Genomic DNA, 47,723 nt, shown 5'->3' with positions numbered 1-47,723 from the left:
AGAGGCCCGCCGGGCCGCCGTACGGAGGTGTACGGCGGCCCGGCGGGCCTCTGCGCGGAAGCGGGCCGGCGTCAGCGCCGGTCGGCCAGCTTCCAGGCGGCGGGCAGCACGCCCATCGCCAGGGCCGCCTTCAGGGCGTCGCCGATGAGGAACGGGGTGAGGCCCGCCGCGATCGCGGCGCCGGCCGACATGCCGGTGGACAGGGCCAGGTAGGGGACGCCGACGGCGTAGATGATCGCCTCGCCGAGCAGCATCGCGCCGGCCGTCCGCCAGGCGGAGCGGTCGGCGCCGCGGCGGGCGAGGGCGCCCATGACCGAGGCGGCGAGGATCATGCCGAAGACATAGCCCAGGGACGGCAGGGACACGCCCGAACCGCCGCCCGCGAACCACGGCACGCCCGCCATGCCCACCAGCGCGTACAGCGCGAGCGAGAGGACGCCGCGGCCGGCGCCGAGGGCGGTGCCGACGAGCAGCGCGGCGAAGGTCTGGCCGGTCACCGGCACCGGCGAGCCGGGGACGGGCACGGCGATCTGGGCCGCGAGGCCGGTGAGCGCGGCGCCGCCGGCCACCAGCGCGGCGTCCCTGACCCGGGAGGCAGGGAGCAGGTCGGCGAGTACCCGGCCGGGACGGGCGAGGACGGTGGCGGTGCTCATGGGGCCTCCGCTGGGCGGTGAGGGACGGTTCGGGACACCGCGACGCTATACCGGCGCACTGACACGGATCACCGTCGGCGCCCGACAAAGGCGGGGTCGCGGAGTTGGTTGGCTTCGGACAACGGGGGCGCACCACACCGGCACGGAGGTGACACCGGTCACTGACGTGCGGTGACGTACCTCCCCGGACCGCCGTCGAGTGACCGGAACACCACGCTCCGGAATTCTCCATTCCGGATACTGGTCAGTCACTTCGGGGGACCGCGCGTACGCCCAGACTGTTGTCGTTTTGCCCCCCTCGCATTTACCCCCTCGCAGCAAGGGACGAGCCGCGCCCATGCCCAGCACCACCACCGATCTGCCGTCGGGGACCGCCGACGGCGTCTCGCTCTCCCACGGTCTCAAGCAGCGCCATCTGTCGATGATCGCCCTCGGCGGGGTGATCGGCGCGGGGCTGTTCGTCGGCTCCGGGGCCGGCATCGCCGCCGCCGGGCCGTCGATCGTCGTCGCCTACGCCGTCTCCGGCCTGCTCGTGATGCTGGTGATGCGGATGCTCGGCGAGATGTCCGCCGCGTATCCCTCGTCGGGCACCTTCTCCGCGCACGCCGAGCGGGCGATCGGCCCCTGGGCCGGGTTCACGGCGGGCTGGGCGTTCTGGGTGCTGCTGTGCACGGCCGTCGGCCTGGAGGGCATCGGCGCCGCGCAGATCGTCCACGGCTGGCTGCCGGGCACGCCCGAGTGGGCCTGGGTGGCGCTGTTCATGGTGGTGTTCTGCGGGACGAACCTGGCCGCCGTGAAGAACTTCGGCGAGTTCGAGTTCTGGTTCGCAGCGCTCAAGGTCGGCGCGATCTCGCTGTTCCTGGTGCTGGGCGTGCTGGCGGTCGCCGGCGTCCTGCCGGGCACCGACTCCCCCGGCGCCTCCCACCTGGGCGACTTCCTGCCCAACGGCGGCAACGGTCTGATCATCGGCCTGCTCGCCTCGGTCTTCGCCTACGGCGGTCTGGAGACGGTGACCATCGCGGCGGCCGAGTCGGAGAACCCGGTCAAGGGCGTGGCGAGCGCCGTGCGGACGGCGATGTGGCGGATCGCGCTGTTCTACATCGGCTCGATGGCGGTCATCGTCACCCTGGTCCCCTGGGACTCCCCGGAGGTGGTGGAGAAGGGCCCGTACGTCGCCGCCCTCGACGAACTCGGCATCCCCGGCGCCGGCCAGCTCATGAACGTCGTCGTGCTGGTCGCGCTGCTGAGCGCGATGAACGCCAACATCTACGGCGCCTCCCGCATCGGCTACTCGCTGGTCGAGCGCGGCCAGGGGCCGAAGGCGCTGGGCCGGGTGTCGGGCGGGGTGCCGCGGGTCGCGGTGCTGGTCTCCTCGCTCTTCGGCTTCGGCTGCGTACTGCTGAGCTACTGGCGGCCGGACGACGTCTTCGCCTGGCTGCTGAACATGATCGGCGCGGTCATCCTGGTCGTCTGGATCTTCATCGCCGTCTCCCAGCTGCGGCTGCGGCGCCGTCTGGAGCGGGAGGCGCCCGAGAAGCTGGTGGTGCGCATGTGGGCGTACCCGTGGCTGACCTGGGTGGCGCTGGCGGGCATGGCCGCGGTGTTCGTCCTGATGGCCCGCGAGCCGGACACGCGGGTGCAGTTGTACTCGACGGGCGCCATGACGCTGGTCCTGGCGGCCACCGGCTACGCCCGGCAGCGGCGGCGGACGCGCGGCTAGCCACCGCCCGGAGCTTCGCGAGGGCCCCCGTACGGACAGCGTTCCGTACGGGGGCCCTTCCGTGTTCCGGCGGCACACCAGGGAAATCCTCCCCTCCGATCCCCCTGGCCGAACTCTTGCTGCTAGCGTGCACTTGCAAGCCTTTTGCAATAAGAGGTCGAAGGGGATCGGTCCGTCATGCCCGTGTACACGCTTCCTGAACTGCCGTACGACTACTCCGCGCTGGCCCCCGTGATCAGCCCCGAGATCATCGAGCTGCACCACGACAAGCACCACGCGGCCTATGTGAAGGGCGCCAACGACACCCTGGAGCAGCTCGCCGAGGCGCGGGACAAGGAGCAGTGGGGATCGATCAACGGCCTGGAGAAGAACCTCGGCTTCCACCTCTCCGGCCACATCCTGCACTCGATCTACTGGCACAACATGACCGGCGACGGCGGCGGCGAACCCCTGGCCGCCGACGGCGTCGGCGACCTCGCGGACGCCATCGCCGAGTCCTTCGGCTCCTTCGCCGGCTTCAAGGCGCAGCTCACGAAGGCCGCCGCCACGACGCAGGGCTCCGGCTGGGGCGTGCTCGCCCATGAGCCGCTGAGCGGCCGGCTGATCGTCGAGCAGGTCTACGACCACCAGGGCAACGTCGGCCAGGGGTCGGTCCCGATCCTGGTCTTCGACGCCTGGGAGCACGCCTTCTACCTCCAGTACAAGAACCAGAAGGTCGACTTCATCGACGCCATGTGGGCGGTCGTGAACTGGCAGGACGTGGCCCGGCGTTACGAGGCGGCCAGGTCCCGCACCGACGTGCTGCTGCTGGCGCCCTGAGGCCCGGCCAGGGTGAAGCGTCCTGCCTCGTGATCGTCTTCTCACCCTTCGCGACGGCAGGCGGAAAAAGGGGAACCCCCGTGAGGACGTGACTCACGGGGGTTCTTCCGGTGTCGGCCGCGCGGGCCGGCAGTGATCACAGGTTGCTGAAGTCCGGGCCCTTGGTGCGGGTGCGCTTGATCTCGTAGAAGCCGGGGACCGAGGCGACCGCCAGGGTGCCGTCCCAGAGGCGGGCGGCCTCCTCGCCCTTGGGGGCGGGGGTGACGACCGGGCCGAAGAAGGCGAGCTGCTCGCCGTCGGCGCCGGGGACGGCGATGACCGGGGTGCCGACCTCCTGGCCGACCTTCTCGATGCCCTCCTTGTGGGAGGCGCGCAGCTCGGGCTCGTAGGGGGTGGCGTCCCAGTGCTCCATGAGGGAGAGGGGCAGGCCGGCGTCCTTGAGGGCGGCGGCGACCGTCTCCTTCTCCGGGCCCCCGCCCTCGTTGTGGATACGGGTGCCGAGGGCGGTGTAGAGGTCGCCGAGGACCTCGGCGCCGTGCTCCTGCTGGGCCGCGATGACCACCCGGACCGGGCCCCACGCCTTGGTCGCGAGCCACTCCCGGTACTCGTCGGGCAGCTCGTCGAGCTTGTCCTCGTTGAGGACGGCGAGGCTCATCAGGTGCCAGCGGACCTTGATGTCGCGCACCTTCTCCACTTCCAGCACCCAGCGGGAGGTCATCCAGGCCCAGGGGCAGGACGGGTCGAACCAGAAGTCGACGGGGGTCTTCTCCGGCATGTCTCTCCTCGTGGGACGCGCGTGCGGCAAGTGGTCTCATCCTGCAACACCGCCGCCCGTCCCGCCCATTCCCCGGCTGTCCGCCGTCAGGGGCACGTGGGAGGATCGGTGCTGTCCACATCCTGAACACGCGCCGAGGGAGTGCCGCCCGTGCCCGGTGAGAATCTGTCCCGTGACGAGGCCCGGGAGCGGGCCGCCCTGCTGTCCGTCGACGGGTACGAGGTGTCCCTCGACGTCCGCTCCGCGGTCGGAGACGCGGACGGCGCGGGGCCGCGCACCTTCCGGTCCGTCACCACGGTCCGCTTCCGCTGCAACGAGCCGGGTGCCTCCAGCTTCGCCGACCTCGTCGCGCCGAGCGTGACCGCCGTGTCCCTCAACGGCCGCGACCTCGACCCGAGCGAGGTCTTCGACGGCTCCCGGATCGCCCTGGAGGACCTGGCCGCCGACAACGAGCTGGTCGTCGACGCCCAGTGCGCGTACTCCCGTACCGGCGAGGGCCTGCACCGCTTCGTCGACCCGGAGGACGGCGAGGTCTACCTCTACACCCAGTACGAGCCGGCCGACTCCCGCCGGGTCTTCGCCAACTTCGAGCAGCCCGACCTGAAGGCGCCCTTCCGGTTCGAGGTGCGGGCGCCCGAGGAGTGGACGGTGTGGTCGGGCGGCGCCGGGGAGCGCGTGGACGGGGTGTGGCGGTTCGCGGAGACGAAGCCCGTCTCGACGTACATCACCTGCGTGGTCGCGGGGCCGTACCACTACGTGACGGACTCCTACGAGCGGACCCTCGCGGACGGGACGCGGCTGGAGATCCCGCTGGGCGCGCTGTGCCGCAAGGGGCTCGCGCCCTACTTCGACGCCGACGACGTGTTCCTGGTGACCAAGCAGGGGCTGGACTTCTTCCACGACCACTTCGACTACCCGTACCCGTTCGGCAAGTACGACCAGGCGTTCGTGCCGGAGTACAACCTCGGGGCGATGGAGAACCCGGGGCTGGTGACCTTCCGGGAGGAGTACATCTTCCGCGGGAAGGTGACGCGTTCGTCGTACGAGGGCCGCGCCAACACGATCCTGCACGAGATGGCGCACATGTGGTTCGGCGACCTGGTCACCATGGAATGGTGGGACGACCTGTGGCTGAAGGAGTCCTTCGCGGACTTCATGGGCACCTTCGCCAACGTCGGCGCGACCCGGTTCAAGGACGCCTGGATCACCTTCGCCAACCGCCGCAAGGCCTGGGCGTACCGCGCCGACCAGCTCCCCTCCACGCACCCGATCACGGCCGACATCCGTGACCTGGAGGACGCCAAGCTCAACTTCGACGGCATCACGTACGCCAAGGGCGCCTCCGTGCTCAAGCAGCTCGTGGCGTACGTCGGCCAGGACGCGTTCCTGGAGGGCGCGCGGCGCTACTTCAAGCGGCACGCGTACGGCAACACGCGCCTGGGCGACCTGCTGTCGGTGCTGGAGGAGACCAGCGGGCGGGACATGGCGGCGTGGGCGCGGTCCTGGCTCCAGACGGCCGGGGTCAACGCGCTGACCCCGCAGGTGCTGCTCACCACCGACGGGCGGATCGACGAGCTGGCGGTGGTGCAGGAGGCCGCCGAGTCGCACCCCGAACTGCGTCCGCACCGGGTGGCGGTCGGTCTGTACCGGCGGGGCGAGGGCGGGGCGCTGGAGCGGTACGCGCGGGCCGAGGCGGACGTGGACGGGCCGCGGACGGTCGTCGCGGAGCTGGCCGGGCAGCAGGCGCCGGAGCTGGTGCTGGTCAACGACGACGACCTGACGTACTGCAAGATCCGGTTCGACACGGCCTCGCTGGCCACGCTGCGTGCCGCGCTCGGTGACATGACCGACCCGCTGGCCCGCGCGCTGTGCTGGTCGGCACTGTGGAACATGACGCGGGACGCGCTGCTGCCCGCGCGGGACTTCGTCGACCTGGTGCTGCGGTTCGCGGGGCGCGAGTCGGACATCGGCGTACTCCAGATGTTGCACGCCTGGGCCGACTCGGCGCTGACCCACTACGCCGCCCCCGCCTGGCGGGAGACCGGCGGACGGCTGCTGGCCGAGGGCGCGCTGCGGGAGCTGCGGGCGGCGGCCCCGGGCGGCGAGCCCCAGTTGGCGTGGGCGCGCTTCTTCGCGGCGGTGGCCGCCGAGGAAGCGGACCTCGCGCTGCTGCGCGGGCTGCTGGAGGGCACCGAGAAGATCGACGGCCTGGACGTGGACCAGGAGCTGCGCTGGGCGTTCCTGGAGCCGCTGGCGGCGCACGGCGCGGCGGACGAGACGGTGCTCGCCGCCGAGCTGGCCCGGGACGACACCGCGTCCGGCAAGCGCCACCAGGTGCGGTGCCTGGCCGCCCGGCCGTCGGCGGCGGTGAAGGCGCAGGCGTGGGCGCAGGTGGTGGAGTCGGACGCGCTGTCCAACGCCCTCGTCGAGGCGACGATCGCGGGCTTCGCCCAGCCCTCCCAGCGGGAGCTGACCGCGCCGTACGCGGAGAAGTACTTCGCGGTGATCGAGCGGGTGTGGAGCGAGCGGTCGATCCAGATCGGCATGGACGTGGTCCGGGGACTGTTCCCGGGGCTCCAGGACTCGCCGCAGACGCTGGCGGCCACGGACGCGTGGCTGGCGGCCCACGAGGACGCCGCGCCCGCGCTGCGGCGGCTGGTGCTGGAGGCGCGGGACGACCTGGGCAGGGCGCTGCGCGGGCAGGCGTGCGACGGGGCCTCCGCCGGCTGAGGCACACCGCTGTGCCGCCGTTACACAACCGGCGCGATCCGCCCCGTAACCCCTGGTCCGCACCTCGGCGGGCCAGGGGTTTCCGGCATCCGAACTGGCGTCCCTTAAGGCGGTCTTGTCCGGATTCGGTGGCGGTCTTGTCACAGGGGTTAAAAGAGGGCCGGGATGCGGGAAATTTCGGGTCATGACGCACAACACCCCGCTCTCGCCCCGCCCCACGCACCACCTGGCCGCCGACTCGGGGCGTGTCCTGACCGCCGCCCAGCTCCGCGCGCACGGCGTCACGGCCGCCGAGACCGACGAGCGGTGCCGGCCCGGCGGGCCCTGGCAGCGGCTGCTGCCCGGCGTCGTCCTGCTCCACCCCGGCCCGCCGACCGGCGAGGAACGGCTGCGGGCCGTGCTGCTGTACGCGGCGCCGCAGCGGGCCGCGGGCGGCGTGCCCGCGCAGCCCGGTCCGGGCGGGGAGGCCGGTGCCGGGCGGTCCGAGGCGATGATCACGGGACTGGCGGCGCTGACCCTGCACGGTGTCGCCGGCGCTCCCCCGCTGCCGTCCCTGGACACCATCGACGTCCTGGTGCCCCGGCAGCGGCGGCTGCGGTCGGCCGGCTGGGCGCGGATCGTGCGCGCGACCGCGCCGCCGGAGCCGGAGACCGTCACCGGGGTTCCCGTGGCGCCGGTCGCCCGCGCCCTGGCCGACGCGGTGGCGGTGCTGACCGACGCGGGGGCCGTGCACCGCCTGCTGACCGAGGCGGTGCGCGGCGGCCACTGCGAACCGGCGGCGGTGGTACGGGAGTTGCGGCGGGCCCGGCTGCTGAGCCGGCCGCACGTGGTGGACGCGGTGGAGTCGCTGGTGGCCGAGGGACGGGCGATCACGGAGGAGCGGCTGTACCGGATGGTGCGCGAGTACGGGCTGCCGGACCCGGTCTGGAACGTCGAGCTGCGCCTGCCCGGCGGCCCCCGCCTGGGCGGGCTGGACGCCTACTGGCCGGACCACGCGGTCGCGGTGGAACTGGACACGCGGGGCCACCGGCAGGGCGACGACGCGCAGGCGTCCCGGGCCGCCCGCAAGCGCGAGCGCCTGGAGCGGCTGGGCGTCACCGTCGTCCACCTCACCCCGCGGGAGCTGCGGGACTTCCCGGAGCAGCAGGCGGTGGTGGTGCGTACGGCGCTGATGGCGGCGGGCGACCGGGAGCCCGCCGCGTATCTCGTGGTGCTGCCCCGGTAGCCGCCCGCCGCTCCGGTGGGGTCAGTCCTCCTCGGGGGCGGGCCGGTCGAGGTACTGGTTGCCGTTCATGACGGCGTAGACGGTGGCTCCCTGGTCCGCCGTGTTGTGCATGGCCGGGCCTGCGGGCTGTGCCGTCGGCTCGGGCGTGCGGACGTCGACACGGTTGCCGTCGCCGGCCACGACGGGGCCGTGGGCGTCGCCGCCGATGTGGACGGAGTTGTGGGCGGGGGGCTTCTTGCGGGACATCGGTGGGCCTTTCTAGGAGAACCGGGTGAGGGAGAAGGTGCCGCAGGTGTAGCACTGCGTCCCTTCTTGGTACGTGGACTTCACCTCGACCGAGTACTGCGCGGTGTCCGGGTCCGTACCGAGGGTGACGGTGACCAGGGTTTCCCCGAGGGAAGCGCAGTCCCGCTCGACGTCGTACAGGGGCTGGGTGGCGCTGTAGGTGCCACCGCCGCCGGTGAACTCGGTCGTCAGGACGTCACCGCAGTAGTCCCTCCCCGTGGTCGTGTAGCTGTCCGGGCCCGACTCCTCGAACTCGATCATGCTTCCGTCGGCGAGCTGCCAGATGCCCGCGAGTCCGGTCGGCTCCGGCTCGGGCTCCGGGGTCGGGGTCTCCTCCTCGTAGAGGTCCGTCTCCTGGTCGTAGACGCTCGTGTCCGGCGTGTAGGTGGGCGTGTAGGTGGCGGTGGACGAGTAGCTCGGGGTCGTCGCGGCGCTGTGCGAGCTGTTCTGCGCGTCCTGGTACTGGTCGACGGCGACGCCGCCGATGACGACGGCGGCGACGGCCGCGGCCACCTTGAGGACCGCGGCGGCTCCCGTGCTCATCGGTGCGGCTCCGGCGCCCGCGGCGCCCGCGCCCGAGTGCGTGGCCGCGGTGTGCGCGGCGTGCGCGGTGGACAGGTCGGGGGGCGGGGTCGTCGCGCTGGACAGGGAGTAGGGGTCGGTGCCGGTCGGCGGGCCCGACGGGCTCGACGCGTGCGCGAACGAGGGATCGGCGCCGGGCGGGTCGGCCGGGTGCGCGGACGTCGCGTGGGCGTCCGGCACGTTCACCGACTGGGCGGACGCCGGGTCGAAAGCCGACGTGTCCATCGGCTGGGCGGACGTCGGGTCGGTGCCCGGCGCGTCCATCGGCTGGGCGGATACCGAGTCGGCGCCCGACGCGTCCATCGGCTGCGCGGACACCGGATCGGCGCCCGACGCGTCCGCCGGCTGCGCGGACACCGGATCGGCGCCCGACGCGTCCGCCGGCTGCGCGGACGTCGGCTCCAGGGAGGGCGGGTCGGTCGTGACGGGCTCGGTGCCGCCGCCGTCGGGCGACGGGGCGGGCGGTGTCGGGTCGGTCGGCGGGGGCTGTTGGGGCAGGTACTGCTGGGCCGCCTGCGCCGCCTCCGCGCCCTGCGTGTCGCCCAGGTCGTGCCACAGCTTGGCCGCTCCGGCCAGGAGCACCCCCGCGGCGACCCGGTTGCCGGTCAGGACCGCGTGGATGCCCTGCTCGTGCGTGAAGTACGCCTCCGCCCACCGGTCCTCGGCCCGCCGTGCCGCGGGCAGGCCCCGGTCGAGGAGGCGGCCCCAGACGCCGAGGCGCAGGGAGCGGGCGAGGGCCGGGGAGGCGGCCCGGGCGACCCGGACGGCGAGGTCGGGGCGGCCGGCCCGTACCGCGAGGTCCGCGACCCGCTCCAGGGCGCCGTTGTGCGCGGCGACCTGGGCGGCGCTCGTCGCCGCCTGCCCGGCCCACCGCGCGAAGTGGTGGCACAGCTGCTCCACGGAGAACGGCGCGGGTCCGCCGTGCTCCCGCAGCGCCGGTACGACGTCCGTCACCACCCGGTAGCCCCGCTCCGTCTCCTCGGCCAGGCCGAGCCTGGAGAGCGACGCGCACAGCGCCCCGGGGTCCGGGGCGCCGTCGAGCAGGCCGAAGTGGACGGGGTCGAGTTCGGCGCCCACGATGGCCAGCAGGTGCAGGGCCCGCCGGGCCGGCGCGTCGAGCCCGGCGAGCAGCCGGGGCAGCAGTTCGGCCACCGCGCCGGGCCGGGGCAGCGCGCCCTGGCCCGACGGGTCGAGCCGGGCCAGGGCCGCCGCCCGCAGCAGCGGCAGCGGACGGCCGGCCGCGGCCTCCCACAGGGACGCGGCGATGTCCTGTTCGTCGGCCTCGACCACGTGCCGGCCCAGTTCCCGGCCCAGCAGTTCCATCGCCGCGTCCAGGTCGATGCCGGTCAGCCGCCGCGCCGTGCCGTCGGTCCCGCTGAGCGAACCCTCCCGCGAGGCCAGGACGAACGTGGCGTCGGGCGCCGTGTCCATGAAGGCGCGCAGCCGCGGGGCCGGGTAGTCGGCGTTGTCGACGTACACCGTCGGTCTGAGGCCGGTCATCAGGTGGCGCAGGTCGCTGCTGGAGGGGGCGTAACCGCTGGTCTCGTAGCAGGCCTCGAACATGTCCTGGGCGAGGTCCTCCGGTTCGCGCCGGGCGGCGTCGAGGAAGATCACCCCGTCCTCGCCCGGCGGGAGGGCGCGGGCGGCGTAGCGCAGCAGCGCGCTCTTGCCGACGCCGGGCTCTCCCCACAGCTGCACCGTCTCACCGGCCGCGACGGCGGCGGCGATCGCGGCGAGTTCGGCCTCCCGGCCGAGCGGCGCGCGCTGCCGGCGCGGGAGCAGCGCCACCGTGCCGCGGCGCCCCGGCCGCGGCCGTCGGCGCTCCATGAGCACGGTCACCGTGGACCCGTGGTCCGCGTCGATGACCAGGTTGTTGGAGCCCACCACCACCGGCGCGTTGGCGTCCCCGCCGATGTCCGCCCGGTTGTCGCCGCGCGCGTCGTCCTCGTCCGTGTTGTCGGCATTGTCGGCGTTGTCGGCGTTGTCGGCATTGTCGGCGTTGTCGGCCATTCCCTCACCCCGTTGTCGTGCCGTCGATCCGTGGAACGAGCCGTCACGCTAGTCCCGTGCGCCGACCTGGCCACCGTAGAAATACGGTTTCCCGGCGGGACCCCCCACGGTCGGCACCCGTCCCTCACAACTGGGGGCGCCGCACTCCGGTCACCGCGGAGAAACGGAACTCAGTGGTCCGCGTAGGCGATGGCGTGCAGGCGCCGCAGGTCGTCGACGCGGATGGAGCGGTAGCCGGGGGTGACCACCGCCGTCTCCCGGAACCGGCGCAGCGTCTTGTGCACACTGGGTTCGGAGGCGCCCGCGAGCGTCGCCAGTTCCTGCTGGGTGATCGGCCAGCGGATCTCGGCGCCCGCGCCGCTGCGTTCGCCGTAGGCCAGCGCCAGGTGGTGCAGGACGCGGGCCACGCGGGTGGCCGCGTCGCAGCCGGTGAAGGTGACCCGGTGGGTGGTGGCGGCGCGCAGCTTGGCGACGACGGCCTGCTGGAGGGCGTGGGCGATCCGGTGCTCGGTGCGGGTGCAGGCGTCGAGGCCGGCCCGGGTGACGCTGCGCGCGAGCACCGGTCCGCAGGCGGTCACCGTGGCCGAGCGGGGGCGTCCGTCGACCGCGGCGAACTCGCCGACGACGTCCCCGCCCACCCGTACGGCCAGCAGGGCGTCGCGCCCGTCGTCGGCGTGCGCGGTGACCTTGACCAGGCCGTCGAGCAGGATCAGTACGTGGTCCGTGCGGTCCCCCTCGCGCAGCAGCACCCGGCCGGCCGGGTACGACACCCGCGTCCCCAGTTCCAGCAGCCGCCGCCGGTCGGCCGGGCCGAGGCCGCCGAGCAGGGTCGACGGCGGCCAGTCGCCGTCCGCGCGGTCCGGGTGCCCTGCCTTCATGGTCTCCGCCTCCTTGACGGGTCCGGTGGTGCCGCCCGGACCAGTGTGCGCACCGGAAAGTCTCCGGAACCCCACAACTCCTCGTATTCCTACGAGTTGTTCGCACGGCCCCCGCGCCACACTGGGACGCGGGGGAGCCGACGCGGGGCCCGTCACACGTGCGGGCTCCGCGCCGCGCCCCGCGCCACCGATCGCCGAGAAGGGCCGCTTGCCGCATGGAAGAGCAGTGGGAGTACCGGGCCGTGCTGGCCGTGGACATCGAGAAGTCGTCCGGGCGGGGCAACGTGCCGCTGCTGGAGAACCGGGAGACGCTGCGGTCGGTGCTGCGTGCGGCCTGCGCGCGTGGCGGTGTCGACTGGGAGGCGTGTGCGCGCGCCGACCTGGGCGACGGGCTGCGGCTGGTCGCGCCCGCCGGGACGCGCAAGGCGAGCCTGGTCCATCCGCTCGTCCACGCGCTGGCGGACCTGCTGACCGCCCACAACAGCGCCGCCCGCGACGCGGCGACCCGCTTCCGGGTCCGCGTCGCCCTGCACGCCGGCGAGGTCTGTCTGCTGCCGGGCGGCGAGGTCGCCGGGAGCCCGCTGGAGACGCTGGCCCGGCTGCTGGACGCCCCCGCGGCGCGCGAGGCGCTGGCGGCGGCGCCGTGGCCGGTCCCCCTCTCGCTGCTGATGTCGCAGCACTTCTACGACGAGACGGTGCGGCACGGCTACGAGGGCATCGACCCGGGCCAGTTCCACCGGGTGGGCGTCGAGGTGAAGGAACTCGCCACCCACGCCTGGCTGCACACCCCCGGCTGGACCCCGGCGCTCCCGAAGCCGGGCGGGCGCGGACGGGACCGTCGGCCCGGGGGACCTGCGGGCGGCTCGACGATGGTCAACAACGCCTCGCGGGGCGGTGTCGTCAACGCCAGCCAGAACGGCGACCAGCACATCACCGTCACCCGAGGCCGCTGAGACCGGCGCAGCCGTGGAGGAGCACCGATGAACGACGAACTCACCCTCCTCGCCCAGTCGGGCGCCGCCGCGCTGGTCGCCGCCATGGCCACGGACGTGTGGCAGGAGACCCGGAACACGGTCGTCGGACTGTTCCGCCGGTCCGGCGACGGCCGGGGCGCCGCGGTGGAGCACCGGCTCGACGACGACGCCGCGCTGCTCCGGGACGCGGGGGCCCCGGACGACGTACGCCGTGTCCTGTCCGGCTACTGGTCCCTGGAGCTGGCCGCGCTGCTGCGCCGCGACCCGTCCTGCGGGCCGCTGCTGGCCCCTCTCGCCGCGGCGGCCGGTCCCGGCGCGTCCGTGCTGCGGCAGACGAACACGGCGCGGGACGGCGCGGCGGTGTTCGCCGTGCAGCAGGGCACGCAGCACGCGCACTGGGCTCCGAGGACGGGTGACAGGCCCCCGGAAACGGATGACACTTCGGGGTGAAGTGTCACCCGTTTCCGGGGGGCCTGTCGGCGCGGTGGCGGCGGAGGCGGGAGCGGTACGCGCCCGGGGGCATGCCCCGGGCGCGTCGGAAGGCGCGGCTGAAGGCGTGCGGGGAGGCGTAGCCGACGGCGCCGGAGATCGACTCGACCGGCTCGTCGGTGTCGCGGAGCCGGACGGAGGCCAGGTCGACGCGCCACTGCGTCACGTAGGCGCCCGGCGTCTGTCCGAGGGCGGCCCGGAACCGCCGGGTCAGCGTCGCCCGGGAGACGCTCGTCGCGGCGGCCAGGGTCTCCGTCGTCCAGGGGTGTTCCGGCCGGGCGTGGACCTGTGCCAGGGCGTCGCGCACGACCGGGTCGCGCATCGCGCCCAGCCATGAGCCGGACCGCTCCTGCGGGTGGCGGGCCAGCCAGGCGCGTACGAACTGGACGAGCAGCAGGTCGACGATGCTGTTGACGGCGGCGGTGGTGCCGATCTGGGGCTGCGCGAGTTCCGCCGTGAGCAGTTCGACGGTCCTTCCGAACTGCGCGTTCTGGTCGGCTGTGACGTGCATCGGCCGGGCGAGGGAGGTCAGCACGGGGGTGCTCACCTCCGGGTCCTGCTCGTAGTGCAGGACGATCACTTCCGTCTCCGCCGGTCCCGAGCCCAGCCGCAGGGCCCGGCCGTCGCCGAACGCCCGGGCCGCCGCCTCACGGTCGCAGGAACCCATCGTCACGCCGGCGGCGCCCGCCAGACCGTGGGCGGTGCCCGGCGCCACCAGGACGGCGTCCCCGGCCCGCACCTGGAGCGGTTTCTCGCCGATGGCGTGGAGCCACATCGTGCCGCGGGCAACCACGTGCAGTGCGGCTCCCGGGTAGGAGTCCAGCCACATGCCCCAGGTCCCCCCGGCCTTCAGCACGACCCCGAGCGCCCCCCGTGCCCCCGAGACCCGCAAGACCTCCGCCAGCACGTCCATGCGCCCATTCTCCTCCGCCGCCGCAGCGGAGTTTCAGGTCACGTCGAGGACGTCACGTCGAGGACGACCTTGCCGTGCACCTTCCGCGCGAACAGCGCCCGTACGGCGTCGTCCACGTCCCGCCAGTCGCCGCGCCGTCCGACCGGTGCCGAGAGCCTGCCGGCGGCCATGAGGCCCAGCAGGTCCGTCAGTTCTCCGCCGGTCGGCGTCATGTCGCCGTAGGTGGCGATACGGCGGGGTTCGCCGAAGCCGAACAGGGTCCCCGCCGGGAACGTGGTGTCCTGTCCCGAGGAGTAGCCGACCAGGTGGACGGTGCCGCCCTCGGCGAGGGCACCCCACGCCTGGGCCAGCAGCGGCCCGCCGACCGTGTCCAGGACGAGGGCGAAGCGGCGTTCGGTCCCGGCCAGGTCGGTCAGGACCTCGTCGGCGCCCAGTTCGCGCAGTCCGGCGGCCCGCTCCGGCGAGCCGACCAGCGCCGTCACCCGGGCGCCCGCCAGCGCCGCCAACTGGACGGCGAAGTGCCCCACGCCCCCGCTGGCGCCGGTGACCAGGACGTCGCGGGCCAGCAGGGAACGCGTGCGCAGCACCCGCAGCGCGGTGACCCCGGCGATCCCCAGCGCGGCCGCGTCGGCCAGCTCCACGCCCTCGGGGACGGTGCCGAGCGAGGCGGGGCCGACCGCCACCCGCTCCGCCCACGCGTGCGGAGCCATCCCCACCGCGACGCGCGTCCCTTCGGCCGGACCCGAGCCGTCGGAGGCGGCGCGGATCACGACGCCGGACGCGTCGTGTCCGTGCACAGCGCCGGCCGGCCACTGGTCCACGTAGTTCAGCTCTCCGAAGTTGAGAGCGATGTGCCGTACCTCCACCAACGCCTCACCGGCGGACGGCACGGGTTCGTCGACATCGGCGAACCGGACGGGTCCGGCCTCGCCGTGAGCGACCACAAGGGCGCGCATAGGGGGTGCTTCCTTCTCTCGGTACAACGCCGGAACACCCGGCTCGGGACCACCCTCACGCAGGGCCGGGACGGCGACCAGTCCCGTACGGATCGATCAGTTGACGATCTGTGTCAGGCACCAGCCGCGCGCGCACCGTCTTCCCGACGTCCGCGCGCGGGAACCACTCCAGCCGCGTGGCCAGCCGCGCCACGACCAGAAGCCCCCGCCCGTCCTCGCCCTCCGCCTCCTCCCTCACCTCCGGGAGCGTCCGCACCGGGTCCGACACGTCGACGACCAGCACACCGCCCTCCAGTTCCCTCAGACGCACCCACAGTTCGTGTCCGGGCAGCCGCCCGTGCCGTACGGCGTTGCCGACCAGCTCCGAGGTGACCAGCACGGCGTCGTCGATCTCCCCGGCCCATGACCACATCGTCAGCCGACGGCGGACGTGGAGACGGGCCAGGCGGACCGTGCGGGGGGTCATGGGGTAGCCCATGGACCAGTCGTGGGTGAGGAGAGTGGGGAGATGGGGGGTGGGCATCGGTGGTCCCTTCCGTCAGCGGGTTGCCCGACCAGCGTGTTCGTCCCGCTCGCGGGGCCACAATCGAACGTCCACTGAAAATTCAGCGGCGGAGGAATTGGACTATGCCGAAATGTGCGTATGCGGCTGCGCGCGCCGCACACCCGGTGTCACACTCTGCACACGACCACAAGCACAAAGTGCTGAAGCACAAGGGCGGTGCACATGGCTGCGAAGCGCGGACGTACGGCACAACGGCTCGAACTCGGGCTGCAACTGCGCCAACTGCGCGAGAACTGCGACACCGGGCAGGGCGTCGGAATGACCCGGAGGCAAGCGGTCGTGGGCCTGCGGATCTCCGAGGCGTCCTTGCAACGCATCGAGACCGGCTCCCTCAACTTCCGCTACGTCGGGGACCTGCGGAAGCTGCTCGCCAAGTACGGCGTCACCGACGAGGAGGTCATCGAGTCGCTGATCAGCCTCAACCGGGATTCCAACCACCAGGACTGGCTGACCCAGTACCGGGGGCTCATGCCCGCGGGACTGCCCGGCTTCGTCGGACTTGAGCCAGAGGCCCGCTCGATGAAGGCCTACCATCCGACGGTCGTCTACGGCCTCCTCCAGACCCAGGCCTATGCCCTCGCCACGCACGAGTTGCACAAGCCGGTCGAGGAGTACACGTCCGAGTTCGTCCGAAGCGGTGTGGAGCTACGGATGAAGCGCCAGGAAGTGCTCACCCGGGAGGACCCCGTCAAGCTGCACGTCATCCTCGGCGAAGCGGCCCTGCGCTACCCGGTCGGGAGCGCCGAGGTGATGCGTGAGCAGTACGACCGCATCGAGGAACTGTCCACGTGGGACCACATCACCGTCCAGGTGCTGCCTTTCCGCCGGAGCTACCGCTCGACCAATGACTTCGCGATCCTCGACTTCGGTGACAGGTTCCCCCCGCGCGTCCAGGCCGACAGCGCCTGGGGGTCCGTATCGACCTCTGACAAGCCACGTGAAGTCGCCCGCTTCCAGCGCCGGTTCGATGCCATGACAGCATCAGCGTTGCCGCCCGAGGACACCCCCGAGTTCCTCAACCGACTAGACCGAGAGCTGTAACCCATGACCCTGTCCGAGCACGCCTGGTTCAAGTCCTCCTACAGCGACCCCGGCCAGAACTGCGTGGAAGCCGCCCTCCTCCCCTCCGCCATAGCCGTCCGCGACTCCAAACACTCCGCCGGACCCGTCCTCCACCTCTCCCCCACCGCCTGGCACCCCTTCCTCACCCACCTCACCGAGCGCGGCCCTACCTCTTCCTGAGCAACAGCTCCGTGTTCCGGTCGTCCGCGTCGCCCGCGAGGTCGGTGCGGGCGCCGGGGGCGTTGAGGGACAGTTCGCGGTAGAGGGCCGCCAGGCCGGTCTGGGACAGGTCGGTGAAGTCGGTGCCGGACGGGGCGGCGGACTCGACGAGGGTGGTGAACAGGGACAGCGTGCCGTCCTTGTTGTCCGTCAGCTCGATGACCCGGGCGAGCTGGGGGAAGTCGACGTGGGAGGCGGTGGAGATCTCCCAGAAAGCGCCGCCGTCGGCACCCTCGTGCGGGGTGATGGCGTTGCGGTGGATGTGCCCGTTGACCCAGGCCAGCACGTTGCGGTGGCGGCCCAGCAGGGCGACGACGTCGGCGCCGGTGTGGCGCTGGTCGTCCGGGTGGGCCGGGTCGGGGCGGGTGTTGTCCATCGTCTCGCTGGTGTGGTGGCTGAAGACGATGGCGTAGGAGTCGGCGTTGTCCTTCAGGGTCCGCTCAAGCCAGCGCAGTTGCCCCGCGCCGATGGAGCCCTCGTAGTGGCCGCCGGGGTCGGTCGTGTCGAGGCTGATGCCGATGACGTCGTCGGAGATGCGGAAGCTGTAGTACTGGGTGCCGGCGTCGACGTTGGCGGTGGTGTAGCCGTGGCCGTGCGGGCCGGGGCCGAGGTGGGCCGCGTCGAGGTGGGCCTTGAGGTAGTCGGCCGGGGTGAAGGGGGCGCGCTGCTCGTCCGGCGTGACGGAGCGCATGGAGCGGGCGTGCGCCTCGAGGAACTCGCGGTACAGGGCGCCCTCGGGGTCGTCGGCCTTCTTCAGCGCGGTCTGGAGCTCGGCGGCCTCGGCGGCGGGCAGTTCCATCAGTTTGCGGCCGCCGACGGCCAGTTCGGTGAGGTAGGAGTCGCCGTGGGAGGCGTAGCAGCCCAGCGGCATGGCGTCGTGGTTGCCGACCGTCGAGTACCAGGGCAGGTTGAGGCCGGGGCTGCGGACCTCGCGGGTCGCGGCGGTCAGGAAGCCGTCGAGGTGCGGGAAACCGCGCTTCTTGTCGGCGTCGCGGACGGCCGCGTCGGGCTGCCAGTACTGGGTGATGCCGCTGTTCTGGACGCCCTCGTAGTGCCGGAGGTCACCGGAGTTGGGGGTGACGCGCCCGCCGCTCATGACGGTGAGGAACCACTCCAGTTCGGTGCGGGCGTTGTTGTCGGTGTTGTCGCCGGTGGTCATCGCGAAGTGCAGCGGGGAACCGGTGACGGGGGCGCCGCGCAGCGCGTTGACCCGCTCGACCAGCGCGATCGCGCCCTGCACGGTCAGCGCCTCCTGGGGCCGCCAGGCGTGCACGTCGGTGGAGCGCAGGTATTCGAGGCGCAGCGGGTGCTGGGTGTCGATCAGGTGCAGGTCGGTGAGCTGCACGAACGCGGCGAGGGCGGTGCGGCGCCCCTCCCGGCCGGACCGGGCGGCGGCCAGCCCGTCGCGGACGACGCGGTCCCAGCCGGGGCCGTCGGCCAGGCGCCGGTAACCGGAGCCCGAGCCGGAGCGCGGGGTGGCGAGGGCGGCGAGGGTGGTGCCGCGGGTGTAGGGGGTGAGGGGGGCGGCCGGGGCCCGGCGGGAGGAGGCGAGGGCCGCCGCCTCGTCGGTGCCCGTGGTGGCCGTCGCCGCGGCGTCGTCGGGCCGCAGGCCGTAGCCGACGCCCCCGGCGACGGCCACCGCGGCGGTGGCGGCGAGGACGGAGCGGCGGTGGACGCCCGGCGCGGAGCCGGTGGTTGAGCGTGTGCGCGACATGCGCTTCTCTCCCCGAGTGCGAACGCGTCGGCGGTGACCGCGGACGGTCGCAACCGCGAACGTCCGCTCTACCGGATGCTTGGCACCGGGGATGGCCTGTGCGTGAACGCGGCGGCAACGGGCAACGCCGATCACGGTACGTGGATCATGCGATGCCCTGCGCGTTCGCGACTGCTCCGCGAACGGCCGGGAAACGGTCGCCGGGCGTTCACCTGACGGGGTACCGGGGCGGAGCACGGGGCGACCGGGGGCGGCCCTACGCCCCGGGCAGCCGCCCCGTCGCCGGCCGCTCCCGCCACAGTTGCAGCCCGGTGTCGACCAGCGGCACCCGGGTCAGGCCGGGCACCGCGTCGAGGTCCTGCCAGGCGGCCAGGTCGGTGGAGCCGCCGACCTCGGGCCGCAGCGTGCCGCCGGTGACGCGGGCCTCGTAGACGAGCCGTACGCCGTGGTGGTCGACGGGGCGGCCGAACCGGCCGGGGCGGACCCGGCGGACCGAGTCCACCCCGAGCAGGGCGGTGACCTCGACGCGGTAGCCGGTCTCCTCGGCGACCTCCCGCCGGACGGTGTCGTACGGGTCCTCGCCGTGCTCCATGCCGCCGCCCGGCAGCACCCACTCGGGCACCCCGCCGGGCCCCGGCGACCGGGCCAGCAGCACCTGCCCGTCCCGCACACACAAGGCGTAGGCCGCCACCCGCAGCTTCCGTCGCACGCCGGGACGCTAACCCGCCGGACGGGCCACCGGCAGAGCCCCTCGCTCGATTGTCATGTACCGCCCCTTATGTCCCCGGTGACGCATGGCGGAAGTACGCCATGACTCCTGCCCGCCCCGGTGAACACTCCCCAAACAGCGACCCCTTACGTAAAGCTGAGCGGTCATCCGAGATCACATTCCGGACGACGGCGATCAGAGCAGAGCGGCTCCGATCGTTTCCGTGCCTGTGCCCGTAGACCACAGCCCACAAGGGATGCCGATTACCTGCAAGGGATGCCGATGACCCACACCCCTCAGCGCGACCCGATACCGGGTGGCAGACGCGCGGCCCGTATCGCCGTGGCCGCCGGTCTCGTCGCCGCACTCGCCGCGGCCGGGCCCATACCCGTGGCCCTCGCCGCCGACGGCCCGGCCACCACCGCGCCGACCGCCGATCCCTCCGTCAAGTCCGCGCACGAGAAGCTCGGTCCGGACGACGCCGACCGGCTCGCCGAGGCCAAGGCCGACGGCGAGAAGAACGTCACGATGATGGTCGCGACCGCCCCCGGCGACACCGCCGAGGTCGCGAAGAAGCTGGACGCGGTCCAGGGCGGCACCGTGGGCCGCACCTACGACAAGCTGGGCTACGTCCGCGCCACCGTCCCCACCGCCAAGGCGGACGCCGCGATCGCCGCCGCCGCGAAGCTCTCCTCCGTGCACGGCATCGATCTACGCGAGGAGATCGCGCTGGACGACCCGACGCCCAGCGCGGACACCGCGAAGGGCGCCGCGACCGGGGCGACGGCCACCGCCGCCAAGGCCCCCGGCAGGAACACCCCGGCGAAGAACCCGTACAACCCGTCCTTCGAGACGGGCGCCGTCGACTTCGTGAAGCAGAACCCGAAGGCGGACGGCCGCGGCATCACCATCGGCATCCTGGACTCCGGGGTGGACCTGGCCCACCCGGCGCTCCAGAAGACCACCACCGGCCAGCGGAAGATCGTCGACTGGGTCACCGCGACCGACCCGGTCGTCGACGGCGACGAGACCTGGCGGCCGATGACCGCCGCCGTCTCCGGCCCGGCGTTCACCTACGGCGGCGAGACCTGGACCGCCCCCGCCGGCTCCTACAAGGTGAGCACCTTCCTGGAGTCGTACACCACCGGCGGCGACGCGGCCGGCGACGCCAACCGGGACGGCGACACCACCGACTCCTGGGGCGTGCTGTACGACGCGGCGGCCGGCACGGTCCGCGTCGACCTCAACGGCAACCACGACTTCGCCGACGACACCCCGATGAAGCCGTACAAGGACGGTTTCCAGGTCGGGTACTTCGGCACCGACGACCCGAAGACGGACGTCGCCGAGCGGCAGCCGTTCGTCGTCGAGATCCGCAAGGACGTCGTCTACAACAACGCGGGCGCCAAGGCCGACTTCGTCAACATCGGCGTCATCGAGTCCGAGCACGGCACCCACGTCGCGGGCATCACCGCGGCCAACGGCCTGTTCGGCGGGCAGATGGACGGCGCCGCCCCCGGCGCGCAGATCGTCTCCTCCCGCGCCTGCACCTGGACCGGCGGCTGCACCAACGTCGCCCTCACCGAGGGCATGATCGACCTCGTCGTCAACCGGGGCGTCGACATCGTCAACATGTCGATCGGCGGCCTGCCGTCCCTCAACGACGGCAACAACGCCCGCGCCGAGCTGTACACCCGGCTCATCGACGAGTACGGCGTCCAGCTGGTGATCTCCGCCGGCAACTCCGGCCCCGGCGCCAACACCATCGGCGACCCCGGCCTGGCCGACAAGGTGATCTCGGTCGGCGCGTCCATCTCCAAGGAGACCTGGGCGGTCAACTACGGCTCGGCGGTGGAGAAGAAGTACGCCATGATGCCGTTCTCCTCGCGCGGCCCGCGTGAGGACGGCGGCTTCACGCCGACGCTGACCGCGCCGGGCGCGGCGATCAACACCATCCAGACCTGGATGCCTGGCGCCCCGGTCACCGAGGCCGGCTACGCGCTCCCCGCCGGCTACGGCATGCTCCAGGGCACGTCGATGGCCTCCCCGCAGGCCGCGGGCGCCTCCGCGCTGCTGCTGTCGGCGGCGAAGCAGAAGCACCTCGACCTCACCCCGGCGACCCTGCGCACCGCGCTGACCTCGACCGCCGACCACATCAAGGGTGTGCAGGCGTACGAGGAGGGCGCGGGCCTGATCAACGTCGTGGACGCCTGGAAGTCGATCCGGCGCGGCGCCTCGGCGCACGAGTACACGGTCAAGGCTCCGGTCGACACCGCGATCGACTACGCCCTTCAGACCCCGGGCTTCGGCACCGGCCTCTACGACCGCGAGGGCGGTCTGAAGGCGGGCCAGAAGAAGACGTACGAGATCACGCTCACCCGCACCACCGGCGCCGACAAGGCGCTCCGGCACGAGCTGCGCTTCGAGAACAACGCGGACCGCACCTTCGAGGCCGTCGGCTCCGACACGGTGAAGCTGCCGCTGAACCAGCCGGTCACCGTCGAGGTGCGGGCCGCGCCGCGGTCCGCCGGGCTCAAGAGCGCGATCCTGGAGGTCGACGACCCGAAGACGGAAGGCGTCGACCAGCAGGTCATGACGACGGTCGTGGTCGCGGCCCCGCTCGCGGCGGAGCAGAAGTACAGCTACTCCGTGTCCGGTTCGGTGCAGCGCAACAGCACCACGTCCTACTTCGTCACGGTCCCCGAGGGCGCCAGGACCCTGGAGGTCGCCATCGGCGGGCTGAAGGGCCGGAGCCAGACCCGGTTCATCGCAATCCACCCGTACGGCGTCCCGCTCGACAACACCTCCACGCCGTACTGCTACAACAACTACCTCGACGGCAACGGCTGCAAGCCCGACGTGCGCTCGTACGCCGACCCGCAGCCCGGCGTGTGGGAGATCGAGGTCGAGTCGCGGCGCACCTCGCCGCTTCTCGACAACCCGTACACGCTGGACGTCTCCCTGCTCGGCGCGGACTTCGACCCCGAGGTCGTGACCGTGCCCGAGGCCAAGGCCGGCACCCCGGTCACCGCCTCCTGGACGGTGACCAACCGGTATGCCGCGATCGACGGCGGCACGCTGACGGGCGGCCCGCTGGGCTCCTCCCGCACCGACCGTCCCGCCATCGCCGAGGGCGACACGCGGACCACCACGGTCGAGGTCCCCGAGGGCGCGACCTCGCTGGACGTGGCCATCGGCGGTGTCTCGGACGCCTCCGCCGACCTGGACCTGGCGGTCTACGACGCCGACGGCACCCTGGTCGGGCAGAGCGCCGACGGCGACTCCGAGGAGTCCGTCTCCGTCCCCGCCCCGGCCGCCGGCACGTACACCGTCAAGGTCGTCGGCTACGCGGTCCCGGCCGGCTCCACGGAGTACGACTACCGGGACGTGTACTTCGCCGCCACCCTCGGCACGGTCACCGTCGACGGGGCGCCGGTGTCGCTGGGCACGGGTGACTCGGCCGCCGTCTCCGGCAGCGTGACGGCGCTGGCCGCCGCGCCCGAGGGCCGCGAGTTCTTCGGTCGGGTCCAGCTCGTCGACGCCCGCGGCACGGTCGCGGGCACCGGCAGCGTGGCGATCGAGAAGGTCGTGCCGTAGTCCGGTACGGCGCGGAAGGAGGGGGCGGGTGCTTCGGCGCCCGCCCCCTTTCCCTTTTCCCCTTCTTTCCCCTTCGGTCAGTCGCAGGTGAGGGTGCGGGCCTCCGGCAGGGCGGCGGTGACGCGGGCGCGTTCGGGGGCGATCTCGGCCTCGCCCACGAAGAGGGCGTCCGGGTGGACGCCGTGCGCCGGGAGCCCGAACAGCACGCGGTCGCCCACGCCGGGGGCGCCGGTGCCCTTCCCGGTCAGGAAGGTGACCTCGCGCGACGCCTTCTCGGGCGCGTACTGCCGGGTGATCTCCACCGTGATCCGCCGGCCCGCTTCCCCGGGCGCCGGGCCGGACCCGGTCACCGTGCCCTCGGCGACCAGCCGGGCACAGGCCAGGTAGGCGGGGCTGCCGAAGGGGACGACGGGCCCCTTGGCGCCGGCGTCGGCCTGGGCGCTGGAGGCCCCCGCGTCCTCGGCACCGCCGCCCCCGGCCTGCGTCACCAGCCACGCCATGCCGGAGAGGAACGCGCCCGCGCAGGCGACGGCGAGCGCGCCGAGGGCCAGGTTCCGGCGGTGGCGCCGGGGGCGGGGGCGGGGGCGGAGTGCGGCCGGGGCCGGGGCCGGTTCCCGTGGAGGCGAGGGCTCGCTGAGGACCCGCCCGAGGACCCCCAGCCGCTCCCGCAGCACCGCCACGTCGGCGGCCTCGGCGGACCCCGGCGGCAGCGGCTCGCCCAGGATCGCGGCCATCAGCGCGTCGTCGGGAGCGGCCCCCTCGTACCCGTCGTACCCGTCGTGCTCGTCGTACGCGTCGTGCTCGTCGTACGCGTCGTATTCGTCGTACGCGTCATGCTCGTCGTACGGGTCGTGCCCGGCGTACCCGTCGTACGCGTCATGCTCGGCGGCCACGTCACACCACCTCGTCCTCGTGCAGCCGGGCCCGCAGGGCCCGTACCGCCGTGTGCAGCCTGCTCTTGACCGTGCCCTCGGGAACGCCCAGCTCCTCGGCGATGCCGCGCACCGGCAGATCGGCGTAGAAGCGCAGGACGACGACCTGGCGCTGGGCGTCGGGCAGCGCGTCCAGGCCCCGGGCGACGGCGAGGGAGAGCAGGCTGGTGTCCTCGCCGGAGGGGTGGTCGCTCTGGCGCAGCGCGGCGAGGCGCTCGCCGATCCGCTCCTGGCGGCGTTTGGCCCGGTGCCAGTCCATGGCGAGGTTGGAGGCGACCACCGCCGCCCACGCCGAGACGTCCCGGGGCGCCTCACGGCCGCTGGCGGCGCGCTCCAGCAGCCGCAGGCGGACCTGCTGCACCCCGTCCGACAGGTCCGCCTGCGGTACCCCGCCGAGCGCGAGCACCGCCCGCACCCGGCGCTCCTGGGCCGCGTCCAGCGGATCGTCGCCGACGGCCTCCCCCGCCTCCCCCGCCCCTCTGCGGACCTTTCTGCGCAGCACCGGCCACCCCTCCCCTCGCCGCGTTTCCCCTACGACGCCGCGGCGGGCGGAAACGTTCGCTCCGTGGCCGCCGACCCGCACCGAGGCGTACGTCACACCCGGTGTGGGCCGGGACGAAAGGGGCAGGGGCGAGGCAGCACAGCTTGCGGCGCCGTGGCCTCGGCGGGTTAATTCCTGCAGCTCGGCAGGGGTGTGGCCGCAGGGACGACGGTCGCGCCCCGGGCCGCCGGGGCCCGTTCGGCCAGGTCACCGGGGAATGCGGTGGACAGGTGGGCCGGGGATGACCGCATGATGGAAAAGTTCGCACGATGGAAAAGTCCCGGCCACACAGGCCGGGCGCACGCAGGTCACGCAAGGGAGTCGCCGTGAGGGTCGGAATCGTCGGAGCCACCGGACAGGTCGGCACGGTCATGCGCAGGATCCTCGGCGAGCGGAACTTTCCGGTCACCGAGCTGCGTCTGTTCGCCTCCGCCCGCAGCGCGGGCAAGGAGCTGGACGGGGTGACGGTGGAGGACGCGGCCACCGCCGACTACTCCGGCCTGGACATCGTGCTGTTCTCGGCGGGCGGCGCCACCTCCAAGGCGCTGGCCGAGAAGGTCGCCGCGCAGGGCCCGGTCGTGATCGACAACTCCTCGGCGTGGCGCCGCGACCCGGACGTGCCGCTGGTGGTCTCCGAGGTCAACCCGCACGCGATCGCCTCCCGTCCCAAGGGCATCATCGCCAACCCGAACTGCACCACGATGGCCGCGATGCCGGTGCTGCGTCCGCTGCACGCCGAGGCGGGCCTCGAAGCGCTGGTCGTCGCCACGTACCAGGCGGTGTCCGGTTCCGGTCTGGCCGGTGTGGACGAGCTGTTCGAGCAGGTCAAGAAGGTCGGCGAGGACGCGCCGAAGCTCACCCACGACGGCGGCGCGGCCGAGTTCCCCGAGCCGGAGAAGTACGTCGCGCCGATCGCGTACAACGTGCTGCCGCTGGCCGGGTCGATCGTCGACGACGGCCGGTTCGAGACCGACGAGGAGCAGAAGCTCCGCCACGAGTCCCGCAAGATCCTGGAGATCCCGGAGCTGAAGGTCTCCGGCACCTGCGTCCGGGTCCCGGTCTTCACCGGCCACTCCCTCCAGATCAACGCCCGGTTCGCCCGCCCGATCAGCGTGGAGCGCGCCAAGGAGCTGCTCGGCGGCGCCCCCGGCGTGGCCCTCGCGGAGGTCCCGACCCCGCTCCAGGCCGCCGGGCAGGACCCGTCCTACGTCGGCCGCATCCGGGCGGACGAGACCGTCGAGCACGGCCTCGCCCTGTTCGTCTCCAACGACAACCTGCGCAAGGGCGCCGCGCTGAACGCCGTTCAGATCGCGGAGCTGGTGGCGGCCGAGCTGAAGGGCTGAGGCCGCTCGACCCCGTAGTAGAAACAGCCGTACTCGACGGCCCGGACGTGGACGAACGCCACGGCCGGGTCGTCGAACGCTTCCCTGAGGGCCCCTTCGAAGTCCTGTTCCACCAGCCGCCCGCCCAGGATGTGTCCCTGGGCCGAGTAGCGGCGCAGCACCCGGTGGCTGTCGGTGAACGGCAGGCCGCCACCGAGGTCCGGTCCCGGGCACTCCTCGGCGTGGACGAAGACGGGGCCCTGCTCGTCGTAGGCCCCCGGGGCGGCGCCCGTGGCCGCCGCCCAGCGGCGCAGCGGCGCGTACGACACCAGCGCGAGCCGGTCGCCGGGGGCGCTGCGGTGCAGACAGCAGCGCAGGGGCGCGCCGCCCTCCTCGTCGGTGAACGGGACCGCCGCGCGTCCCGCGTCGTCGGTGATCCGCAGCTCCTTCAGGGTGTCCGCCGGGATCGGGTGTGCGGTGTACGTCGTCATGCCCCCAGGCTGCGGCGCGAGGGCGCCGCGTACCGGCGGGATACGGACATCGCGTTCGGCCCGGCGCGCGTGGAAGGATGACGGAAACGACACATACGAGGAGATGACCGCGTGCCTGGCACAAACCTGACCCGCGAAGAGGCGCAGCAGCGGGCGAAGCTGCTCTCCGTGGACGCGTACGAGATCGATCTCGACCTCTCCGGCGCGCAGGAGGGCGGAACGTACCGGTCTGTCACGACGGTGCGGTTCGATGTGGCCGAGAACGGGGCCGCGTCCTTCATCGACCTGGTGGCCCCGGCCGTCCACGAGGTCGTCCTCAACGGCGACCAGCTCGACGTGTCCAGCGTCTTCGCGGACTCCCGGATCGCGCTGCCCGGTCTGCTGGAGGGCCGCAACATCCTGCGGGTCGTGGCCGACTGCGCGTACACCAACACCGGTGAGGGCCTGCACCGGTTCGTCGACCCGGTCGACGAGCAGGCGTACCTCTACACCCAGTTCGAGGTGCCGGACGCCCGCCGGGTCTTCGCCAGCTTCGAGCAGCCGGACCTGAAGGCGACCTTCCAGTTCACCGTGCGGGCGCCCGAGGGCTGGACCGTCGTCTCCAACTCCCCCACGCCCGAACCCCAGGACAACGTCTGGGTCTTCGCGCCGACGCCGCGCATCTCGTCGTACATCACGGCCCTGATCGCCGGCCCGTACCACTCGGTGCACAGCGTGTACGAGAAGGACGGGCAGAGCGTGCCGCTGGGCATCTACTGCCGTCCGTCGCTGGCCGAGCACCTCGACTCGGACGCGATCTTCGAGGTGACGCGGCAGGGCTTCGAGTGGTTCCAGGAGAAGTTCGACTACGCGTACCCGTTCGAGAAGTACGACCAGCTCTTCGTGCCGGAGTTCAACGCGGGCGCGATGGAGAACGCGGGCGCGGTCACCATCCGCGACCAGTACGTCTTCCGGTCGAAGGTGACCGACGCGGCGTACGAGACGCGGGCCGAGACCATCCTGCACGAGCTGGCCCACATGTGGTTCGGCGACCTGGTCACCATGGAGTGGTGGAACGACCTGTGGCTGAACGAGTCGTTCGCCACGTACACGTCCATCGCCTGCCAGGCGGCGGCGCCCGGCTCGCGCTGGCCGCACTCGTGGACGACGTTCGCCAACTCCATGAAGACCTGGGCGTACCGGCAGGACCAGCTGCCGTCCACGCACCCGATCATGGCAGACATCACCGACCTCGACGACGTGCTCGTCAACTTCGACGGCATCACGTACGCCAAGGGTGCCTCCGTGCTCAAGCAGCTCGTGGCGTACGTCGGTGAGGACGCGTTCTTCCAGGGCGTGCAGGCGTACTTCAAGCGGCACGCGTTCGGCAACACGCGCCTGTCCGACCTGCTGGGCGCGCTGGAGGAGACCTCCGGGCGGGACCTGAGGTCCTGGTCGAAGGCGTGGCTGGAGACGGCCGGCATCAACGTGCTGCGCCCGGTGATCGACACGGACGCCGAGGGGAACATCACCTCGTTCGCCATCCGGCAGGAGGCCCCGGCGCTGCCGGCCGGTGCCAAGGGCGCCGCATCCGATGATGCGGCTCCGCCGCGTGGCACCCTGCGCCCGCACCGCATCGCCGTCGGCTGCTACGACCTCGACCCCAGCGGCAAGCTGGTGCGCGGTGAGCGCGTCGAGCTGGACGTGGACGGCGAGCTGACCGACGTGCCGCAGCTGGTCGGCACCCGCCGCCCGGCGGTGGTCCTGCTCAACGACGACGACCTGTCCTACGCCAAGGTCCGCCTGGACGAGCAGTCGCTGGCGTTCGTCACCGAGCACCTCGGCGACTTCGCCGAGTCCCTGCCGCGCGCCCTGTGCTGGGCGTCGGCCTGGGACATGACCCGGGACGCCGAACTCGCCACCCGCGACTACCTCTCCCTGGTGCTCTCCGGCATCGGCAAGGAGTCCGACATCGGCGTCGTGCAGTCCCTGCAGCGGCAGGTCAAGCTGGCCGTCGACCAGTACTCCGACCCGGCGGCCCGCGAGACGCTGCTCACCCGCTGGACCGAGGCGACGCTGGCGCACCTGCGCGCGGCCACGCCGGGCAGCGACCACCAGCTGGCGTGGGCGCGGGCGTTCGCGGCGACGGCCCGCACGCCGGAGCAGCTCGACCTGCTGGAGGCGCTGCTCGACGGGACGGGGTCCGTGGAGGGGCTGGCCGTCGACACCGAGCTGCGCTGGGCGTTCGTGCAGCGGCTCGCGGCGGTCGGCCGGTTCGACGAGACGGAGATCGCCGGCGAGTACGAGCGGGACCGCACCGCCGCCGGTGAGCGGCACGCCGCCACGGCTCGGGCGGCCCGGCCGACCGAGCAGGCCAAGGCGGAGGCGTGGGCGTCGGTGATCGACTCCGACAAGCTGCCCAACGCCGTGCAGGAGGCGGTGATCTCCGGCTTCGTCCAGACCGACCAGCGGGAGCTGCTGGCGCCGTACGCGGACCGGTACTTCGAGGTGCTGGAGGGTGTCTGGGAGTCCCGTTCGCACGAGATGGCCCAGCAGATCGCCGTCGGCCTGTACCCGGCGGTGCAGGTGACGGACGAGACGCTGCGCAAGACCGACGCGTGGCTGGCGTCCGCCCGGCCGAACGCGGCCCTGCGGCGGCTGGTCTCGGAGTCCCGCTCGGGCGTCGAGCGGGCGCTGCGGGCGCAGGCGGCGGACGCGGCGGCGGGCTGACGCGGGGCGCGGGCGCGGGGCGCGGGGCGGGCTTACGGCACGCTGAGGCGCTCGGGGCGCTCGGGGGAGTTTCCCTGGGCGCCCTTCAGCGCGTCACGGGGGTCACGGGTGTCACGGGGCCGACGGGTGTTCCGCCTGCGAGTGTTCCGCCGACGTGCTGACGGGGTCGGCGGCGTCCTTCGGGGTCGCCGCGTCCGCCGCGTCCGCGGGGTTCGTCGGGTCCGCGGGGTTCATCGGGTCCGCCGCGTCCGCCGCGGACGGGTCGGGGCCCGCCGTCTCGGCTGCCGTCGGGAGCGCCGGCGGGACCTCCGTGGAAACGGACGGGGCCGGATGAGTGGGGCGGGCCGGGGCGAGCGGCGGGGCGGGGCCGGGGTCCGCGCCGGACAGTGTGACGGCGGCTGCCGTGACCGTGCAGACCAACGCCGCGACGGCACCCGCTGCGGCGAGCACCGTGCGGCGCCTGCGCCGGATGCGGCGCCCGCCGGCGACGGCCGCGTCGACGACGCTGGGCAGCGCGGGCTCCGGGCCGGCGCCGAGCAGCTCCCGGAAGGCGGCGTGCAGGGCCTCGTCGTCGTGACGGTCCACGCGTCCGCCCATGCCCGGGTTCACCTGGCCGTCCGTTCACGCTCGCCGGTGAGCTTCTCGACGATCGCCCGCAGCCGGGTGAGCCCGCGGGCGCTCTGGCTCTTCACCGTCCCGGGGCTCACCCGGAGCGCCTGGGCGGTCTGCTCGACGGTCCAGTCCTCCCAGAACCGCAGGACCAGCACGGCTCGGTAACGGGGTGACAGCTCCATCAGGGCCTCTCGCATCATCAGGCGCAACTCCGGTGTGGCCGAAACGGTAGAGGTCAGATCGGGCGGCTCGCTCACCGGCTCCTCGCGCCAGCCTCCCTTGCGCTGCTGGTCGATGAAGGTGCGGGTGAGGATGGTACGGGCGTAGGCGTCCACGTTGCCGTCCCGGCGGACCCGGCTCCACGCCGCGTACAGCTTCATCAGGGCGGTCTGCGTCAGGTCCTGCGCCTGGTGCCAGTCGCCGCACAGCAGGTAGGCGCTGCGGCGCAGCTGTGCCTGCCGCGCCTCGGCGAATTCCCGGAACTCCCGCTCCCGGACCGCTTCCCTCACTCTTGCCGACCTTCCGCTCCCGCACCGACCCGCCTGTAAGGCATACGGGAACCGGGTCCCGGAGGGTTGCATCGCGCGGCGGAAAGATTTCTTCCGCGACTCCGTGCAACCCCGGCCGCGGTCACCCCCGTACTCCTCTCACGCAAAGGCTCCCGTCCCCGGGCGGCGGGCCACGACCGAGACGAAGGACGAACGTTGAAGCACCGCAAGATCTCGCAGAACCGCCGCCGCCTGTACAGCCTGGCCGCCGGAACCGTCCTGGCCGCCGCGGGCACGGCCGGCATCGCCTCCGCGGCCACGGGCCACGACGCCGACGCCGCCACCCCGGTCTCCGTCCCGCAGCAGACCGCCACCGCGGTCGACCGCGCACAGGACGCAGCCACCCCCATCGACCGCGCACAGGACGCCGCCACCCCCATCGACCGAGCACAGGACGCCGCCACCCCCATCGACCACGCACAGGACGCCGCCACCCCCATCGACCACGCGCAGGACGCAGCCACCCCCGTCTCCGAGCTGACCGCGGCCGAGCGGGCGAACGCGGTGGGCTGACCCCGTAGCAGCGTCGGCGCCTCCCGGACTCCGGGGGGCGTCGACCGCCACGGGCCCGCTCAGCCCACGTGCGCGGCGAGCGCCGCCTCGGTCGCCGCCGGGTCCGGGTCCTCGGCCGCCCAGGCCACGTACCCGTCGGGCCGCACCAGCACCGCCGTACGGCGCCCGCTCGCCCAGCGCTCCACCGCGAGCCGGTCCGCACGGCCGTCACGGCCGTCCCCGTCCCGCATCGCGTCCGGTGCTGTCGCGTCCGGGGAGATCAGCACGAACCGTCCGCCGCGCAGTGCCTCGTACAGCCGTCCGCCGCCCGCGAGGGCCACATCGGGGACTCGGCGGCCGGTGAGGCGGTGGGCGCCACGCGGGGCGTCGTAGCGGTAGCCGACGCCGGCGATCTGACCGACCACCCGGCGCCGCACGGGAGCCGCGTGGTCCAGTGCCGTGACCGCCGCCGACCGCAGCGCCCGTGCCCCGGGCCGGGAGGCCATGGCCAGGCGGATCATGCCGCCGCTGCTGCGCAGGACCGCCCGGCCGACGGGGTGGCGTTCGGACTGGTAGCTGTCGAGCAGGGTCCCCGGCGCCCGGCCGTGCAGAACGGCCGCCAGCTTCCAGCTCAGGTTGGCCGCGTCCTGGAGGCCGGTGTTCATGCCCTGGCCGCCGGCCGGGCTGTGCACGTGCGCCGCGTCACCGGCCAGGAAGACCCGGCCGACCCGGTAGGCCGGCACCTGGCGCTCCTCGCTGTGGAAACGCGAGAGCCAGCGGGGGTCGTGCATGCCGTAGTCCCGGCCCGTCACCCGGCGCACCAGCTCCTTGACCTCGGCCAGGTCGACCGGCTCGCTGTCGGGGACGTTGCGCTCGCGCTGCCAGCCGACGACCCGGTGGTAGCCGTCGCCGAAGGGCGCGACGACGACGAAGGCACCCGGGACGAAGTCCCCGGTGAGCTGCGCGCCGTACTCCTCGGCGAACCGCACGTCGGCGATGACCACCGAGCGGATCACCGCGCGGCCGGGGAAGGGCAGCCCGACCGCGTGCCGCACGGCGCTGCGCACGCCGTCGGCGCCGACGACGTACCGGGCGCGCAGTTCGCCGGGGTTCCCGTCCGGCCCGCGTACGGCGACGGTGACCCCCGACGGGTCCTGGCGCAGCCCGGTCACCTCCGTCTCGTACCGGAGTTCCGCCCCCGCCTCCACCGCGCGCCGCCGCAGGACCTTCTCCACCTCGTACTGCGGAACCATCAGGACGTGGTTGAAGCGGGAGGGGAGGGCGGCGAAGTCGAGGGCGAGATCGAAGAAGCGGAGGTGTTCGAGGCGGCGGCCGATCGCCTCCAGCGGTTCGGCGAGGTCGCGGGCGTCGAGCTGCTCCATGCTGCGGGCGTGCAGTCCGAAGGCGCGGGAGAGGTTGCTGATCCGAGAGGGGCGCTTCTCGACGAGGGTGACGGGGACGCCGGCGGCGGCGAGGTCACCGGCCAGGAGCAGGCCGGTGGGACCGGCGCCTACGACGATCACGGTGCCGGTACCGGAGTCGGAGCCGGAGCCGGAGTCAGTGCCGGTGTCGATGGTGGTGTCGGGCGTGGTGCGGGGCGTGCCGTTCATGGGGAGCCTCCTGGCGACTGCTTGCCAACGACTGTTTGCCAACACGCGTTGCCAACGCTTGTTGTCACCGTAGGAGCCGCTCGAAGCCGTTGTCAACAGTTGTTGGCCTACGCATGTTGGCCTACGCTGGAGCGCATGCCAGCCACTCCCCCGCCGGCCGCCGATCCCTCGTCCCCCGCCGAACCGCCGCCCGCCCGCCGCTCCGAGGCCACCCGCGCCGCGATCCTCGAAGCCGCCCGCGAGCGCTTCGCCGTCGACGGCTACGACCGCGCCACCATCCGCGCCATCGCACGCGACGCGCGGATCGACCCCTCGATGGTGATGCGGTACTACGGCAGCAAGGAGGGCCTCTTCACGGCGGCCGTCTCCGTGGACCTGAGACTGCCCGACGTCTCCGCCCTCCCCCGGGACACCGTGGGCGCGGCCCTGGTCCGGCACTTCCTCTCCCTCTGGGAGAGGAACGAGGTGCTGACGGCCGTCCTCAGGGCCGGCGCCCTGAGCGCCGACGGCGCCGAGCGCACCCGGGGCATCTTCCACGACCAGGTGCTGCCGGTCGCCCAGCGGGTCTGCCCGGACCCCGAACAGGCCCCGGCCCGGGCCGCGCTGATCGCCTCCCAGCTCCTCGGGATGGCACTCACCCGCTACGTACTGCGCATCCCGCCGGCCGTGGACCTGTCCGAAGGGGAGGTCGTGGCGTGGCTGGGCCCCACCGTGCAGCGCTACCTCACCGCGCCGAGCCCGTGAGCGTGAAGAGGGGGGCACAAGAGGGGGCACGCCTCCTGACACACGTCGAGGGCGCCTGCCCGCGGCAGGCGCCCTCGACGGGAAGCAACCGGTGGGTCAGGCCTTGGCGTCGGCCTTCTCCATGGTCTCCCGGGTCTTGATGTTGCGGCTGGTCACCCGGTGCTCCTCCTTGGAGCGGTCCAGGACCATGACCAGCCCCGCGATGACCGCGAAGAGCACGATCGGGGCGAAGACATAGAGGCCCAGCGTCTCGATGACGCTCAGGCCCGTGCCGGGGTCGTCACCGTCGTCGCGGGTCAGCGCGAGCGCGGGGGACGACATGAGCAGCATCATCAGCGTCGTACCGGCCGCCAGGGTGCCGGCGCGCAAGGCGTTCTTCTTGTCCACGTCACCAAGTTAGCGAACGCCCCCCGGCCCCGCGCGCCCGGGGTGCCGTACGGCGTCGATCAGCGCGTGCAGCCGGGGCGAGGCCGCCAGCTCCTCCAGCGTCATCGGTCGGCCCTCGGCGTCGGCGATCGGCAGCCGCCAGTTCGGGTACTGGTCCCAGGTACCGGGGAGGTTCTGCGGGCGGCGGTCACCGACCGCGTCCGGCAGCCAGACGCCGACCATGCGGGCCGGGGTGGCGCGCAGGAAGCGGTACAGGGCCTGGACGCCGGCCTCCTCGGCGGCGGGGTCGGTGCCGCCGCCGGTGCCGTGCAGCAGGCCCAGCCGGGCGAGCAGGCCGAGCCACTCCCCCGCGTCGGCCGCCGCCTCGGCCCGTTCCTCCTCGACCGGACGGGTGAGCAGGCCGAGCCGGTCGCGCAGGCCGACGTACTCGCCGGTGAGGCGGGCGGCGGTGGGCGGCAGGTCGTGGGTGGTGGCGGTGGCCAGGCAGTCGGCCCGCCAGCGGTCGGCGGGCAGCGGCCGGCCGTCGCCCTCCCAGTCCCGCTCGAACCACAGCACGGAGGTGCCGAGCACCCCCCGCTCGCGCAGCGCCTCGCGCACCCCCGGCTCTACGGTGCCCAGGTCCTCGCCGATCACCACGGCCCCGGCCCGGGACGCCTCCAGGACCAGTACGGCGAGCATGGCCTCGGCGTCGTAGCGGACGTAGGCGCCCTCGGTGGGCGGCAGGCCCTGCGGCACCCACCAGAGCCGGAACAGGCCCATGACGTGGTCGATGCGCAGGGCGCCGGCGTAGCGGAACAGGGCGCGCAGCAGGTCGCGGAAGGGCGCGTAACCGGACTCCGCGAGCCGGTCCGGGCGCCAGGGCGGCAGGCCCCAGTCCTGGCCGCGGGCGTTGAAGGCGTCCGGCGGGGCGCCCACCGACATGCCCTCGGCGAAGTACTCCCGCTGCGCCCACGCGTCGGCGCCCACCGGATGCACCCCCACCGCGAGGTCGTGCACGATCCCGACCGGCATCCCGGACTCGCGGGCGGTGCGCTGGGCGTCGGTGAGCTGGGTCTCGGTGAGCCAGGTGAGCCAGGCGTGGAAGTCGACGCGGTCCCGCAGCGCGGTGCGGGCGCGGGCGGTGTCGGCGGAACGGGGGTCGCGCAGCCCGGCCGGCCAGCGCCGCCAGTCGGGGCCGTGCACCTCGGCCAGCGCGTACCAGGTGGCGTGGTCCTCCAGGGCCTGTCCCTGGGCGGCGAGGTAGTCGCAGTAGGCGGCCCGGCGTCCGGGCCCGAGCGGCACCTCGCGCAGCAGTTCCAGCGCCTCCTTCTTCAGCTCCCACACCGCGTCCCGGTCGATCAGCGCCTCCGGGCCGCTCAGCACGTGCGCGCGCAGCCGCCCGGCCCGCTCCAGCAGGCCGTCGAGACGGGCTCGGTCACCGGCGTACCGGTACTCGGGGACGTCCTCGATCCGCAGGTGCACCGGGTCGGGGAAGCGGCGCGAGGAGGGCCGGTACGGCGAGGGGTCGGTGGGCTCGCCGGGCGCCCCGGGCACCGCGGCGTGCAACGGGTTGACCTGCACGAACCCCGCCCCGAGCGCGCGCCCGGCCCAGGCGGCCAGTTCGGTGAGGTCACCGAGGTCGCCCATGCCCCAGGAACGCCGGGAGAGCAGGGAGTAGAGCTGGACGAGCAGCCCGTAGGAGCGGTCGGGCGGGGCGGGCAGCCGGGGCGGGGCGACGATCAGGTGACAGCGGGCGACGCGGCCGCCGGGCGCGGTGGCGGTGAGGCGGTGCACGCCGGGCGGCAGGCCGCTGACCTCCGTACGGGTCTCCCCCTGCTCGGTGTCGACGACGATCCGGGTCCCCGGCTCCAGCGCGGTCAGCGCCTCGGGCACGGGACCGTCGGTCCACCGGACGACGGTCGGCGGCAGCAGGGCGGCGCGCAGTTCGTCCGTGCGGGCGGCGAGCGCGGCCCGCACGCCCGGCGGGCCGTCGGCGTCGACACCGAGGGCGGCCAGGGCGCGGGTGAGGGCGGTGGCGGAGGCCACGACCGTGCGGTCCGGGGAGGGCCGGTACGAGGCGGCCACGCCGTACAGCTCGGCGAGCCGGGCCAGCTCCTCGGACGGGGCCGGGGGCCCGTCCGGCGGCCGGGGAGCGGCCACCTACGGCCTCGCGGGTTCCGGGACGGCGAACGAGGCGGTGCCCTGTTCCGGTACGACCGCGGTCAACTCGGGCGAGGACTCGCTGGTCAGCGGCACGACGTCGGGAAAGGGGGACTCACTGGTGAGCGGCTCGGCATCGGGCAGCGGCGGCTCACTGGTGAGCGGCGGCTCGGCGTACGCGTCCGGCGTCCCGAACACGTCCTCGGTTTCGGCGGACTGCTCCGCCGAGGGTTTGGAGGGGGAGGGAAAAGTGAGGTGTGCAGCCACGAAGGCCTCCTTGTCGGGTACGGCCAGGGGTAATCGCAGCCCTACCCAGCAGATGCGTAACCAGACGCCCCGACCCGGCCAACGTGACCCTGGTCACACTCTCCAAGGGAGGTCACCCACCGGACCGGGACGAACGGGCCATCCCTCCCCGCCCACGCCGGGACAAAACGTCCGACGTGCCGACGCGCCCCGCCGCCCACTATTCACTCAGTACATGTACTCGGTGAATACTGAGCCCCATGAGCACCCGTCACATCCTGCTGGGACTGCTCGCCTCAGGGCCGAGCCATGGCTATGACCTGAAGCGACGGCACGACGCACGCTTCCCGCAGGCCCGTCCGCTGGCCTACGGGCAGGTCTACACGACCCTGCAACGCCTGGTCCGCGACGGCCTCGCCGAGATCGACGGCACCGGCTCGGACGGCGGCCCGGAGCGGACGGCGTACCGGGCGACCGAGGAGGGCGGGCGCGAGCTGGCCCGCTGGGCCGCCGAGGTCGCACCGCCGGCCCCCCACGTGACCAACGAGATCTTCGCCAAGGTCGTCGTCTCCGCCCTCGCGGGCGGCGATCCGGCCGCCTACCTGCGCGACCAGCGCGCCGCCCACTTGGCGCGGATGCGCGAACTCACGGCCGTCAAGACGGCGCCGGGCGCGGACCTCGCGACCGTGCTCTCGGCCGACTACGCCCTCAACCACCTCGACGCCGACCTCCGTTGGATGACCACCACGGCGGCCCGGCTCACCACCCTGACCGCGGAGGTCGACGCGACATGAGGAACGGCCACACGGCAGACACGCCGGACACACCCGGCATGCCACACACACCGGATCCGGCAGCGCCACTGCTGTCCGCCCGCGGGCTGGTCAAGGCGCACGGCGGGACGCAGGCGCTGCGGGGCGCCTCGGTCGAGCTGCGGGCCGGCGAGACGGTCGCCGTCACCGGCGCCAGCGGCAGCGGGAAGTCGACGCTGCTGCACTGCCTGGCCGGGATCGTCCGGCCGGACTCCGGGACGGTGACGTACGCCGGGGAGCGGCTGGAGGTGGCGACGGAGCAACGGCTGAGCGAGCTGCGCCGCACCGACTTCGGCGTGGTCTTCCAGTTCGGCCAGCTGATCCCGGAGCTGACGGCGCTGGACAACGTGGCCCTGCCGCTGCTGCTGGGGGGCAGCGGCCGGGCCGCGGCGCGGGAGCGGGCCGGTACCTGGCTGGAGCGGTTCGGGGTGCGCGGGCAGCAGGAGCTGCGGCCGGGCGAGATGAGCGGCGGACAGGCCCAGCGGACGGCGCTGGCGCGCGCCCTGGTCACCGGTCCGGCGGTGGTCTTCGCGGACGAGCCCACCGGAGCACTGGACTCCCTGGCGAGCGAACAGGTGATGACGGCCTTGACGCACACGGTCCGCGAGTCGGGCACGGCGGTGCTGCTGGTCACGCACGACGCCCAGGTGGCGGCGTACGCGGACCGCGAGGTCGCGCTGCGCGACGGCGTGGCGGCCCCGGCGGGGGTGAGCGCGTGAGCGCGTTGCGGACCGACGTCCGGCTGGCCTGGGAGCTCGTGCGCGGCACGGACCGGCGGGAGTGGTGGCGGATCGGGCTCACGGCGGCGGGCGCGGCGCTCGCCACCGGCTTCGCGCTGGCGGCCGTCCTCCTCGCCTCGCTGCGCGGGACCTACTCCGTCCCCCATTTCCACGGCCTGCTGGACCAGCCGGGCACCCGGGCCGGGATCGTCGTCGGCCTGCTGCTGTCGCTCGTCCCGGTGCTGGGTTTCCTCGGTCAGTGCGCGCGTGTCGGCGCGGTCGACCGCGACCGGCGGCTGGCCGGACTGCGGCTGACCGGGGCGTCACCGGGGCAGGTGCGGCGGATCGCGGCGCTGGAGACGGGGCCGGCCTGTCTGCTCGGCTCGGTCACGGCCACGGTCTGCGCGGTCGTGGCCGTCCCGCAGGTCTGGAACAGCCCGCCCGTGGCTGCCTGGTCGGGCCTCGCCCTGGTCGCCGTGACGGTCCCGGCCGCCGGTGCGGCGGTGAGCGCGCTGGCCCTGCGCCGGGTGGTGGCCCATCCGCTGGGCCGGGTGCGCCGGGTCACCCCGCGCTCGGGCCGCGGACCGGGGCTGGTGTTCCTGGGCGCGCTGCTGCTGGTGGCGGTGACGGCAGCGGCGGCCGTGGCCGCGACCGGCGGCGGTACGGACGGCCGGGTCCGCTGGCAGGCGTCCGCGACCGTGTGCGCCCTGGCGGTGGCGACCGGCGCGGGCGCGGTCTGGCTGTCCGGGGCCGTCTCCCGGCTCACCGGGCGGCTGCTGGCGGCGCGGGCCCGCACGGCGGCCACGCTGATCGCCGCGGAGCGGCTGCGGGCCGACCCGTGGGCGGCTGCCCGTACCCATGCGGCGGTGCTGCTGGTGACGGTCACCGGGACGGCGTTCCTGTGCGTCCGGCACGCGCTCCTGGCCACCCTGGCGGCGGCGGAACATCCGGCCACCGACCCGGCGTACTACAGCACCGGGCTGGACCTGACGGGCGCCGCGCTCCTCGTCGCCCTGGTCGTCGCCCTGTCGGGGCTGGCCGTGGGCAGCGCCGAGTCGCTGGCCACCCGGCGCCGCACCCTCGCCGCGCAGGTCGCCGCCGGCGTCCCGCGCGCGGTCCTGAACCGGGCCCTGCTCCTGGAGACCGCCCTCCCCCTCGCGCCCGCCCTACTGGCGGCCGGCGCCGCGGGACTGGCGATCGGCATCTGGTACTCCGCCCTCACCGGCGTCGGCTCACTCCCGTGGACGGCCCCACTGGCCGCCCCGGCGGTCTACGCGTCCTGCCTGCTGGCCTCGGCGACGGCACTGCCGCTGCTCGGCCGCACGGTCCGGCCGGGAGAACTGCGCTACGCGTGACACCCCGGCTCATCGGCCGCCGAGGACCCGTGGAAGCCCCCGGACCGCATCGGTCCGGGGCGCCCCCGTCACGCCCGTCGGCGCCCCGGGTCGTCCATCACCAGCGATCCGGCGAACCGCCCCCAGGCCGGTGCCCCGAGCCGGACTATCGGACCGTCACCGCGGTCCTTGGAATCCCGGACGGCGACGATCCCGGGGACGTTGCGGGCTACTTCCACGCACTCGCCGCTGCCGCTGCTGTAGCTGGACGCGACGAAGTCGAAGCCGTTCATCAACGCATGTCCTCACTGACGCTCTCGATCAGCCTGAGCGAGTCCTTGGGGGCCAGGCTCAGCCGTGCGGTGCGGTCGAAGAACGAGCTGTACGTGCCGCTCTCGACCTCGTCCTCGACCCACACGGTAGCGGCGATGGTGTCGACGTGGATCACGTCGGCGGCCTCGGGCTCGGCGAACGAGACGATGCTGAAGGCTCCAGCCATACAGGCATGCCCGCCCGCGCGGAAAGGCAGCACCTGAAGGCGCACGTTGGGAAGCTGAGCCAGTTCCAGGATGCGGTGGAGCTGCGCGCGCATCACGTCGGGCCCACCGACCTGCTGTCGCAGGGCGGCCTCCCAGACGACCGCGTACAACTGGAGCGGCTCGCTGTCCACCAGGCGCTCCTGCCGCTTCATCCGCACCTCGACGACACCCTCGATCTCGTCCGGGTCCGTCCACACGCCTTCGCTGACCACCAAGGCCCTGGTGTACTCAGGAGTCTGGAGGAGGCCGGGCACGAACGCCTGTTGCCACGTGCGGATACGGCTGGCCACATCCTCCATGGAAATGTACTCCGCCAACGCCTCGGCCTGCGGGGACTGCTTCCACCACCCCTTCGCCCTGCGGCGCTCCCGGTCCAACCGGGCGAGAGCGAGGAGACGAGTCACTGCCCGCTCGTCACGCACCCCGTAGAAGTCGCACAGCGCCCTGATGTCGGGGTCCCTCATGGGAACCCAGCCGCGCTCCATCTTGACGACCTTCGTCGCGGTCGCGGAGATGGCGGCGGCGGCCTGCTGCTGGGTACTGCCCGCCGCATCACGCAGGCGCAGCAATTCGGCGCCCAGCTTGCGGCCCAGAACCGTCGAGATCCGGTTCCCTGCGGCTTGAGTCGATCGCGTCACGGCCACATTCTCACGGTGATCCACGGCCGCGTCGAACTCCGGGGAATTTATTCCCCGTCCAGATTGCTCCCGAAGGCCCGCTTCCGTTACGTTGTGCATCCGATCGGCTACACAGCCGGCTGTCGTCACGACGGAAGCGCACCGCCCTGCCCCACAAGCCCCACGCAGGTCCGGCGAAGCCACCGTCCTGTACCAGGAGGCACGTCTCCATGACAGAACCCGCGGCGTTGCCGGAGCCGCCCCTCCACGAGGACCGCCTCGACTACACCCCCACCCAGCGCAGCGTCCCCCTCGCCCGGCGCAGAGCCGCGCGGCTCGTCGGCGAGTGGGGGCGGCCGGACCTCGCCGGGGACGTCGCCCTCGTGGTGTCGGAGCTGATGACCAACGCGCTGCTGCACGGCAGCCTCCGGGGGCGGCTCATCCGCGTGGGCGTCACGCTCGACCACCGCGTCCTGCGGGTGGAGGTCAGCGATCCGCGCGGTGAGCGGCTGCCCGGAGCGCGCACGGCGGGAGACACCGAGGATCAGTTCGGGCGGGGGCTTCTGCTGGTGGGAGCGCTCGCCACGCGGTGGGGCTGCGAGCCCCGCAGTGTGGGCAAGACCGTCTACGCCGAGTGGGACACCCCGCCCCGGCCGGCCCGTCTCCCTTACCCTGAGCACGTGGACCCCCGCGATCCCGGAGGAGCCCTGTGACCGTGACCGCCGACAGGCCCCAGATGCTCGTCACCGAGTTCGAGGAACTCGCCCGTCATGCCGCCCGGAGCACAGAAGGCGCACGGCTGGAGTTCATCAACGGACATCTCGGGGGGAAGGCCGTGCCGGACGGCGATCACGGACGCGTCATCCAGTGGCTGACACGCATCTGCATGCAGCACCGGCCCGATCTGTGGCTCGACCCCACACAGGGCCTGGCGGTCGACGCCTACCGCGAGGGCCGCGCCCGCCCCGACGGCTCCCTCGCCCCGGCGGAAGCCTTCGTCGGGCAGGGTGAGTGGGCCGACCCGGCCGCCGTCCTCATGGTCGTCGAGGTCACCTCGTACGACTCCGACACCGACCGGCGCGACCGGGTCGACAAGCCCCGGGCGTACGCCGCCACCGGCATCCCGGTGTATCTGCTGATCGACCGGGACACCCGCGAGGTCAAGGTGTACAGCGCCCCCGACGGCGGGCGGTACGAGACCGTGCGGACGTTGCCCTTCGGCAAGGAGGTCGCGCTGCCCGAGCCGGTCGGAATCACGCTGGACACCGAGCCGCTGAAGAACTGGGTGCGCTGAGCCCCCCGGGGGCCCTCCCGGAAGCGTGAACACTTGACGCCGAAGTGTTCACGCTTTTTCCAGACCCCTCCCCGACACCCACCCCCGGCACACGAAGGCCCGGATCGAGGTCAGGCGGAGATGCCGTCGATCCGGGCCAGGGCGTCGTCCGCGCCGTACGGCTGCAAGTACGGCAGCCAGCGCGGGTCCCTGTGGCCGGTGCCGATGATGCGCCAGGCCAGGCCGGTGGGCGGGGCGGGTTTGTGGCGCAGGCGCCAGCCGATCTCGGTGAGGTGCCGGTCGGCCTTGGTGTGGTTGCAGCGGCGGCAGGACGCCACCACGTTGTCCCAGGCGTGCTTGCCCCCGCGGCTGCGCGGAACGACGTGGTCGACGCTGGTTGCGACACCACCGCAGTACATGCACCGCCCCCCGTCACGGGCGAAGAGCGCGCGGCGGGTGAGGGGAACGGGCCCCCGGTAGGGGACCCGCACGAAACGCTTGAGCCGGACCACGCTGGGCGCGGGGACGGTGACGGTCGCGCTGTGCAGGAAGGCGCCGGACTCCTCCAGGCAGACTGCCTTGTTCTCCAGGACGAGGACGAGCGCGCGGCGGAGCGGTACGACGCCGAGGGGCTCGTACGACGCGTTGAGGACCAGGACATGCGGCACGGATGGCCTCCTTGTACGCCGGCGGCGCGTGGCTCGCGCCGGGACGATCCGTGGTCAGTGTCCCCTCATGCCTGGTGGAAGCGCCACCATGTCCCGGTAACGGGCTGGGAGTGTTTTCGACCACATCTGATACATCCCCCGGAGCCTGACCAGTTCAAGCACGGGTGAGCACCGTCTCTCCTTCGCTCATCCCGCCGATCCGCACATCATGCCCCGTTAGTGTGGTTGTTCCGCCCGTCCGGTGACCTTTTCGTGACCTTGACCCGGCCCATCGGGTCCCCGGAGGAGCGGACCGCTGCTTTCTGGAGGTCCCGTCGTGTCCCCGTCCGTCCTGTCCGCCTACGCCGCCGTCCTGGCGGCCGCCGATCCCTCACCGTCGGCCTCGTCGTCGGCCTCGTCGTCGGCCTCGTCGTCGTCCCCGTCGCCGTCGCCGTCGGAGTCGACGCCGTCGGTGCCCTCGTTCCAGGACGCCCAGGAGAGCGCGTCGAACGCCGCCGGGTGGATCGAGGAGAACTGGTCCACCTGGCTGGCGATCGGGCTGCGGGTACTGCTGATCGTGGTGATAGCCGCGGTGCTCCGGGTGGTGGTGCGGCGGGCGATCACCAAGCTGATAGACCGGATGAACCGCACCGTGCAGACCATGGACGGCACCGCGCTCGGCGGGCTGCTGGTCAACGCCGAGCGCCGCCGGCAGCGCTCGCAGGCCATCGGATCCGTGCTGCGCTCGGTGGCGAGCTTCGTGATCCTGGGCACGGCGGCCCTGATGGTGCTCTCCACGTTCCAGATCAACCTGGCCCCGCTGCTGGCCTCCGCCGGTGTCGCGGGCGTGGCCATCGGTTTCGGCGCCCGCAACCTGGTCACCGACTTCCTCTCCGGCGTCTTCATGATCCTGGAGGACCAGTACGGCGTCGGCGACACCATCGACGCGGGCGTGGCCTCCGGCGAGGTCATCGAGGTCGGGCTGCGGGTGACCAAGCTGCGCGGGGACAACGGCGAGATCTGGTACGTCCGCAACGGCGAGGTCAAGCGGATCGGCAACCTCTCCCAGGGCTGGTCGACGGCCGGGGTCGACGTGACCGTGCGCTCGGGGGAGGACCTGGACCGGGTGAAGGAGACCATCGACGCCGTCGCCGAGCGGATGAGCAAGGAGGAGCCCTGGAACGAGCTGCTCTGGGGCCCCATCGAGGTGCTCGGCCTGGACTCCGTCCTGCTGGACTCCATGGTGGTGCGCGTCTCGGCCAAGACCATGCCCGGCAAGTCCCTCACCGTGGAGCGCGAGCTGCGCTGGCGGATCAAGCGGGCCTTCGACGCGGCCGACATCCCGATCGTCGGCGGCGCCACCGCCCCGCTGGAGGAGTCCGCGCAGCCCGCCCCCGACCCGACGGCCGGCGTCGCGGCCCCCTCCGCCTACGCCAGCACCACCTCACCGCAGTCCGCCGCGGCCGCCCCGCTGACGCCGCCCAACATCACCAAGTGACCCGCGTCGTGACCCGCGCCTGGGGAACCGAACCGGTTCCCCGGGCGTATTGATGGGCAGGGGTGGTGCGGGGGACCGGTACGAGGTCGCGTCCGTGAAGGCCGGTGCGCATCCGGGCCCGGACAGCGATACTTTGCGGTGACGGATGACCATGGGGGAGGTCAGGGTGACTCGACCGCCGAACGGCAGCGCACCGCCGGGGCCGGCCACGCCCACCATGCCCTCCGTACCTCCCCAGGCCCCTCCCCCACAGCAGCCGCAGATCCCGCCGAGCCCGCAGGCTCCTCCCGGCCCGGCCCCGCCGCGCCGCACCGCCTTCGCCGAGGGCGTGGAGCGGCTGCGCGCCGCCGCCGTCACCGAGCCCGGCCGGCTGCGCGCCCTCGGCGCCCTGCTCGCCCTGCTCGTCGTCGCCTTCGGCGCCGTCACCGCCTGGCAGACCACCGACCGGGCCGCCGCCGCCGACGACGTGCTCCACCGCAGCCAGCCGCTCAGTTCCGAGGCCGCCGCCATCTACCGCTCCCTCGCCGAGGCGAACACCGCGGCCTCCACCGGGTTCCTGGCGGGCGGGCAGGAGACGAAGGACTCCCGCGAGCGCTACGAGCGGGGCATCCGCACCGCCGCCGAGGGCCTGGTGACGGCCGCCGCCAACTCCGAGCCCGGCTCCGCCGCCGCCGGGACCGTCGCCGAACTCAACCGCCTGCTGCCCCAGTACAAGGGCCTGATCGAGCGGGCCCGCGTCTACAACCGCCAGGGTTTCCCGGTCGGCGGCGCCTACCTGCGCTACGCCAACGACACGATGCAGAAGCAGATGCTCCCGAAGGCGGAGGCCCTCTACACCTCGGAGAACCGGCGCCTGGACGGCGACTACGACGCGGCCGAGAGCTGTCCCTGGGCCGCGATCGCCCTCGGCGTCCTCGCGCTGGCCGCCCTGGCCTGGGCGCAGTACCGCACCTACCGGCGCACCAACCGCGTACTGAACCCGGGGCTGGTCGCGGCCACGGCCGCCACCGTCGTCGTCCTGCTCTGGCTGGCCGTCGGCCACAGCGTCGCCCGCTCCCACCTGAGCGCCTCCTACGACCACGGCGTCCGCTCGCTGAACGTGCTGAACGAGGCCCGCCTGGCCTCCCTGAAGGCCCGCGGCAACGAGAACCTCACGCTGGTGGCGCGGGGCGCCGAGAGCAGAACGGTGGGCGGCACGCAGCACGACGCCTACGACCTCGAGTACCAGGCCGAGATGAAGGTCCTCGGCAAGGACCTGACCGAGGCCCGGCGGCTGGCCGACGACGCCGCGGGCGAGGACCCGCTGACCGCGGCGGCCGAGGACGTGGAGCAGTGGCAGGCCCGCCACAGGGCGGCCCGCGCCGAGGACGAGAACGGCGACTACCAGCGGGCGCTGGAGATGGTGATCGGCGAGAACGACGCCACGGCCGAGTACTTCGACGGCGTCGACAGCCGGCTCGCCGCCGCCCTCACGCACGAGGAGAAGGAGTTCGAGCGGGCGGCCGGTGACGGGCGGGGCGCGATGACGGGCCTGCCCGCGGGCGCCGGCGCCCTGGCCGCCCTGGGCGCGACCGGCGCGGTGCTGGGCATCGCCCGCAGGCTGTCGGAGTACCGATGAGCAACGACGTACCGACGAGCGACAACGTACCGATGGGCAACGACGTCATACCGACGGGCAACGACCCCGTGCCGACAGGCGTCGGCGTCGTAACGGCGGGCATCGACGTGACAACGGTCGGCGACGTGACGACGGGCTTCGACGTGACGACGGGCTTCGACGGACCGATGAGCGACCGGCCCGGGGAAGGGGGCGCGAGGATGCGGCGAGTACGACGTCCGCGGACCCGGCTGCGGGGCTGGGGCGGGGTGGGCGCGATGGCGTTCGGCTGCCTCCTCGCGCTGCTCTTCGTCGCGTGTCTGCTGCCCGCGTTCCGGCCGGAGCCCGGCCGGGCCGGCGGCTCGGGCGGCGACGGGCAGGCCGTGACCCACGGCAGTCAGGCGCGCGCCGAAGAGGAGTGCGCCGACCCGGAGAAGCAGACGCTGTCCCCGGCCGGGGACGACGGCCCCACCATCGAGGAGATCCGGAGCCGCCCCGCGGAACGGCGCAAACTGATCGTCGGCGTCGACCAGAACAGTTACCGCTGGGGCTACCGCGACCCCAACAGCGGCGGCACGGCCGAGCTGGAGGGCTTCGACATCGACCTGGTGCACCGCATCGCCGAGGACATCCTCGGCGACCGGGACGCGGTGCTGTTCAAGGCGATCCCCACCGACCAGCGGATACCGGCGATCCGGGAGGGCCGGGTCGACATGGTGGTCCGCACGATGACCATCAACTGCGACCGGCTGGAGGACGTCGCCTTCTCCGCCCCCTACTTCAGGACCGGCCAGCAGCTCCTCGCCCCCAAGTCCTCGACGATCACGGGGTACGACGAGACACTCGCCGGCAAGAAGATCTGCACCGCGGCGGGTTCGACCGCGCTCAGCACGCTGGAGGAGGACCGGGCGACGGGCAGGCTGGCCGCCACCGCCGACCTGAGCGTCACCGTCCCCAACCAGCTCGACTGCCTGGTGCGGCTCCAGCTCGGCCAGGTCGACGCGGTGGTCACCGACGGCGCGCTCGCGGCCAGCCAGGCCGCGCAGGACCCCACGGTCGCGCTCAAGGGCGACGCGTTCACCACCGAGTACTACGGCGTGGCGATGAAGAAGGACGCCGACGACCTGGTACGCCGGGTGAACAAGATCCTGGTGGACTTCCGCCAGGATCCCGACGGCTGGCGGAAATCGTACGAGAAGTGGCTGTCGGCGACACTGGGGGACGACCCGGCGCGGTCGGAACCCCCGGCACCGCGGTACCTGCGCAAGAGCTGAACCGACCGTCCGATTCGTCAACGTCAACCGTCAACCGACCCGACCGCAGCGAGAGGTGATCGATGGGCGTCACGGGAGCCACCGGGCCGGTGATGGACCGGGACGAGGTGGACCGTGCGCTGGCCCGGCTCGGCGCGGAGCACGAGGCGATCGAGACCTCGCTCCTCGCCCTCCAGGACCACGCGGGCCGCAGACTCCTCGAAGGCGCCGAGCTGACCGGCGTCACCAAGGACCGCTGGGCGGACACGGAGGCGCGGATCACCCTGCTGTGGACGTACTTCGACGCCTACGCGGACGCCCTGCGCGCCGCCCGGGACGTCCGCGCCCGGCGCCGCTGGTCCAGCCGCGAGGACCTGGTGGAGCTGACGGAGCTGCTGCGCGGCGAGTGCGTCACCCTGTCCGGCGCCGGCGCCACCGGCGGTCTGCTCAGCGAGCGTTTCACGCTGGCGGCGCTCGTCGACCGGATGAACGAGCTGTACGCGTCCTCGCTGGACATGGTGGTGGCCGCCGACGCGGTGTGGTCCGCGCTGCCCGCCCGGATCGACCTGCTCTCCGCCGAGTTGCAGCGCACCCGCCGCCTCGCCCACTCGGTCGGCGTCCGGCCCGGCGAGCACCCGGCCGGCGACGACCTGGACCGCATCACCCGCACCCTGACCCGGCTGCGCGAGGAGGTGATCTCCGACCCGCTGGCGTACTGGGTGCCCGCCGAGGGCAGTTCCGCGCCCGGCGGCGGCCGGCCGGACACCACGGTGTACGACCGGGAGGCCCGCGCCCTGGAGGACGTACGCCGGGAGATCGACGCGGTGCTGACGGTCCGTCAGGACGCGGAGCAGCGGATCGTGCGGCTGCGGGACGTGCTCTCGCGCGCCGACCGCACCCTCGCCGAGGCCCGCACCGCGCGCGGCGAGGTGCTCGCCAAGATCGCCGCGACCGAGGTGCCGGTGGTCAGCGGCCCGCCGACCGCGCTCCAGGAGCAGTTGGCGGCGGCGGCCGAGTACCGCCGGCACGCCCAGTGGCACCGGCTCTCGCCGCTGCTGGAGTCCCTGGAGCAGAAGGCGGAGGACGAACTGATCCGGGCCCGCGAGTCGTTGACCGCGGTGACCGCGCCGCTCGCGGTCCGGGCCGAGCTGCGCGGCCGGCTCGACGCCTACAAGGCCAAGGTCGCCCGGCACGGCCTCGCGGAGGATCCCGAGCTGGTGGAGAAGTACGAGAAGGCCCGCCGGATGCTGTGGAGCGCGCCCTGCGACCTGCGCGTCGCCGAGCATGCGGTACTGCGCTACCAGCGGGCGGCGGCGGAGCTGCTGACCGGCGGGGAGCGGGTGCCCGGCCAGGGCGGCCCGCCGGCCAGGGCGGACGGCGCGGGGCCGGGCGCCTGAACGGCCCGGACCGGCACCGGGGCGAGCACGAGGACGAGGACGAGGGGGGCGGCAGGGAGATGAGCGAGTCGGGCGGGCAGCGGGCGAAGGCACCGGACCGGGCGGCGCGCGCCTGCCGCCGCCCCGGCTGCGACGGCACGTACGAGGACGTCGGCGGCGGCGAGCTGTACTGCGACACCTGCGGACTGGCCCCGGTGGTGTCCCCGTCCGGCGAGGAGCCGACGGCGGCCCCCCGCACCTGCCAGCGCCCCGGCTGCGACGGCACCTACGAGGACGTCGGCGGCGGCGAACTCTACTGCGACACCTGCGGACTGGCCCCGGTGGTGTCCCCGTCCGGCGAGGAGCCGACGGCGGCCCCCCGCACCTGCCAGCGCCCCGGCTGCGACGGC

At 73.4% G+C, this 47,723-nt stretch carries 45 protein-coding genes; 23 read left to right on the top strand and 22 right to left on the bottom strand.

What is annotated here, in order from left to right; all coding sequences use genetic code 11:
* Window positions 1-71: 71 nt before the first annotated feature.
* Window positions 72-653, bottom strand: coding sequence for a biotin transporter BioY (locus J7I94_RS15600; protein WP_215167688.1), 582 nt, complete (start codon window positions 651-653; stop codon window positions 72-74).
* A gap of 337 nt (window positions 654-990) precedes the next feature.
* Between J7I94_RS15600 and J7I94_RS15595 the strand changes: the two genes are divergently transcribed.
* Entirely contained in the window at window positions 991-2,373 is a 1,383-nt protein-coding gene (locus J7I94_RS15595; protein WP_215167687.1) for an amino acid permease, read from the top strand.
* Between the two features lie 177 nt (window positions 2,374-2,550).
* Window positions 2,551-3,192, top strand: a complete 642-nt coding sequence (locus tag J7I94_RS15590) for a superoxide dismutase (RefSeq protein ID WP_215167686.1) — start codon at window positions 2,551-2,553, stop codon at window positions 3,190-3,192.
* Window positions 3,193-3,328: 136 nt separating this feature from the next.
* Here J7I94_RS15590 and J7I94_RS15585 read toward each other — a convergent pair whose 3' ends face one another.
* Window positions 3,329-3,967, bottom strand: coding sequence for a DsbA family protein (locus J7I94_RS15585; RefSeq protein WP_215167685.1), 639 nt, complete (start codon window positions 3,965-3,967; stop codon window positions 3,329-3,331).
* A 150-nt stretch (window positions 3,968-4,117) separates the two neighbouring features.
* On the opposite strand from J7I94_RS15585, the gene pepN (J7I94_RS15580) reads away from it, so the two are divergent.
* A complete protein-coding gene (pepN, locus tag J7I94_RS15580; RefSeq protein ID WP_215167684.1) occupies window positions 4,118-6,697 on the top strand; it encodes an aminopeptidase N in 2,580 nt (859 codons plus the stop codon).
* Between the two features lie 184 nt (window positions 6,698-6,881).
* Window positions 6,882-7,922: a hypothetical protein gene (locus tag J7I94_RS15575; protein WP_215167683.1), complete on the top strand. Its 1,041-nt coding sequence runs from the start codon at window positions 6,882-6,884 to the stop codon at window positions 7,920-7,922.
* 21 nt (window positions 7,923-7,943) lie between these two features.
* On the opposite strand, the gene J7I94_RS15570 is transcribed toward J7I94_RS15575, so the two are convergent.
* From J7I94_RS15570 to J7I94_RS39010, 3 genes are all read right to left on the bottom strand, one after another.
* On the bottom strand, window positions 7,944-8,168 hold the full coding sequence (locus tag J7I94_RS15570) for a hypothetical protein (protein WP_215167682.1): 225 nt from the start codon (window positions 8,166-8,168) through the stop codon (window positions 7,944-7,946).
* Between the two features lie 12 nt (window positions 8,169-8,180).
* Window positions 8,181-10,799 (bottom strand): ATP-binding protein, encoded by a 2,619-nt coding sequence (locus J7I94_RS15565; RefSeq protein ID WP_215167681.1) that lies wholly within the window; start codon window positions 10,797-10,799, stop codon window positions 8,181-8,183.
* 170 nt (window positions 10,800-10,969) lie between these two features.
* Window positions 10,970-11,677 carry a Crp/Fnr family transcriptional regulator gene (locus J7I94_RS39010; protein ID WP_215167680.1) on the bottom strand — a complete coding sequence of 236 codons (708 nt, stop codon included), beginning with the start codon at window positions 11,675-11,677 and terminating at the stop codon, window positions 10,970-10,972.
* A gap of 215 nt (window positions 11,678-11,892) precedes the next feature.
* Between J7I94_RS39010 and J7I94_RS15555 the strand changes: the two genes are divergently transcribed.
* Window positions 11,893-12,630 carry a hypothetical protein gene (locus J7I94_RS15555; RefSeq protein WP_215167679.1) on the top strand — a complete coding sequence of 246 codons (738 nt, stop codon included), beginning with the start codon at window positions 11,893-11,895 and terminating at the stop codon, window positions 12,628-12,630.
* Between the two features lie 27 nt (window positions 12,631-12,657).
* Complete coding sequence (locus J7I94_RS15550) at window positions 12,658-13,101, top strand: hypothetical protein (RefSeq protein WP_215167678.1); 444 nt, start codon at window positions 12,658-12,660, stop codon at window positions 13,099-13,101.
* Window positions 13,102-13,105: 4 nt separating this feature from the next.
* On the opposite strand, the gene J7I94_RS15545 is transcribed toward J7I94_RS15550, so the two are convergent.
* From J7I94_RS15545 to J7I94_RS15535, 3 genes are read right to left on the bottom strand one after another with little or no spacing between them, the layout of a single operon-like run.
* Complete coding sequence (locus tag J7I94_RS15545) at window positions 13,106-14,053, bottom strand: AraC family transcriptional regulator (RefSeq protein WP_215167677.1); 948 nt, start codon at window positions 14,051-14,053, stop codon at window positions 13,106-13,108.
* A gap of 38 nt (window positions 14,054-14,091) precedes the next feature.
* Window positions 14,092-15,009 carry a zinc-binding dehydrogenase gene (locus J7I94_RS15540; protein WP_215167676.1) on the bottom strand — a complete coding sequence of 306 codons (918 nt, stop codon included), beginning with the start codon at window positions 15,007-15,009 and terminating at the stop codon, window positions 14,092-14,094.
* Window positions 15,010-15,064: 55 nt separating this feature from the next.
* Window positions 15,065-15,532: an ATP-binding protein gene (locus tag J7I94_RS15535; RefSeq protein WP_215167675.1), complete on the bottom strand. Its 468-nt coding sequence runs from the start codon at window positions 15,530-15,532 to the stop codon at window positions 15,065-15,067.
* Window positions 15,533-15,736: 204 nt separating this feature from the next.
* Between J7I94_RS15535 and J7I94_RS15530 the strand changes: the two genes are divergently transcribed.
* On the top strand, window positions 15,737-16,615 hold the full coding sequence (locus tag J7I94_RS15530; protein ID WP_215167674.1) for a helix-turn-helix transcriptional regulator: 879 nt from the start codon (window positions 15,737-15,739) through the stop codon (window positions 16,613-16,615).
* Between the two features lie 3 nt (window positions 16,616-16,618).
* Window positions 16,619-16,816 (top strand): DUF397 domain-containing protein, encoded by a 198-nt coding sequence (locus tag J7I94_RS15525; RefSeq protein WP_215167673.1) that lies wholly within the window; start codon window positions 16,619-16,621, stop codon window positions 16,814-16,816.
* Here the strand turns inward: J7I94_RS15525 and J7I94_RS15520 are convergent.
* A complete protein-coding gene (locus tag J7I94_RS15520; RefSeq protein ID WP_215167672.1) occupies window positions 16,803-18,569 on the bottom strand; it encodes a TIGR03767 family metallophosphoesterase in 1,767 nt (588 codons plus the stop codon). The genes J7I94_RS15525 and J7I94_RS15520 overlap by 14 nt on opposite strands.
* Window positions 18,570-18,825: 256 nt before the next feature.
* The gene (locus tag J7I94_RS15515; RefSeq protein ID WP_308114582.1) at window positions 18,826-19,278 is read right to left on the bottom strand and encodes an NUDIX hydrolase; all 453 of its coding nucleotides are present in this window, start codon (window positions 19,276-19,278) and stop codon (window positions 18,826-18,828) included.
* 282 nt (window positions 19,279-19,560) lie between these two features.
* Between J7I94_RS15515 and J7I94_RS15510 the strand changes: the two genes are divergently transcribed.
* The gene (locus J7I94_RS15510) at window positions 19,561-22,875 is read left to right on the top strand and encodes a S8 family serine peptidase (RefSeq protein ID WP_215167671.1); all 3,315 of its coding nucleotides are present in this window, start codon (window positions 19,561-19,563) and stop codon (window positions 22,873-22,875) included.
* Between the two features lie 77 nt (window positions 22,876-22,952).
* Here the strand turns inward: J7I94_RS15510 and J7I94_RS15505 are convergent, their stop codons facing one another.
* A complete protein-coding gene (locus J7I94_RS15505) occupies window positions 22,953-23,768 on the bottom strand; it encodes a hypothetical protein (RefSeq protein ID WP_308114581.1) in 816 nt (271 codons plus the stop codon).
* A gap of 1 nt (window position 23,769) precedes the next feature.
* Window positions 23,770-24,309 (bottom strand): RNA polymerase sigma factor, encoded by a 540-nt coding sequence (locus tag J7I94_RS15500; RefSeq protein ID WP_215167670.1) that lies wholly within the window; start codon window positions 24,307-24,309, stop codon window positions 23,770-23,772.
* Between the two features lie 365 nt (window positions 24,310-24,674).
* On the opposite strand from J7I94_RS15500, the gene J7I94_RS15495 reads away from it, so the two are divergent.
* Window positions 24,675-25,691: an aspartate-semialdehyde dehydrogenase gene (locus J7I94_RS15495; protein ID WP_215167669.1), complete on the top strand. Its 1,017-nt coding sequence runs from the start codon at window positions 24,675-24,677 to the stop codon at window positions 25,689-25,691.
* Here the strand turns inward: J7I94_RS15495 and J7I94_RS15490 are convergent.
* The gene (locus tag J7I94_RS15490) at window positions 25,652-26,161 is read right to left on the bottom strand and encodes a DUF1203 domain-containing protein (RefSeq protein ID WP_215167668.1); all 510 of its coding nucleotides are present in this window, start codon (window positions 26,159-26,161) and stop codon (window positions 25,652-25,654) included. The genes J7I94_RS15495 and J7I94_RS15490 overlap by 40 nt on opposite strands.
* A gap of 111 nt (window positions 26,162-26,272) precedes the next feature.
* On the opposite strand from J7I94_RS15490, the gene pepN (J7I94_RS15485) reads away from it, so the two are divergent.
* Window positions 26,273-28,870, top strand: coding sequence for an aminopeptidase N (pepN, locus tag J7I94_RS15485; protein ID WP_215167667.1), 2,598 nt, complete (start codon window positions 26,273-26,275; stop codon window positions 28,868-28,870).
* Between the two features lie 111 nt (window positions 28,871-28,981).
* On the opposite strand, the gene J7I94_RS15480 is transcribed toward pepN (J7I94_RS15485), so the two are convergent.
* Both J7I94_RS15480 and J7I94_RS15475 read right to left on the bottom strand, forming a co-directional pair.
* Window positions 28,982-29,467: a hypothetical protein gene (locus J7I94_RS15480; protein WP_215167666.1), complete on the bottom strand. Its 486-nt coding sequence runs from the start codon at window positions 29,465-29,467 to the stop codon at window positions 28,982-28,984.
* Between the two features lie 8 nt (window positions 29,468-29,475).
* Entirely contained in the window at window positions 29,476-29,991 is a 516-nt protein-coding gene (locus tag J7I94_RS15475; RefSeq protein WP_215167665.1) for a SigE family RNA polymerase sigma factor, read from the bottom strand.
* Between the two features lie 195 nt (window positions 29,992-30,186).
* Between J7I94_RS15475 and J7I94_RS15470 the strand changes: the two genes are divergently transcribed.
* Window positions 30,187-30,543, top strand: coding sequence for a hypothetical protein (locus J7I94_RS15470; RefSeq protein ID WP_215167664.1), 357 nt, complete (start codon window positions 30,187-30,189; stop codon window positions 30,541-30,543).
* 59 nt (window positions 30,544-30,602) lie between these two features.
* Here J7I94_RS15470 and J7I94_RS15465 read toward each other — a convergent pair whose 3' ends face one another.
* The gene (locus J7I94_RS15465) at window positions 30,603-32,132 is read right to left on the bottom strand and encodes an FAD-dependent monooxygenase (protein ID WP_215167663.1); all 1,530 of its coding nucleotides are present in this window, start codon (window positions 32,130-32,132) and stop codon (window positions 30,603-30,605) included.
* Between the two features lie 135 nt (window positions 32,133-32,267).
* Between J7I94_RS15465 and J7I94_RS15460 the strand changes: the two genes are divergently transcribed.
* Window positions 32,268-32,876 carry a TetR family transcriptional regulator gene (locus tag J7I94_RS15460; RefSeq protein WP_215167662.1) on the top strand — a complete coding sequence of 203 codons (609 nt, stop codon included), beginning with the start codon at window positions 32,268-32,270 and terminating at the stop codon, window positions 32,874-32,876.
* A gap of 96 nt (window positions 32,877-32,972) precedes the next feature.
* On the opposite strand, the gene J7I94_RS15455 is transcribed toward J7I94_RS15460, so the two are convergent.
* The 3 genes from J7I94_RS15455 to J7I94_RS15445 are packed head-to-tail and all read right to left on the bottom strand — an operon-like array spanning window position 32,973 to window position 35,669.
* Window positions 32,973-33,263 carry a hypothetical protein gene (locus J7I94_RS15455; protein WP_215167661.1) on the bottom strand — a complete coding sequence of 97 codons (291 nt, stop codon included), beginning with the start codon at window positions 33,261-33,263 and terminating at the stop codon, window positions 32,973-32,975.
* 9 nt (window positions 33,264-33,272) lie between these two features.
* A complete protein-coding gene (gene malQ, locus J7I94_RS15450; RefSeq protein WP_215167660.1) occupies window positions 33,273-35,402 on the bottom strand; it encodes a 4-alpha-glucanotransferase in 2,130 nt (709 codons plus the stop codon).
* Window positions 35,403-35,669 (bottom strand): hypothetical protein, encoded by a 267-nt coding sequence (locus tag J7I94_RS15445; RefSeq protein ID WP_215167659.1) that lies wholly within the window; start codon window positions 35,667-35,669, stop codon window positions 35,403-35,405.
* A gap of 239 nt (window positions 35,670-35,908) precedes the next feature.
* Between J7I94_RS15445 and J7I94_RS15440 the strand changes: the two genes are divergently transcribed.
* From J7I94_RS15440 to J7I94_RS15430, 3 genes are read left to right on the top strand one after another with little or no spacing between them, the layout of a single operon-like run.
* Window positions 35,909-36,442 carry a PadR family transcriptional regulator gene (locus tag J7I94_RS15440; RefSeq protein WP_215167658.1) on the top strand — a complete coding sequence of 178 codons (534 nt, stop codon included), beginning with the start codon at window positions 35,909-35,911 and terminating at the stop codon, window positions 36,440-36,442.
* Window positions 36,443-36,480: 38 nt separating this feature from the next.
* Complete coding sequence (locus J7I94_RS15435) at window positions 36,481-37,179, top strand: ABC transporter ATP-binding protein (protein WP_215167657.1); 699 nt, start codon at window positions 36,481-36,483, stop codon at window positions 37,177-37,179.
* Window positions 37,176-38,534 carry an ABC transporter permease gene (locus J7I94_RS15430; RefSeq protein ID WP_215167656.1) on the top strand — a complete coding sequence of 453 codons (1,359 nt, stop codon included), beginning with the start codon at window positions 37,176-37,178 and terminating at the stop codon, window positions 38,532-38,534. Before J7I94_RS15435 ends, J7I94_RS15430 begins: the two co-directional genes overlap by 4 nt.
* Window positions 38,535-38,602: 68 nt before the next feature.
* Here J7I94_RS15430 and J7I94_RS15425 read toward each other — a convergent pair whose 3' ends face one another.
* Together J7I94_RS15425 and J7I94_RS15420 are read right to left on the bottom strand one after the other, a co-directional pair.
* Window positions 38,603-38,806 (bottom strand): DUF397 domain-containing protein, encoded by a 204-nt coding sequence (locus J7I94_RS15425; RefSeq protein ID WP_215167655.1) that lies wholly within the window; start codon window positions 38,804-38,806, stop codon window positions 38,603-38,605.
* Window positions 38,806-39,690: a DUF5753 domain-containing protein gene (locus tag J7I94_RS15420; protein ID WP_374198393.1), complete on the bottom strand. Its 885-nt coding sequence runs from the start codon at window positions 39,688-39,690 to the stop codon at window positions 38,806-38,808. The genes J7I94_RS15425 and J7I94_RS15420 overlap by 1 nt, the downstream gene beginning before the upstream one ends.
* Before the next feature lie 209 nt (window positions 39,691-39,899).
* On the opposite strand from J7I94_RS15420, the gene J7I94_RS15415 reads away from it, so the two are divergent.
* The gene (locus J7I94_RS15415; RefSeq protein WP_215167654.1) at window positions 39,900-40,382 is read left to right on the top strand and encodes an ATP-binding protein; all 483 of its coding nucleotides are present in this window, start codon (window positions 39,900-39,902) and stop codon (window positions 40,380-40,382) included.
* Window positions 40,379-40,963 carry a Uma2 family endonuclease gene (locus J7I94_RS15410; RefSeq protein ID WP_215167653.1) on the top strand — a complete coding sequence of 195 codons (585 nt, stop codon included), beginning with the start codon at window positions 40,379-40,381 and terminating at the stop codon, window positions 40,961-40,963. Before J7I94_RS15415 ends, J7I94_RS15410 begins: the two co-directional genes overlap by 4 nt.
* Window positions 40,964-41,073: 110 nt before the next feature.
* On the opposite strand, the gene J7I94_RS15405 is transcribed toward J7I94_RS15410, so the two are convergent.
* On the bottom strand, window positions 41,074-41,610 hold the full coding sequence (locus J7I94_RS15405) for an HNH endonuclease (protein WP_189412569.1): 537 nt from the start codon (window positions 41,608-41,610) through the stop codon (window positions 41,074-41,076).
* A gap of 352 nt (window positions 41,611-41,962) precedes the next feature.
* On the opposite strand from J7I94_RS15405, the gene J7I94_RS15400 reads away from it, so the two are divergent.
* The 5 genes from J7I94_RS15400 to J7I94_RS15380 all read left to right on the top strand — a co-directional run.
* Window positions 41,963-43,087 (top strand): mechanosensitive ion channel family protein, encoded by a 1,125-nt coding sequence (locus J7I94_RS15400; RefSeq protein WP_215167691.1) that lies wholly within the window; start codon window positions 41,963-41,965, stop codon window positions 43,085-43,087.
* A gap of 166 nt (window positions 43,088-43,253) precedes the next feature.
* Window positions 43,254-44,705 carry a hypothetical protein gene (locus tag J7I94_RS15395; protein WP_308114579.1) on the top strand — a complete coding sequence of 484 codons (1,452 nt, stop codon included), beginning with the start codon at window positions 43,254-43,256 and terminating at the stop codon, window positions 44,703-44,705.
* Between the two features lie 200 nt (window positions 44,706-44,905).
* Entirely contained in the window at window positions 44,906-45,958 is a 1,053-nt protein-coding gene (locus J7I94_RS15390) for a glutamate ABC transporter substrate-binding protein (protein ID WP_251075200.1), read from the top strand.
* 62 nt (window positions 45,959-46,020) lie between these two features.
* Window positions 46,021-47,334 carry a hypothetical protein gene (locus J7I94_RS15385; protein ID WP_215167652.1) on the top strand — a complete coding sequence of 438 codons (1,314 nt, stop codon included), beginning with the start codon at window positions 46,021-46,023 and terminating at the stop codon, window positions 47,332-47,334.
* Between the two features lie 59 nt (window positions 47,335-47,393).
* Window positions 47,394-47,723, top strand: a 330-nt coding sequence (locus J7I94_RS15380; protein ID WP_215167695.1) for a hypothetical protein, incomplete at its 3' end; no start/stop codon positions are given.

This window comes from Streptomyces sp. ISL-12, from assembly GCF_018614415.1.
Classification (GTDB): Bacteria; Actinomycetota; Actinomycetes; order Streptomycetales; family Streptomycetaceae; genus Streptomyces.
This window is presented reverse-complemented; position numbering and strand designations above follow the sequence as displayed.

Bases quoted from the DNA above. Each gene is read 5' to 3' on its own strand.
- J7I94_RS15600 (WP_215167688.1), bottom strand. From the start codon at position 653: ATGAGCACCGCCACCGTCCTCGCCCGTCCCGGCCGGGTACTCGCCGAC.
- J7I94_RS15595 (WP_215167687.1), top strand. From the start codon at position 991: ATGCCCAGCACCACCACCGATCTGCCGTCGGGGACCGCCGACGGCGTC.
- J7I94_RS15590 (WP_215167686.1), top strand. From the start codon at position 2,551: ATGCCCGTGTACACGCTTCCTGAACTGCCGTACGACTACTCCGCGCTG.
- J7I94_RS15585 (WP_215167685.1), bottom strand. From the start codon at position 3,967: ATGCCGGAGAAGACCCCCGTCGACTTCTGGTTCGACCCGTCCTGCCCC.
- J7I94_RS15575 (WP_215167683.1), top strand. From the start codon at position 6,882: ATGACGCACAACACCCCGCTCTCGCCCCGCCCCACGCACCACCTGGCC.
- J7I94_RS15570 (WP_215167682.1), bottom strand. From the start codon at position 8,168: ATGTCCCGCAAGAAGCCCCCCGCCCACAACTCCGTCCACATCGGCGGC.
- J7I94_RS15565 (WP_215167681.1), bottom strand. From the start codon at position 10,799: ATGGCCGACAACGCCGACAATGCCGACAACGCCGACAACGCCGACAAT.
- J7I94_RS39010 (WP_215167680.1), bottom strand. From the start codon at position 11,677: ATGAAGGCAGGGCACCCGGACCGCGCGGACGGCGACTGGCCGCCGTCG.
- J7I94_RS15555 (WP_215167679.1), top strand. From the start codon at position 11,893: ATGGAAGAGCAGTGGGAGTACCGGGCCGTGCTGGCCGTGGACATCGAG.
- J7I94_RS15550 (WP_215167678.1), top strand. From the start codon at position 12,658: ATGAACGACGAACTCACCCTCCTCGCCCAGTCGGGCGCCGCCGCGCTG.
- J7I94_RS15545 (WP_215167677.1), bottom strand. From the start codon at position 14,053: ATGGACGTGCTGGCGGAGGTCTTGCGGGTCTCGGGGGCACGGGGGGCG.
- J7I94_RS15540 (WP_215167676.1), bottom strand. From the start codon at position 15,009: ATGCGCGCCCTTGTGGTCGCTCACGGCGAGGCCGGACCCGTCCGGTTC.
- J7I94_RS15535 (WP_215167675.1), bottom strand. From the start codon at position 15,532: ATGCCCACCCCCCATCTCCCCACTCTCCTCACCCACGACTGGTCCATG.
- J7I94_RS15530 (WP_215167674.1), top strand. From the start codon at position 15,737: ATGGCTGCGAAGCGCGGACGTACGGCACAACGGCTCGAACTCGGGCTG.
- J7I94_RS15525 (WP_215167673.1), top strand. From the start codon at position 16,619: ATGACCCTGTCCGAGCACGCCTGGTTCAAGTCCTCCTACAGCGACCCC.
- J7I94_RS15520 (WP_215167672.1), bottom strand. From the start codon at position 18,569: ATGTCGCGCACACGCTCAACCACCGGCTCCGCGCCGGGCGTCCACCGC.
- J7I94_RS15510 (WP_215167671.1), top strand. From the start codon at position 19,561: ATGACCCACACCCCTCAGCGCGACCCGATACCGGGTGGCAGACGCGCG.
- J7I94_RS15490 (WP_215167668.1), bottom strand. From the start codon at position 26,161: ATGACGACGTACACCGCACACCCGATCCCGGCGGACACCCTGAAGGAG.
- J7I94_RS15480 (WP_215167666.1), bottom strand. From the start codon at position 29,467: ATGGGCGGACGCGTGGACCGTCACGACGACGAGGCCCTGCACGCCGCC.
- J7I94_RS15465 (WP_215167663.1), bottom strand. From the start codon at position 32,132: ATGAACGGCACGCCCCGCACCACGCCCGACACCACCATCGACACCGGC.
- J7I94_RS15460 (WP_215167662.1), top strand. From the start codon at position 32,268: ATGCCAGCCACTCCCCCGCCGGCCGCCGATCCCTCGTCCCCCGCCGAA.
- J7I94_RS15440 (WP_215167658.1), top strand. From the start codon at position 35,909: ATGAGCACCCGTCACATCCTGCTGGGACTGCTCGCCTCAGGGCCGAGC.
- J7I94_RS15435 (WP_215167657.1), top strand. From the start codon at position 36,481: ATGCCACACACACCGGATCCGGCAGCGCCACTGCTGTCCGCCCGCGGG.
- J7I94_RS15425 (WP_215167655.1), bottom strand. From the start codon at position 38,806: ATGAACGGCTTCGACTTCGTCGCGTCCAGCTACAGCAGCGGCAGCGGC.
- J7I94_RS15415 (WP_215167654.1), top strand. From the start codon at position 39,900: ATGACAGAACCCGCGGCGTTGCCGGAGCCGCCCCTCCACGAGGACCGC.
- J7I94_RS15390 (WP_251075200.1), top strand. From the start codon at position 44,906: ATGCGGCGAGTACGACGTCCGCGGACCCGGCTGCGGGGCTGGGGCGGG.
- J7I94_RS15385 (WP_215167652.1), top strand. From the start codon at position 46,021: ATGGGCGTCACGGGAGCCACCGGGCCGGTGATGGACCGGGACGAGGTG.